Below are 53,774 nucleotides of genomic sequence, written 5' to 3'. Positions count from 1 at the left end.
GCCGATATCGCGGTGACCAGCGCGCTGGCGAGTTCGCTGCACGCGACCGCGCCGATCGAGGCGGCGGGCCATCCGGAACTGGCGCGCTATCTGGACAGGATGCTGGCGCGGCCGGCCTTTGCCCGGCGGCTGGCGGCGGAGCGCGGCTTTATCGCCAAGGTACGGGCAACGGCAGCGGTATGAAGTTCATGTTTGTGCATTGCCATGGTTCTGGCAACGACTTCCCCCTGATCGATGCGCGGGGGATCGATCTGTCCGATCAGGAATGGGCGCGGGTGGCGCGGGCGTTGGCGGACCGGCGCGGGGACGTTGGCGGCGATGGGTTGTTGTTGTTAACTGGCGAAGATCGATCGCATATTTTCGGGATGCGGATGTTCAATCCCGATGGGTCGGAGGCGGAGACGTGCCTGAACGGCCTGCGCTGTACCGCGCGGCTGGGGTTCGAGGTGACGGACACCGAAGCCGGGCGGGTGCGGCTGAAGGTCAGTGACGCGGAGGCGCGGCGGGTCGCGCCGATCGCGACAGGCGTCACCACGATCGAGACGAAGGTCGGACCGGTATCGCTGCTGCCGGCGGACGTCGGGCTGACCGTCGGCGACGCGGCGTTCGTCGAGGCGGCGATCCCCGGATTGCCGAGCGAGCGACGCTTCACCGCCGTCGCCATGCCCAACCCGCATCTGGTGGCGTTCGTCGACGCGGTCGACGATGGCGAGCTGGTGATGCTGGGCGACTGGTGCGAGGCGGGGCCGGCGCTGATCCCGGCGCGGGCCAATGTCAGTTTCGTCGAACTGCGCGAACAGGGGCATGAACGCGCGCTGTTCGTGCGGACCTATGAACGCGGTGTCGGGCTGACCAACAGCTGCGGCAGCGCGATGGCGGCGTCGACGCTGGCGGCGGCGCGGACCGGGCGGATCGGCTGGAGCGTGGAGACGCGGGTCTTCAACCGGGGCGGCATGGTGCGCGCGACGGCCGAGGTCGGTGATGTCGTGACGATCGCGGGGAATGCGACATTCGCATGGGACGGCGAGATCGAGGTCGATCCGGCGACCGGTTCGGTCGGGCCGCTGCGGATCGTGGCGCGGCGCGAGGAGGAGGTTGCGGCTTGGGAGGGAATGTTGGCGGGGTTGTGAGTTGGCCACTTCCCGTTCGGTTCGGGCTTGTCGAGAGGGGGTGACCCAGGCGGGCGGGGTTCTCGACGGACGCTTCTCGACAGGCTCGAAGCTGCTCGAACTGAACGGGGGGGGGGAAGGTCTCGCCTCTCTTGGCCAAATCCCGTGCGAAGTGCCGGTTGCCTTCTGCCGTGCCACCACGCAGGCGGGGGCCAGGGCCGCCGGCAATAGCCGTCGTTTTGTGCGGCTCTGGACCCCCGCCTACGCGGGGGTACGCCTTCCGGGGTATGTCGCGGTTGAACCGGGTCGTCTGGACCCCCGCCTGCGCGTGGGTATGGTCACGCCGAGAAGGAGCGCGGGACGTTCGCAGAGACCCTCGTCAATCCGACTCTCGCGGAGCGCCTGCCCCGCGAGATGGATCGATGCGTGATTATGCCGTCCGCGCCAGCATCGCCGCTTCGACGCTTTGCAGGCCCTCCGCACTCGCGATGGCGAGGTCGAGCGGGCGGCCGCCAAGGGCGTCGTCATGGTCGTTCAGGAACGCCATCGCCTTGTCACGCTCGCCGAAGCGGCGAAAGGCGCTGGTCGCGACCTGACCCTGACGGCTGGCCTGATCGGGGGTGAGGCGTACCGTCGTGTATTTGCGCTTGAAGCGCATCGCGCCGGGTTTGCGCGGGGTTTCGGCGGGGGCTTCGGCCACGGCTTCGACGGGCAGGTCGGCCACGGCGTCGGCGGGCAGGTCGGCCAGCGTGTCGGGGGCGGCGGTCATGCTGCCACCATCCGGCCGGAGGCACCGAGGATGCTGCGCACCGTTTCGATCTTCGTTTCGTAGCAGCGCGCGGTGCCGTCGTGCGACTCGCGCGCCTCGTTCGTGACGGCGGAGGCCGCGCGCATCAGCGCCACCTGATGGCGGTGCAGCAAATCGTTGAGGTCCATATTCGACGCTCCCAACAGCGTAAGCGGAAGCACGCAGGTCTCCCGGTCGCTGGCGCCTACGGACCATCTGCCAACGATACACCCCATATGGGGAGGCGGTGCCGCCGTCGCCATGGTCGACACAAAACGAACCAGATAGGAACATTGCGCTTGACATCGTCACGCTCATCTGGCACAAAACAGGAACATCGGAAATGGTGGGGATCGGGGCCGGGCGGAAACGTCGTCGGCCCCGAATGGCGTCTGGGGGGGGTGGGGATATGGCAACAGGTAGCGTGATCCGGAGTGCGACGAACCGTCCGCTGCAACGGCGACGTGTGGTGCATGGCTGGACCGACGCGCGTCGTGCGGCGTTTCTCGATCAGATTGCCGCCACCTGCAACATGGCAGCGGCGTTGGCGGCGGTGGGCATGACCAAGCCCGGTCTGTACGCGCTGCGCCGCCGCGATCCGGTGTTCGCCGAGCAGATGCGCAACGCGATGCTGGTCGGGTATGAACGGCTGGAAGCCGAATTGCTGCGCAAGGCCGTGGCCGCGTTCGAGGATGGCGACACCGGCGGTACGGACGTGGGGGACGTGATCGTCGCACCGATGACCGTCGATCAGGCGATGCGGCTGCTCGAACGCTATCAGGTGTCGCAAAAGGGTAGCGGCGGTCCCGGAGTTCGCGAGGCCCGGCATCGCGCGACGCAGGCCGAAACCGATGCGATGCTGCTGGAACAATTGCGCATCCTGCGCGGCCAGCGTGAGAAACAGGCATGATCGCGCGCGATCCGATGATCGACGAGCTGATCGGCCTGAACGATGCCGATCAGGCGCGGATCGTGTCGCGGCTGACCCCCAGCCGGCGGCTCGAACTGGCGACGCGGTGGAGCGTCTATGCCCATTCCGGACAGACGGTTGCCGACAATGACTGGACGGTATGGCTGATCCAGGCGGGGCGGGGCTTTGGCAAGACCCGCGCCGGGGCGCAATGGGTATGCGCGCAGGCGGCGGACCGGCCCGGTCTGCGGATCGCGTTGGTCGGGGCGAACCGTCGCGATGTCGAAACGGTGATGGTGCGGGGACCGGCCGGGCTGCTGGCGGTCGGACGACATTATGGCACCGTCCACTATCGGCCATCGCACGGCATGGTCGAGTTCGGGTCGGGCGCGCAGGCGTTCGTCTATGCCGCCGAAAGCCCGGACGGGCTGCGCGGGCCGGAGCATCATATCGCGTGGTGCGACGAGCTGGCGAAATGGCGCAATGCCGATGCGACCTGGGACAATCTGATGATGGGGATGCGGGTGGGGGAACGGCCGCAGACACTGGTCACGACCACGCCCCGCCTGATCCCGCTGCTGCGGCGCATCCGGGCGATGCCGGGGGTGCGGATCACCGGCGGACGGTCGCGCGACAACCGGCATCTGGCCGAAAGTTACTTCGCACAGATCGAGAGCAGCTATGCGGGCACAAGGCTGGGGCGGCAGGAGCTGGACGGCGAGCTGATCGAGGAGGTGGCGGGCGCGCTGTGGCAGCGGTCGCTGATCGAGACGCAGCGGGTGGCGATGCCGCCGACGCTGGTGCGGGTGGTGGTCGGGGTCGATCCGCCGGCGGGGGTCGATGGCGATGCGTGCGGGATCGTCGCGGTCGGGCTGGGCGAGGATGGCCATGGCTATGTGCTGGCCGATGCGAGCGTTCACGGCCTGTCGCCCGAGGGCTGGGCGGGAGCCGTCGCGGCGTGCGCGGCGCGGCATGGCGCGGACCGGGTGGTGGCGGAATCGAACCAGGGCGGGGCGATGGTCGAGAGCGTGCTGCGCGCGGCGGAGGCCGGGCTGCCGGTGACGCTGGTCCATGCGTCGCGGAGCAAGGCGGCGCGGGCCGAGCCGATCGTGGCGCTGTACGAACATGGCCGGGCGTTCCATGTCGGGGCGTTCCCGGCGCTGGAGGACGAATTGTGCGGGCTGATCGCCGGGGGCGGCTATCAGGGGCCGGGGCGGTCGCCCGACCGGGCCGATGCGCTGGTGTGGGCGATGCAGGAGTTGATGTTCGGGCGGCGTGGGGTCGCGACGGTGCGGGTGTTGTGAGGGAACATTGATCGCAACCGTCGCGTAATTACTTCATGGCATGACGTGGTCGTTGCGATGACGGGCGATTTGAGCGATGAAGAAGGCGATGCGAATTACCCCTGCCCGGACCGGTAGATCCCTGTTGGATGGCGCGATGCGAATCATCGTTCCGCCGCGCATGGAAAAGACCTGGTCGTCGCTGGAACAGGGATCGGTCCTGTCCGATTGGCAGGCGGTGGGCGATGATCTGCGCCGGTCGATGAAGCATAAGGGCGATCGCGCCATTGGGTGACGGTCCACGGCCGGACGACCCCGACAGACGGAACGATCGGGCGATCGTTCCCGACCGCAACAGCATGGAGGAAGAAGCCGCCGAACGGGTAGAGGCGATCCTCGAACCGTTCGAACCGGACGTCCGGCGCGAGATCGTCGAGCGGACGATGCTCGTCCATCAAGGACCGCTGCCACCGGCCAGCCTGCTCCGTGATTACGATGCGGTCGTGCCGGGGCTGGCACGCGAGATCGCCGATGGTGCGGCGGAAGAGCGGCGTTTTCGCCACGCGATGATCCGGCGGACGGGAACGCAGGAGTTCGTTTTGAACATCGCCGGTCTGGCGGCAATGCTGATCGCGCTGGTCATGATGCTGGGCATCGTCGCCTATATGGTGGCGAGCGGCGCGGCCGAGGCGGGTGCGGCGCTGGGCGGGGCGATCATCGTCGGGGTGACGGTGGCCTTGTCGAATTATCGCAAGACGCAGGGAGCGGCAGCCAGCGGAAACGCGCGGGATGCGGCAGGGGATGACGGGTAGGACGTAGCGCGTCCTGACGAAGATCGGCTGGCCTCGCGGCGACGCGGGGCCTTTTTCATTTCAGGAGAATCGACATGAAATGGTTCGGACGCAGGTCCGGGCGCGATGGGTCGCGTCCGGTGTTGGCGCGGGGCGGCGCTGGGGCGGTGTTGTGGCGTGAAGGGAGCGGGCCGGCGGCGGGGGGATGGGCGCAGGGCTATGAGGCGCAGGTGCGCGCTGCCTATCTGGGCAATCCCATCGCGCAGCGCGCGGTGCGGCTGGTTGCCGAAGGGGTCGCTTCGATGCCGGTCGTGGGGGACGCGCGGGCGGTGGCGCTGGTCGCGGCGCGATCGGCGGGGCAGGAATTGCTGGAGAGCGTGGGGGCGCAGCTGCTGCTGCACGGCAATGCCTATATCCAGTTGATCGAGGACGGGGCGGGCGGGATCGGCGAGTTGTACGCGCTGCGGCCCGAGCGGGTGACCGTCGAGGCGGATGCGGCGGGGTGGCCGGTCGCGTATCGGTATCGGGTGGGCGACCGGGTGACGCGGATCGCGGCCGAGGACGGCGCTGGGCGGCCGATGGTGGTGCATATCCGCGGCTTCCACCCGCTCGACGATCATTATGGGCTGGGGTGTCTGGGTGCGGCGGCAGGCGCGGTGGCGATCCATAACGAGGCGGCGCGGTGGAACAAGGCGCTGCTCGACAATGCCGCGCGGCCTTCCGGGGCGCTGGTCCATGATCCGGGCGATGGCGGGGTGTTGTCGGGCGAACAATATGACCGGCTGCGCGCGCAGATGGACGACGCCTTTGCCGGCGCGGCCAATGCCGGGCGGCCGATGCTGCTCGACGGCGGCCTCAAATGGCAGGCGATGAGCCTTACGCCGGCGGACATGGATTTCGTGGGGTTGAAGGCACAGGCGGCGCGCGAGATCGCGCTGGCGTTCGGGGTGCCGCCGATGCTGCTCGGGCTGCCCGGCGACAATACGTTCGCGAATTATCGCGAGGCGAACCGGGCGCTGTGGCGGCAGACGATCGTGCCGCTGGGCGAGCGGGTGCTGTGCGCCTTGGGGCAGGCGATCGATGGATGGATCGGGAGCGGGGCGCTGCGCGTCGATCTCGACCGGGTGGTCGCGCTTAGCGACGAGCGCGACCAGTTGTGGGCGCGGGTGGCGGGGGCGGATTTCCTGACGCCGGAGGAGAAGCGGACGCTCGTGGGGTTGTGACCGGCCCTAGCGGGGCAGGTCACACGTCATGGTCAGGCGGTCGAAACTGCCGCCGGCCTGGGTGCAACGTTTCCCCTTCAGCACGGGCAGCGCGAAGGTGAAGGCGAGGAGGGCCGCGCCGAAGGCGGCGAGGATGATGCGCAGGCGGGGTCTCACGGGCACGCCGCTAGCACAAAGGCAGGAGACGGGCGATGGGCGACGGGGTGCTGCTGGCGCAGCTGATGGGACAGGCGGCGGGCGATGGGGCCGACCTGCAGACGCTGCGGGCGATCGCGGAGGAGGCGGGCGAGCTGGGCGCGAGCCGGGCGATGGCGCGGATCGGGCTGTCGGATGCGGCGGCGGCGGGCGATGTGCAGGAACTGCGCGAACTGTTGAAGGCGTGGCGCGATGCCAAGCGATCGGCGGTGCGCGCGGCGCTGGCATGGGTGATGCGGATGGTGTTCGCGCTGCTGCTGGTCGGGATCGCGGTGAAGAGCGGGTGGCCCGAATGGGCGCGGTGAGGTTCGCAGGGTACGCCGCGATCTTCGGGCGGGCGGACCGGGGCGGCGATGTGGTGCTGCCCGGCGCGCTGACGGCGGTCGGGCGGGTGCCGCTGCTGTGGCAGCATCGGGGCGATCCGATCGGGACGGTCGAGCTGGCCGGCGAGGATGCGCGGGGCTTGCGGGTGATCGGTCGGATCGACGGGGGCGAGGCGGCACGGCTGGTCGGCTGCGGGGCGGTGACCGGGCTGTCGTTCGGGTACCGCGCGACGCAGGTGCAGCAGGGCGCGTGGCGGACGATCGCGGCGGCGGAGCTGGTCGAGGTCAGTATCGTCGCGCAGCCGATGCAGCCGCTGGCGCGGATTCATGCCGTCGAGGACGGGTGATCCTGCGGTTTCACAATCATTTTTCAACCGAAGGGGTGTCGCAGGTGCGGCGCCCCTTTTTGCATGGGGAAGAGGGTATGACGATCGATACGCTGGTGGGAAGCTTTTCGGGTGTGGGTGTCGGCGGCAGCCGGCCTATGCTGAGCGGGGCCGCGCCGGGGGGTGGCTTCGGTGCGTTCGTGCGCAGCGGGTCCGAGGTCGAGACCAAGGCGGTGGCGGGGACCAGCGATGCGGCGGGCGGGGTGGGGGTCCCGCGCGAGATCGATGCGATGATCGGCGCGACGCTGAAGACCGCCAGCCCGATCCGCCGCATCGCGCAGGTGGTGAGCGTCGGCACGGCGGGCTATCGCAAGCTGGTGACCAGCGGCGGCACGCCATCGGGCTGGGCGAGCGAAGGCGGCGCGCGGCCGGAAACGGCGACGCCGACCTTCAACGAGATCGCACCGCCGATGGGGGAACTCTATGCCAATCCGGCGGCGAGCCAGGCGATGCTGGATGACGCTGCGTTCGATGTCGAGCAATGGCTGGCGGGCGAGATCGCGAGCGAGTTTGCCCGCGCGGAAGGGCAGGCGTTCGTCAGCGGCAATGGCATCGGGCGGCCGCGCGGGTTCCTGACCGGGCCGACCGCCGTGACCGGCGATGCGACGCGGGCGTTCGGGACGATGCAATATCTGGCGAGCGGGGCGGCGGCGGACTTTGGCGCCGAGCCGGAGAACCGGCTGATCGATCTGGTCCAGGCGCTGCGCGGAGCATATCGGCAGGGCGCGACCTTCGTGATGAATGCGCAGACGGCGGCGCGCATCCGCAAGTTCAAGAGTGCCGAGGGCGCGTTCCTGTGGATGCCGGGGCTGGCGGCGGGGCAGCCCGATACGCTGCTGGGCTATCCGGTGGTCGAGGCGGAGGACATGCCGGACATCGCGGCGGGCAGTTTCCCGATCGCGTTCGGCAATTTCAAGGCGGGGTATCTGATCACCGAGCGCGCCGAGACGCAGATCCTGCGCGATCCCTATTCGAACAAGCCGTTCGTCCACTTCTACGCGACCAAGCGCGTCGGCGGGGCGGTGGTCAATTCGGAGGCGATCAAGCTGCTCAAGATCGCGGCGGCGTGATCGAGCGGGGCGGAGCGATCCTCCGCCCCTGCTTCCTCGAACTGGGAGAATATCATGAGCGCAGCGCCTTTTCCGGCGGCGGCGATCGCGGGGGTGCGCGCGGCGGCGCGGGACTATCTGCGGATCACGGGCAGTGCCGAGGATGCGGTGATCGATCGGCTGGCGGCGACCGCGCTGGCGCTGGCCGAGGCCTATACCGGGACCGCGATCCTCGCGCGGCCGCACGAGGCGATGATGGCGGCGAGCGGCGAGTGGCGGGCGTTGCCGGTGGGACCGGTCAGCGCGATCGTCGCGGTCGCGCCGGTCACGGCGATCGATATCGATGCCGACGGGACGGGTTGGGTGCGGATGGCGGCGGCCAGCCCGGTGCACTTCACCGCCGGGATTGCGGCGAATTGGGAGGCGGTACCGGCGGCGGTCGCGCAAGGGGTGGTGGTGCTGGTCGCGCACCTGTTCGATCAGCGGACGGCGAGTGGCGCGCCCCCGGCAGCGGTCGGGGCGCTGTGGCGGCCGTGGCGGCGGATGCAACTGACCGGGGCGCGGCGATGAGGGCGGCGCTGGTGCGGGGCACGGCGGTGGCCGAGCAGCGAGCGGCCGAGATGCGGGCGCGGGTGGTGGCAACAGCGGCGGCGGTGCCGGGCGTGCGGGCCGAAGCGGTCGACGACGCGGTGGTGCTGTCGGGCAAGCGGCTGGCGCGCCGGACGATCGTCGATCCGCGGTTGCAGGATATCGCGGGGTGGGGGCGATGATCGCGGGGACGCTGTTGCAGGCGATGCTGGTCGCTCGGCTGCGGGGCGTGCTGACCGGAGCGAGCGTGTTCGATGCGCCGCCGGTGCGTGCCGCGCGGCCCTTTGTCGTGGTCGACATGCCGGTGCTGTCGGATTGGGGAACCAAGGACGCCGCCGGGCGCGAGGGGCGGGTGGTCGTGCAGCTGTTCGACGATGGCGAGGTGCCGGTGCGGCTGCGGACGCTGGCGGCGGCGGCGGAAGGGGTGGTGCTGGCCGCGCCTGCGGCTCTGGCGGGGTGGCGGATCGTCAGTCTGGTGTTCGTGCGCAGCCGGGTGGTGCGTGACGGGGCCGGGTGGATCGGATCGGTCGAGTTTCGGGTGCGGATGCTGGCGGGGTGAGGGCTTTCCTCCCCTCCCTGACAAGGGAGGGGCTGGGGGTGGGTTGGCCGGTTGTGGCGCGCTTCCGTTCCCTCGCGGGCCGACCCACCCCCGACCCCTCCCTTGTCAGGGAGGGGAGTGAATCAGAATACATCAGGAGAATGACATGGCGGCGGAGAAGGGGAGTGCGTTCCTGCTGAAGATCGGGAACGGGGCGGTGCCGGTTGCCTATGCAACGGTCGCCGGGCTGCGCACGACGCAATTGAGCGTCAATGGCGAGGCGGTGGCGATCACCAGCAAGGATTCGGGCGGGTGGCGCGAATTGCTGTCGGGTGCGGGCGTGCGGTCGGTCAGCGTGTCGGGGGCGGGGGTGTTTACCGGATCGGCGGCGGAGGTGCGGCTGCGGGGCAATGCGCTGGCCGGCACGATCGACGAGTATCGGCTGACGTTCGAAGGGGGCGAGACGATGACCGGACGGTTCCTCGTCACGCGGCTCGACTATGCCGGCGATTATAATGGCGAGCGCAATTACACGCTGGCGCTCGAATCCTCCGGCCCGGTGGTGTCGGCATGAGCGGCGCGGCGAATGCGGTGCGCGGCGAGGCCAGTTTGCGGGTGCGCGGCGAGACGCTGGTGCTGCGGCCGAGCTTTGCCGCGCTGGTCGCGGCGGAGGGCGAGGTCGGGTCGCTGTTCGCGCTGGTCGAGCGGGCGGCGGCGGGGCGGCTGACGCTGGGCGAACTGGTGGCGCTGCTGTGGCATTGCCTGCGCGATCCGGTGGTGATGTCGCGTGAGGAGTTTGCCGACGCGGTGACGGCGGCCGGGATCGCCGCAGCGACGCCGGCGCTGAAAATGCTGATCGCGCAGATACTGGGCGGGCGGTGAGTTTTGCCGAGGGCGCGGCGCGGGCGGCCGGGCTGGCGGGGGTGGCGTTCGGGTGGTGCCCGGACGCGTTTTGGGCGGCGACGCCCGCCGAACTGGGGGCGCTGGTGCAGGTGGTGCGGGGCGATGTGCCGCACCCGTGCGACCGCGCGACGATCGACACGCTGAAGGAGCGTTTTCCCGATGGATGAGGAAATCGAACGGCTGATCGTGCGCGTGCGCGCCGATACCGCCGGGTTTGCGAGCGACGTGGCGGCGATGCAGGCCAGTCTGGACGGGCCGTTTGCCGGTGGGGTCGAGCGGGCGGGGCGGGCGATCGAGACCGCGCTGGGCCGCGCGATCCGTACCGGCAAGCTCGATCTGGATGACCTGCGCGACACGGCGCTGAAAATGCTGGCGGAGATCGCGGCGGCGGCGGTGCTGGGGTCGGGTGGCGGCGGTGGCGGCGTGGCGGGCGGGATCGCCGGCGTGCTGGGTGCGCTGGTCGGCGGCGCGCCGGGGCGGGCGACCGGCGGACCGGTCAGTCCGGCGCGACCCTATCTGGTGGGCGAGCGCGGGCCGGAACTGTTCGTGCCGACCAGCAGCGGACAGGTGGTGGCGATGCAGAACGGGCCTGCGCGCGAGGTGCGGGTGGCGATCACGGTCAATGCGCCCGGCCACGATGCGCCGCGCGCGCTGCAACAGTCGAGCCGGCAGGTCGCGCGCGCGGTGCGTGCCGCGCTGATGGAGGCGTGAGATGGGGCATTGGCTGGCCGAACAGCGGACGGTACAGGACGAAGGCGTGCTGACGCGGTTCGATCCGGTGTACTGGACCGTCGATTTTCCGCGACCGATGATGGCGTCGGTGGTGACGACCGCGCCGGATGCGCTGCGGGTGACATGCGTATTCTATCGGCGCGACGATCTGGCGGGGCTGATCTGGGCGTCGGAGGATCGGCACGACCATGCGTTGCTGCGCTATGCGACGTCGCGCGACTATCGCGACTGCCGGTTGCGGTTTCGCTGGCGCTCGGCGGGGCTGCGGCCGCTCGATGCGACGCATGGGCCGGTGCTGACGATCGAGGGGCGCGATGCCGAGGGGGTGGCGCGGGCGTGGTATGTGCGGCTGTGGAACTATGCCACGGGGACGCCCGACGATGCGGAGATCGCGATCGATTTCGCGAATGTCGTCGGCGGGTACCGGCTGCCCGACGATGCGGTGCCGGTCTGGGCGGGCGATGTCGACCGGATGTTCGTGTCGCTGGTGCCGCCGGACTATGATGCGGGCGACGGGTTCTTGGCCGCGCCGGCGGAGGGCTGGGTCGAGCTGTCGGCGATCCGGTGCGACGGGCCGGGGTCGGTGCTGCCGATCGGCGAGGTCGTGGTACCCGAACATGGGCTGCGCATCGCAAGCGGCTATGACGACAGCTATCACCTGACGCCCGCGCGGTTGCTGCACAATGCGCTGCGGCTGGGGTATCGCGGTGCCCTCGTCCATTATGTGGGCATGAGCCATTATTTCCGGCTCGAACGCTCGGGGAACGGATTGTTCGTGTCGTTGGCCGGGGGCGTGCTGAACGGCCCTTGCGTGGCGTGGCATCGCGACTTCGCGGTGCGGGCGGCGGCGCTGGGTTATGATGTGATCTGGTCGCTTAGTTACGAGGTGTTCGACGCGCATTGCTGGGGCGACTGGAAACAGCGGGCGAGCGACGGGTCGCCAGCGCTGACCGGATGGGTGCCGCCATCGACATTGCTGTCGCCAGCGCATGGCGGGGCGATGGCGTATTTGCAGGCGGTGGCGCGGGCGTTCGTCGGGATCGCGCGCGCGGCGGGGGGCAAGGGGCGGTTTCAGGTCGGCGAACCATGGTGGTGGGTGACGACCGATCATCGCATCTGCCTGTACGATGCGGCGGCGAAGGCGGCGCTGGGCGGCAATCCGGTGGTGATCGAAGATGTGCGCGGCGAGTTGACCGTGGCGAAGCGGGCGGTGCTCGACCGGGCGGGGCAATTGCTGGCGGCATCGACGGCGGCGCTGGTCGCGGCGGCGCGGGGGGCGGGGGCGGAACAGGCGTTGTTGCTCGCCTATCTGCCGACGATCCTCGACGCCGCCAGTCCGCAGGTGAAGCAGGCGAATTTGCCGGTCGGCTGGGCCAAACCGGCGTTCGATGTGCTGCAACTGGAGGATTATGACTGGGCGGCGACCGGCAATGTCGGGTCGACCGCGCGTGGCGTGAGCGCGGCGGGGGCACGGCTCGGCTATCCGGTCGACGAACAGCATTATTTTTCGGGGTTCGTGTTGCGGCCCGAGGATCGCGGGCAGTGGCCGGCGATCACGGCGGCGGCGGAGGTCGCGCGCGGGCGCGGGGTGGCAGAGACGTTCGTCTGGGCGCTGCCGCAGGTGTTGCGCGACGGGTTCACCTATTTCGAGGAGGAGGGGGCGATGGAGGCGTTCGATGACGTGCGCTTTCCGCTGGCGCTGGGCGCGCAGGCGGAGGTGATGCCGGAAACCTCGACCGCGATCGCGGTGGGGGCCGGGGGTGCGGAGGCGCGCAATGTCGACTGGGCCGAGCCGCGCACGCGCTATGATGTCGGGCCGGGCGTCCGGTCGGAGCGCGATGTGGCGGTGCTGCTCGATTTCTTTCGGGCTCGGCTGGGACCGGCGCGCGGGTTCCGGTTGCAGGACCCGTTCGATCACGCGACGGGGGTGCCGCCCGCATTCGGCGACGTGGCGATCGGGACCGGCGACGGGGTGACGACGCGGTTCGCGCTGGTCAAACGCTACGGTGCGATGGTGCGGCGGATTACCCGGCCGGTGGCGGGCAGCGTGCGGGTCGGCGTCGGCGGGGTCGAGACGCAGGGCTTTGCGGTGGTCGCCGGCGGCTGGGTGCAGCTCGATGTCGCACCGGCGAGGGGTGTGGCGATAACGGCGGGGTTCGCGTTCGACGTGGCCGTACGCTTTGCCGAGGACCGGTTGCAGGTGGCGCGCGCGACCTTTGGCGCGGCGAGTGCCGCCAGCGTGCCGCTGATCGAGGTGCGCGAGCCATGAGCGCGGTGACGACGCTGACGTGGTGCTGGCGGATCGACCGGCGCGACGGGGTGACGATCGGCCTTACCGCGCATGACCGCGATGTGGTGATCGATGGCCTGCGGTACCGCGCCGCGCCGGGGATGGTGCCGTCGGCGATCGTGCGCGACGATACGCTCGACGCGCCGGTGATGGCGGTCGAGGGGGCGCTGAGCCATGCCGCGATCGGTGAGCGCGACCTGATGGCGGGGCGCTATGACGGGGCGCGGGTGGCGGTGTTCGCGGTCGATTGGGAAACGCCGGGGACGCCGGTGCCGGTCGCGACCGGGCGGATCGGCGGGGTCGAGACGCGGCGCGGGCGTTTCTCGGCAGAGATGCTGGGGGGCGAGGTGCGGCTGGATGCGCCGGTGGTGGAGGCGACGTCGCCGGGGTGCCGCGCGACGCTGGGCGACAGGCGGTGCCGGGTGGCGATGGCCGGGCGGCGGCGGATGGTGCGGGTGACGGCGCAGGATGGCGCGCGGCTGTCGCTGGCGGGTGGGGCAGGATACGCGCGAGGCCGGCTGCGGTGGATCGGCGGTGCCAATAGCGGGCTGTCGGCGGTGATCCTTGCCGGGGACGCGGCCGGCGTGACGCTGGAACTGCCGCCGCGGTTCGATGGCAAGGGGGCGCTGGTCGAGATCGCCGAGGGGTGTGACGGGACGCTCGACACCTGTCGCGACCGGTTCGGCAATGTCGCGAATTTTCGGGGCGAGCCGTATCTGCCGGGGATCGATCTGCTGACCCGGTATCCGGGGGCATGAGCGCGCTCGAACGGGCGCGCAGCGTCGTGGGCACGCGGTTTCGGCGACAGGGGCGCGGGGCGGACGGGTTCGATTGTGTCGGGCTGGTCGGCTGGGCGCATAAGGTCGACGTGCCGGCGGACTATCCGGCGCGCAGCGGCGATGCGACGCGGGTCGTGACGGTGCTGGCGGCGGCGGGGTTTCGGCGGGTCGATCGGGCGATGGCCGGCGACGTGCTGCTGCTGGTGAGCGGGCCGGGGCAGTTGCATCTGGGGCTGTCGACCGGGGGCGGCATCCTGCACGCCGATGCGGTGGCGCGGTGCGTGGTCGAACGGCGCGACGTGCCGTGGCCGATCCTGAGCATCTGGCGGAAATAGGAGAGCGATATGGCAACGGTGGTGCTGACCGTGGTGGGTGGCGCGATTGCGGGGCCGATCGGCGCGACGCTGGGCGCGATGGCCGGGCGGGCGATCGACGACCAGCTGTTCACCGGGCCGCCGCGCGAAGGGCCGCGACTGCGCGAATTGCAGGTGCAGCTGTCCAGCTATGGCGCGGCGATCCCGAAGCTGTTCGGGACGATGCGGGTGGCGGGGACGGTGATCTGGGCGACCGACCTGCGCGAGGCGGGGACGACCAGTGGCAAGGGATCGTCGCGGGTGCGGCAATACAGCTATTCCGCGTCGTTCGCAGTGGCGCTGTCGGCACGGCCGATCCGGGGAATCGGGCGGATCTGGGCCGAGGGCAAGCTGTTGCGCGGGGCGGCGGGCGACTGGAAGACGCGGACCGGGTTCCGCTGGTATCCGGGGGATGAGGCGCAAGCGCCCGATCCGCTGATCGAGAGCATCGTCGGGATCGGCAACGCCCCGGCGCATCGTGGGCTGGCCTATGCCGTGTTCGAGGATCTGGCGCTGGCCGATTTCGGCAATCGGATTCCGTCGCTGACCTTCGAGGTCATGGCGGACGATGCGCCGGTACCGGTCGGGCGCATCGCCGAGGCGCTGGGCGATGGCGCGATCCGGGCGGAGACCGCCGGGCCGGTGCTGATCGGCTATGCCGCGAGCGGGGCGCGGGTGCGCGACGCGGTGGCGGCGCTGGTCGATCCGCTGGGCGGGTGGTATGCGCCCGACGGCGAGGGCACGCTGCTGCGGATCGGCGGCGGGCCGGTGCGAACGATCCGCGACGATGGCCCGGCAGGCGAAGCGCCCGAATGGCGGCGGCCGCCGACGACCCCGAGCGACGTCGCCATCGCCTATCACGATGTCGCGCGCGATTATCAGGCGGGCGTGCAGCAGGTGCTGCGGCCCGGCGGTGCGCGGAGCATGCTGCGGGTCGAGTTGCCGGCGGTGCTGGATGCGGCGGGTGCGGCGAAAATCGCGGGCGATATCGCCGCGCGCGCGGTGCTGGCGGGGGAGGTGCGGACGGTCGTGCTCGACTGGCGTGCGATCGATGTCGCACCGGGCGACCGGGTGACGATCGCGGGCGAGGCGGGATCGTGGCGGGTGCGACGGACCCGGATCGAGGCGATGCGGATGACCATCGAACTGGTGCGGATCGCGGCGGCGACCCTGCCGGCCCCGGCGGCGGTCGGGCAGCCGCGACTGGCGGCGGACGTGGTCGCGGGCCGGACGCGGCTGATGCTGGTCGAGCTGCCGGCCGACGCGGGCGACAGCGTGCCGGCGATTGCGGCGGCGGCGGCGGGAACGCAGGCGGGCTGGCGGCGGGCAATGTTGCTGACGGGCGACGATGCCGGTGGCTGGAGCGAGATCGGCGACAGCGCGGCACCGGCGGTGATCGGCACCGTCACCGTGCCGCCCGGACCGGCGAGTGCGCTGATCGAGGACCGGACGAATGGCGTCGAGGTCGCGTTGCTGCACGACGCGATGACGCTGACCGGGATCGATGCGGCGGCGATCGACCGTGGCGGCAATGCGGCGCTGATCGGCGACGAAATCGTGCAGTTCGCGCGGGCCGAGCGGATCGGGGCGGCACGCTGGCGGCTGTCGGGACTGTGGCGCGGTCGGCGTGGAACCGCGGCGGCGATGGCCGGGCACGTGGCGGGCGAGGCCTTCTTCCTGTTGGACGCAGCGACGCTGCGGCGGATCGACGAGCCTGTACCGGCGGTGGGACGAACGGTGACGGCGATGGCGGTGGGGATCGCCGCCGACGACGTCACCACCGCGACCATCGTTCCGGCAGGACGCGGGCTGGTGCCGCCCGCGCCGGTCCACCTGACGGCCGAGATGCGGGAGAATATGCTCGAATTGCGCTGGATACGGTGCGCGCGGGGTGTGGTGGCGTGGCGCGACGGCGTCGAGGTGCCGATCGGCGAGGAGCGCGAGGCGTATCGCGTCACGCTGGGCGGTACGCGGACCATCGAGATCGCCGAGCCGCTGCTGCGCGTCGCGCTGCCGACGATGCCGCTGACCATCGAGGTTCGCCAGATCGGCATTCATGGCCCGTCGGGCGCGGCGACGACAATCTATCGACCGGAGACGAGATGATGACCGAACAGACCAGCCGCCTGTCGCTGCCGCTGCTGCACGCCTCGCAGGCGCAGAAGGAAATGACGCACAACGAGGCGCTGACCCTGATCGACATGCTGTTGCATGGATGCGTCGCCGGGGTCGCGGAGGACACGCCGCCGACGAATGCGACGGTCGGAACCTGCTGGATCGTCGGGGCGATGCCGACCGGTGCATGGGCGGGGAAAGCGCGGCATCTCGCGGGGATGACGGCGGGCGGATGGCGGTTCGCAGGTCCGCGCGACGGCATGCGGCTCTGGTGGTCCGCCAGCGAAACGACCGTGGAGTTCCGCGGGGGTGCGTGGCGCATCGGCGACCTGCGCGGTACGCGATTGACGATCGACGGGGTGCCGGTGATTGGATCGCAACGCGCTGCCATCGCAGGCGCAGAGGGCGGTTCGGTCCGTGACGAAGAGGCGCGCAAGACGTTGTCGGCGGTGCTGGCGGCGCTGCGCGGGCATGGGCTGATCGCCACCTGATTCCGTTGTAATCGTGCAACACCGCAGATTTTGTGCGCTTGCGTGGAAACTAACGCTTCGATACTTGGTTTGCGCTGTCTGTAGGACAACTGTGAAAGGGGACTAGAATGCGGAAGCTTGCCGTCACATTGGCGCTCGCGACCACTGCGCTCGCAACTCCCGCCCTCGCCCGCGACAACGCGTGGTATGTGGGTGTGGAAGGCGGCGCAATGATCGTCGAAGATATCGACTATGATCTGACCACGCCGGCCGGTGGCGTTACCACCGTCGACAGCAACTATGGCTACGACGTCGGTGGCACCGTCGGTTACGATTTCGGTGCGCTGCGCATCGAAACCGAAGTTGCGTACAAGAGCGCAAGCGTCGACGAACTGCGTACCACCGGTTCGATCGCAACCGGCGCATCGACGTCGGTCGGCGCAGGCACGTATAGCGGCGGTGGCCGTACCTCGGCGCTGTCGTTCATGGCGAATGCCCTGCTCGACTTCGGCGATGACGATGCCATCAGCGGCTTCGTCGGCGGCGGTGCCGGTGTCGCGCGCGTCAAGGCGCACGATTATCGGGTGAACAACAACTTCGCGGCGCTCGATGATTCGGACACCGTGTTCGCATGGCAGGCTTTGGCGGGTATCCGTGCGCCGCTGAGCGAAAATGTCGATGTTTCGCTGAAGTATCGCTTCTTCAACGCCGATGACGTTCGCCTCGTGAACGTTCGTGGCGTCGGCTATGACGGTCGTTTCCGGTCGCACAGCCTGCTGGGTGGCCTGACCTTCAACTTCGGTGCGCCGACCCCGCCGCCGCCGGCTCCGCTGCCGCCGGAACCGGTTGCTCCGCCGCCGCCTGCTCCGGTGCCGGAACCGGTTGCGCCGGTCGTTACCTGCACCCCGGGACCGTACATCGTGTTCTTCGAATGGGATAAGTCGGACGTCACGCCGGAAGCGGCTGGCATTCTCGACAACGCCATCTCGAACTACCAGTCGTGCGGCAACGCCCAGGTGATGCTGGCAGGCTTCACCGACCGTTCGGGTTCGGCCCAGTACAACGTCGGTCTGTCGCAGCGTCGCGCTGATGCCGTCCGTGCGTACATGGAAGGCCGTGGCATCTCGGGTGGTACGATCTCGACCGAAGCGTTCGGTGAAGCGCGTCCGCGCGTCGAAACCGCCGATGGCGTCCGCGAACTGCAGAACCGTCGCGTGGAAATCACCTACGGTCCGGGTTCGGGCATGTAATTCAGCTTCTTCATCGAAGCAGAATTCTCGGAAGGGAGGTCGGGCAACCGGCCTCCCTTTTCGTTTGTGCGCCCTGGTTCGCGAGACCTTTGCGAACGTCCTTTATCGGTACCGGGAGAAGGCGTTGGCCCGCCAAGGTCGAACTCCATCACCTTTGGTTGCGCTTACCCTTCGCCGCCTTCAGCGTTTTTCCCTCGCCCGGCGGGAGAGGGAGGGAGTGGCGCAGCCGTGGAAAGGTGAGGGCGATCATATTCGATCGAAAGCGATTCCAAGGGGACGCCGGTACCCCACGAAAACGTCTTTCCGACTGGATCGAGGTCTCTGCCGGGGCGCAGCGGGGATCGGACTCGGTTCGGGACTTGCGCAAAGGTCTCGCCTGGCGAGGTACGGTCTGAATCAGGAGAGGGGCTATGGACGAGCGTGAAACCGCCTGCGCACCGGTCGAGGTGCCATCGGCGTTCGCCGCCGATGTCGCCGGCTATCGCTGGTCGCGGGACGGCGTCGGCGAGTCGGGGGCGACGATCTACCGGCTACACGGCAAAGCAGGCGTGCCCGAACGCTTCCTGAAACACGGCCATGGCACGGTTGCCGACGATATCGTCGATGAACTGGTCCGGTTACGCTGGCTGGCCGGCCGGATCGCGGTGCCGGCCCTCGTGCGTTGCGAGGCGACGGCCGATACGGCGTGGCTGTTGACGACGGCGCTGCCGGGACGCACGGCGTGGCAGATTCTCGACACCGAACCGGAGCGTGCCGACGAATTGGTCGATGCGCTGGTGGATTTCCTGCGGTCGTTCCATGCCATTCCGGTCAGCGACTGTCCGTTCGATAGCGGGCATGGCGTTCGACTTGCGGCGGCGCGTGCGCGGATCGATGCCGGGCTGGTCGACGAAGCCGATTTCGACGACGCGCGGCAGGGCTGGAGCGCCGGGCAGGTTTGGGACGCGATGGGGCGGTTGCTGCCGTTGTCGCCCGATGCGGTCGTGACCCATGGCGATTTCTCGCTCGACAATGTGCTGATCGACGGGGGGCGGGTGGTCGGCTGCATCGATTTAGGTCGGGTTGGGGTCGCGGATCGCTATCAGGATCTGGCGATCCTCGGCCATGGTCTGGACGAATTCGATGCGGCACTGACCCGGCGGATGTTCGACCGCTACGGCATCGCCAAGCCCGAGCAGCGCAAGATCGATTTTCATCTGCTGCTCGATGAACTGTTCTGACACGCGGTCAGGCCGGTTCGGCAAGGGCGGTGGCCAGCCAGTCGGGGCGGAGCGCCTCGCCGAGATCGTCGATCCGGCGATGTTCGACCGCCAGCCCGAGGGCTTCGTGGATGAAGCGGGTGCGCGGACCGGGGGTCACGGTCGGGACGACGACCAGCCGGCGGTTGACGGTCGAGCGATAGTTCATCCGCGCCGTATTTTCCTGTCCGACGTAGCAGCCCTTGGTAAAGCTGACCCCGTTCAGTTCGCGGGCGTTGCATTCGAGCCAGAGCGTCTGCCCGTCGCCCAGTTCGGCGCGGCCCTCGGTCACGCCATGGCGTAACCGATGCCCGGTCCAGCCGTGCGCCGGATCGCCCGGCGCGTCGATCCAGCGATAGCCGAGGCCGGCGAGCCGGGGATCGGGGATGCCGCGTCCGCCGCCGTACGACCAGTGCACGCCGGCATCGCTGCGCTCGATCGTTACCGTCCGTCGCAATCGGTACAGTGTCAGCCGTTTGGCGAGCGCATCGGCAGCGTCGGCTTCGCAATCGACGAGAATGGCGTCGTCGTCGGCCCACAGGAGGAAGTCGAACAGCACCTTGCCCTGCGCGCTCAGCAGCGCCGCCCATTGCGGGGTGTCGGGCGTGACCGCTGCCATGTCCTGCGTCACCAGCCCTTGTAGAAAGGGGCGTGCTTCGTCGCCCGCGATGCGCAGCACGGCGCGGCCGGCAAGCCAGGTTCCGGGGGTGGTAACGGTCATGGTCAACAGGTAGGACGGCCCACCCCCTGGCTACAAGAGGCGGCAATGGTGACCTTCGATACCAAGCTTACCGGTGGCACGGTCCACCTTCCCGGCGGCCCGGCGCGCGTCGATATCGGCATTACCGACGGCCGCATCGCCGGTATCGGTGTGGCGGGCGATGCCGGCGAGACGATCGACTGCACCGGGCTCGACATCCTGCCCGGCGTCATCGACACGCAGGTTCATTTCCGCGAGCCGGGACTGGAGCACAAGGAAGACCTTGCCAGCGGATCGATCGCGGCGGTGATGGGCGGGGTGACCGCGGTGTTCGAAATGCCGAACACCAAGCCGGCGACCGATACCGAGGAAGCGATCGCCGACAAGCTCGCCCGTGCAAAGGGGCGGATGTATTGCGATCACGCCTTCTATGTCGGGGCGACCGCGCGCAACGCGCATCATCTCGACGAACTGGAGCGGTTGCCGGGCACGGCCGGCGTCAAGATCTTCATGGGATCGTCGACCGGCGATTTGCTGGTGTCGGAGGATGACGATCTGCTGCGCGTGTTGCGATCGGGTCAGCGTCGCGTCGCGATCCATGCCGAGGACGAGATGCGGATGATCGCCCGCGAGGGCGAGCGGGTGAGCGGCGATCCGGCCTCGCACCCGGTGTGGCGCGACGACGAAAGCGCGCTGATCGCGACGACGCGCATCCTGCGGCTGGCGCGGGAAGCGGGGCGGCGGGTGCATGTGCTGCATGTGACGACGCCCGCCGAGCTGGAATTGCTGGGCGCGAACAAGGACATCGCGTCGTGCGAGGTAACGCCGCAGCATCTGACGCTTGCCGGAGAGGACGCCTATCCGCGGCTGGGCACCTATGCGCAGATGAACCCGCCGATCCGGTCGGGCGCGCATCGCGACGGGCTGTGGTTCTGGCTCAACCAGGGGGTGCCCGACGTGATCGGTTCGGACCATGCGCCGCATACGATCGAGGAAAAGGCGAAGCGTTATCCCGCGACGCCGAGCGGGATGCCGGGGGTGCAGACGCTGCTGCCGCTGTTGCTCAACCATGTCGCCGAAGGGCGGCTGATGCTGCCGCGGCTGATCGATCTCACCAGCGCCGGCGCGCAGCGGATTTTCGGGTTGGCGGGCAAGGGGCGGATCGCGTTCGGCTATGACGCCGATTTCACCGTCGTCGATCTGAAGCGGCGCTGGACGGTCGAGGAAAGCTGGCTGGCGTCGCGTGCCGGCTGGTCGCCGTTCACCGGCGATACGCTGACCGGGCGGCCGGTCGGGACCATCGTGCGCGGGCGGACCGCGATGTGGGAAGCGGAACTGGTCGGGGACGCGCTGGGCGCGCCGGTCCGGTTCGAATCGACCGCGTTTCGGGGCTGTTGAAGCGGGGAGGGCGATCGGGTCGGCGTCGCCCCGGACGTGATCCGGGGCGCTCCTGGTGGTTCCTCTACCCCGCGTCGTCGGTCGGGCTTTGCCCGCCGGCCGGGTTCGGGCGAGTCCGGCAGTTGCGGGCCGCCCTTTCCCTTAAAACGGCAGCCAACGCTGCTTTTCGCTGAACCGCATATAGCCGACATTCGCGCCGAGCCGCCAGCCGACGCCGAGGCGCACCGGAATCATGACCACATCGCCGCGCCGCAGGTAGCTCGCGGAAAAACCGCCGACGAAATAGGCGCGACCTTCGGCTGCCGGGAAGCGTTTGTACAGTTCCTGCGAATCATAGAGGTTGTAGACCAGCACGAAGACCTTGGTCGCATCGCCACCGACGTCGAACCCGACCGACGGTCCGGTCCAATAGACCGGGCGCTGCCCTTCGACGCGGTGGTTCATGATCCCCGAGCCATAGCGCAGGCCGACGACGAACGCGCCCGCCGCTTCGCGTCCGGCGATATAGGCGTTGGGCTTGCCCTGATCCTTCAAGATGTTTTCGAGGATGCCGGCCAGCCCCTCGGCACCGCGGCCGAACACGCCCTCCGCCGCACCGATCAGGTCGTCGCGTTCGAACGTGTCGTTGGCGGTGCTGGTCGCGGTGCTGCTGGGCGGGGTCTGGCTGACCGGCGGCTGGTCCTGCGCGGGCTGGACCGGTTCCTGCCGATAGGCCGGCAGCACGTCGCTGCGCGGCGTCGGCTGCGGTTGCGGCGCGGGTGCCAGATCGCCGTCGATCGCGTCATTGGGGTCGACGGTGCGCACCTGTGCGTGGGCAGGGATCGCTATCAACAACAGCGGTGCCATCCACCCGATCAACCGTTTCATCACGCTACTCCCCGCATGCAAGCCCGTCGGCGTACGATAGCGGCCAAGCGCCTGTCCCTGCAATGAACGCGCGTTCGATCGGCCGTCAATTACGTTCAACGTAGGAGTTGATCGCGGCGGAAACCCTCGTTATAGGCCCCCTCTCCAAGGCGCAACGCGCTTGGGAGACGTGGGTGAGTGGCTGAAACCAGCGGTTTGCTAAACCGCCGTAGGGGGATTACTCCTACCGAGGGTTCGAATCCCTCCGTCTCCGCCAATTTTGGCTTGGTTGATCGGCTCGACGCGGTCGTCTACTCCATCTTACCAATTAGCTCGGCATAGCGACAGTCGCGTTGCGGCATATGCGGACGGCTTCGCATGCCATATGCATCAGTTCCGGCGCGGAAAGGGCTGATTACCGGGTCCGAAGCACGGTTCGTCCGTCCGCTTCGTGATCCTCCACAATCGGAAGAAAATGGTGCTGCCGGTGAGGATTGAACTCACGACCTCAGCCTTACCAAGGATGCGCTCTACCACTGAGCTACGGCAGCACTCCGAGCCGGGGGAAACCCTCGGCGGCGGGAGGGGCCTATGTGCAGCCATTGGCCGGGATGTCAAGCGACGGTTGTCGAATTGGCCGCGAAAAGCGTAGAAAGCGCGGATGAACGACGACGAACGCAAGGCGCGGCTGGCACACGCACTCCGCCAGAACCTCCGACGCCGGAAAGGGCAGGCGCGGGAGCTGAACGATTCGCCGCCTTCCGTTGAACCGAATACGTCACCGCAGCAGTAGTTCCTGCCGGGCAGGCGCGTTGACCGCGTCGACGTGGATCGGCACGCTTGCCGCAATGAGGAATGGGAGAGGTGTCATGCGTCGCTGGTGGGTGCTGCTGGTCGCATTGCTGGTCGGACAGGGTGCGTGGGCGTCGTCCCTGCCGCCGTCCGGATCGCCGGTCGCGGTGCATGGGCGATTGGCCGTCAAAGGCAATCGGGTCGTCGATGCGCAGGGCAAGCCTTATGCGGTGCAGGGCATGTCGCTGTTCTGGAGCCAGTGGCAGCCGCGATACTATGACGCCGCGACGATCCACTGGCTGGTCCGCGACTGGCACGTAACGGCGGTACGGGCGGCGATCGGGGCGCAGTCGGGCGGCTATGACAAGCAACCCGATGTCGAAACCAGGCGGGCCGAGACGGTGATCGACGCGGCGATCGCGAAGGGGATCTATGTCGTGGTCGACTGGCACGCGCATCAACCGCGCGCCGACGATGCGGTGACCTTCTTCACCCATATCGCCCGCAAATATCGCGGCGTCCCCAACCTGATCTACGAACCCTATAACGAGCCGCTGCCCGAACATGGCTGGACCAGGGTGCTCAAACCCTATCACATCCGCGTGATCGGAGCGATCCGGGCGATCGACCCGGGCGCGTTCGTCGTGGCGGGCACGCGGAGCTGGTCGCAGGATGTGGACGAAGCGGCGGCCGATCCGCTGCCCTTCGCCAATGTCGCCTACACGCTGCATTTCTACGCCGCGACCCATAAGGCCGAGTTGCGGGCCAAGGCCGATCTGGCGATGCGGCGGGGCATCGCCCTGTTCGTCACCGAATATGGCACGACCGCCGCCAATGGCGATGCGCCGATCGACGCGGCGGAAACGCGCACCTGGTGGGAATGGTGCGCGAGGAACGGCATCAGCTATCTGAACTGGTCGGTCGCGAACAAGGACGAGGCTTCGGCGATCCTGAAGCCCGGGACACAGGCGGTGGCGGGATGGCCTGCCGGCGATCTGACCGAATCGGGGCGGCTGGTGCGGGGGCATTTGCGCACGCTTCGCTGACGGCGGCTTTCGTCGCGGTGCGGCGCATGGCATGGACGCGGGCATGACCGATCCCCGCCCGCTCGCCTATCGTCACACGCCCGGTGCCGGCCCGACGATCCTGTTCCTGCCCGGCTATGCGTCCGACATGACTGGAACCAAGGCGCTGGCGATCGAAGCATGGGCCAAGGCGCGGGGGCAGGCGTTCCTGCGCTTCGACTATGCCGGATGCGGCGAGAGCCCCGGCGTGTTCGAGGAACAGACCCTGGCGGGCTGGGTCGACGATGCGCTGGCGATGATCGACTTGTGCGTCGACGGGCCGGTGGTGCTGGTCGGATCGTCGATGGGCGGCTGGATCGCGCTGCTGGCGGCGCGCGCCCGGCCGGAGCGGATCGTCGGGCTGGTCGGCATCGCGCCCGCGCCCGACTTCACCGACTGGGGCTTTTCGCAGGCCGAGAAGATGGCGATGCTGACGCAGGGGCGGATCGAGCGGCCATCGCCCTATGCCGATACGCCGACCGTGTTCACCCGCGCCTTCTGGTCGTCGGGGGAGGCGAACCGGCTGATGCACGGTGAGGTGCCGATCGACGTGCCGGTGCGGCTGGTCCAGGGACAGCGCGATGCCGATGTGCCGTGGGAACGTGCGGTCCACCTCGCATCGCGGCTTCGTTCAGCCGATGTGCAGACGGTGCTGGTCAAGGATGGCGACCATCGCCTGTCGCGCGACGGTGATATCGCGCTGATCCTGCGCGCCATCGAGGATGTGTTGAACTGATGCTGTCGCCGTTGCTGTTCCTCGCCCTGCAAGCCGCCGCCGGACCGCAGCTTCCAGCCGGGGCGACGCCCGAGGCCCGGTACGACCAGTGCGTCGATGCCGCGACGACGACGCCGGACGTGGCGGAGCGGATCGCGGGACAATGGCGGCTGGCCGGGGGCGGCTTCCTTGCCCGCCAATGCCTCGGCATGAGCTATGCCACACGGCAGAAGTGGAGCGCGGCGGCCGAGGCGTTCGAACAGGCCGCGCGCGAGGCGGAGGTGGCGAAGGACGTCCGTGCCGCCAATTACTGGGCACAGGCCGGCAATGCGCGACTGGCCGATGGCGATACGATCGCGGCAGGCGCGGCGCTGGACGCGGCGCTGGCCAGCGGGGCGCTGACCGGACTGGCGCGGGGCGAGGCGCAGCTCGACCGGGCGCGGATACGGGTCGCGGCGGGCGATCTGGCGGGTGCGCGCGGCGACATCGACCGCGCACTGAAGGATGCGCCGGCCGATCCGCTGGCGTGGCTGTTGTCGGCGACGCTGGCGCGGCGGACCAGCGATCTGGCCCGGGCGCGAACCGATATCGCCGAAGCGGTGCGGCGGTCGGCCGACGACCCGTCGGTACAGCTGGAGCTGGGCAATATCGCCGGGCTGTCGGGGGATGCCAAGGCGGCGCGCGCGGCATTCGAGGCGGTTCAGCGGCTCGCCCCCGACAGCGCCCAGGCAAAGGCGGCATCGGCCGCGCTCGACACCCTGCCGCCGGCCTGAGGCGGTTGCGGCGATGCGACGGCGACCCGATATCCGGGTTCGAACCAACGGAGCCGTCGATGACCCGCTATCTCCATACCATGATCCGGGTGACCGACCCGGACGCCACGATCGCCTTTTTCGACATGCTGGGCCTGAACGAGGTCCGGCGCATGGACAGCGAAAAGGGGCGGTTCACGCTGATCTTCCTCGCCGCGCCAGGGCAGGAGGGCGTGGCCGAGGTCGAGCTGACCCATAATTGGGACCCGGAGCCATATGGCGGCGGGCGCAATTTCGGCCATCTGGCGTTCCGCGTCGACGATATTTATGCGACGTGCCAGCGGCTGATGGACGCCGGGGTGACGATCAACCGCCCGCCGCGCGATGGGCATATGGCGTTCGTGAAGACGCCCGACGGCATCTCGATCGAACTGTTGCAGGACGGGTCGCTGCCCGCCGCCGAACCCTGGGCATCGATGCCCAATGTGGGGACGTGGTGATGGAGGTCGTCCGCGTCCCCGTCCTGTCGGACAATTATGCGTGGCTGCTGCACGACGACGCGAGCGGCGAGACGGTAGCGATCGATCCGGGCGAGGGCCAGAAGCTGCTCGACGCGGCGGCCGCGCGCGGCTGGACGATAGGCGCGATCTGGAACACGCATTGGCATCCCGATCATGTCGGCGGCAATGCGGCGATCAAGGCGGCGACCGGCGCGGGGGTGACCGGGCCGGAGGCAGAGCGGGCGACGATCGCCGACCTCGACCGTGGTGTCGGCGAAGGCGCGATGCTGTCGGTCGGTAACGCGCAGGCGACGGTGTGGTCGGTGCCGGGGCATACTGCGGGGCATATCGCATTCCATTTCGCCGACGACGCGCTGCTGTTCACCGGCGACACGCTGTTCGCGATGGGCTGTGGTCGCCTGTTCGAAGGGACGGCGGCCGACATGTTCGGCAATATGCGGCGCTATGCCGGCCTGCCCCCCGAAACGCGGGTCTATTGCGGGCACGAATATACGCTGTCGAACGGGCGGTATGCGCTGGTCGCCGAGCCGGACAATGCAGCGATCGTCGAGCGGATGCAGGCGGTCGAGGCGATGCGTGACAAGGGCGAGGCGACGGTGCCGACCACGATCGGTGCGGAACTCGCCACCAATCCGTTTATGCGTAGCGGCTCGGTCGAGGAACTGGCACGGCACCGCGCGGCGAAGGATGCGTTCTGACCGGATAAGGAGAGGCGGCATGAAGCGATTGGCATGGACGGCGGCGCTGCTGTTGGGCGCGTGTGCGACCCCGCAGCAACAGGCGGAGATGCAGGCGAAGGGCGACCGGCTGCTTGCCAAGACGCTGGAAGGGCGGGTCGCGGGCAAGCCCGAAAACTGCCTGCCGACCGGATTCATCGACGGTCCGCAGATCGTCGGCGATTCGTTGATCTATCGGCAGAGCGGCAAGCGGTTGTGGCGTAGCCAGGTCCGCGATCGCTGCCCGTTCCTGCGCGACGATCAGATCGTGGTGTCGATCCTGTACGGGACCAATGTGTGCCGCAACGACCGGTTCCGGCTGATCGATCGCGGGGTATCGATCCCGTCGGGCGACTGCACGTTCGGCGACTTCGTGCCGTACGACAAGGTCGGGTGAGACGTGCGAGGCCGGGTGCCATGAGCAACCCGTTCTCGACGGACGCTTCTCGACAGGCTCGAAGCTGCTCGAACCGAACGGAGAGACGGGCGGGTTCCCGGCCACCCCGTTCAGTTCGAGCTTGTCGAGAACCTCTTACAGCACGTAGCGGCTCAAATCCGTGTTTCGCGCGATGCTGGCCAGCTGTTTGTCGACATAGGCGGCGTCGATCGTCACCGCCTGTCCCGCGCGGTCCTCGGCGTCGAAGCTGACTTCCTCCAGCAGCTTTTCCATCACCGTCTGCAGGCGGCGGGCACCGATATTCTCCACCTCGGCATTCACCTCGGCGGCGATGCGGGCGACGGCGGCGATGCCGTCGTCGGTGAAGTCGATGCCGACCTGTTCGGTCGCCAGCAGCGCGCGATACTGGGCGGGCAACGACGCCTTGGTATCCGATAGGATCGCAACGAAATCGGCCTCGGTCAGCCCCTTCAGCTCGACCCGGATCGGCAGGCGACCCTGTAGTTCGGGCAGCAGGTCGCTGGGCTTGGCGACGTGGAACGCACCACTGGCGATGAAGAGGACGTGGTCGGTCTTCATCGGGCCGTATTTGGTGGCGACCGTCGTCCCCTCGATCAGCGGCAGCAGATCGCGCTGCACGCCTTCGCGGCTGATCGATCCGCCGCCGCGCCCGTCGCTGACCGCGATCTTGTCGATCTCGTCGAGGAAGACGATGCCGTTCGCCTCGGCATCGGCCAGCGCGACGCGGCTGACCTCGTCCTGGTCGAGCCGCTTGTCGGCCTCTTCCTCGACCAGCTTGTCCCATGCGGCGCGGACGGTCAGCTTGCGGCGCTTTTGCTGGCCGCCGCCGAACGCCTTGCCCATCATTTCGGACAGGTTGATCATCTGCGGCGCGGCACCGGGGATCTCGAACGGCATCTGCGGCGCGGCGTCGAGTTCGAGTTCGACCTCCTTGTCATCAAGATGGCCGTCCGCGAAGCGTTGGCGAAAGGCTTCGCGGGTCGCCTCGCTGGCACCCTTGCCGGTCAGCGCGTCGAGCAGGCGCGCCATCGCCGCTTCCTCGGCCTTGTCCTTCACCGCGACGCGGCGGCGTTCGCGCTCCAGCCGGATCGCTTCCTCGACCAGGTCGCGGGCGATCTGTTCGACGTCGCGGCCGACATAGCCGACCTCGGTGAACTTGGTCGCCTCGACCTTCACGAACGGCGCGTCGGCCAGCTTCGCCAGACGGCGGCTGATCTCGGTCTTGCCGCAGCCGGTGGGTCCGATCATCAGGATGTTCTTCGGACTGACCTCGTCGCGCAGGTCGGGGCTGAGCTGCTGGCGACGCCAGCGGTTGCGCAGCGCCACGGCGACGGCACGCTTGGCGTCCTGCTGGCCGATGATATGCGCGTCGAGCGCGGCGACGATCGCCTTGGGCGTCAGATTGTCTTGCATGGGATGTCCGTCAGTTCGCGCTGTCGAGCGCTTCGAGTGTGACACGATCGTTGGTGTAGACGCAGAGTTCGGCGGCGATGGCGAGCGCCTTGCGCGCGACCTTTTCCGCGTCGCCTTCATAATCGGACAGCGCGCGGGCGGCGGCGAGGGCGAAATTGCCGCCCGAACCGATCGCGGCGATGCCGGCTTCGGGTTCGAGCACGTCGCCATTGCCGGTGACGACCAGCGTCACGTCCTTGTCGGCGACGATCAGCATCGCTTCGAGATTGCGGAGGAACTTGTCGGTGCGCCAGTCCTTGGCCAGTTCGACCGCGGCGCGCAGCAGCTGGCCCTGATGGCGTTCCAGCTTCGCTTCCAGCCGTTCGAACAGGGTGAAGGCGTCGGCGGTGGCGCCGGCGAAGCCCGCGATCACCTTGCCATCGCCCAGCGGGCGGACCTTGCGCGCGTTGGGTTTCATGACCGTCTGTCCGGCCGAAACCTGCCCATCCCCCGCGATCACCACCCGACCGCCGCGACGCACGGATACAATGGTGGTGCCGTGCCACACCGTCTCTTTGCTCATGGGCGCGGATATGGGGAAGCTGAAAGCCGGCGCAAGCTCCTCCCCATTCATGGGGAGGGGGACCAGCCGCAGGCTGGTGGAGGGGGTGGGCCGCGCAACGCAACGGTTCCGGATGCGGACACCCCCCTCCACCAGCTTCGCTGGTCCCCCTCCCCGCGGAGCGGGGAGGATTTTAGCGTTCTACACCCTTCGCCTTCCCCCATGCCCTTGCGGCGGTGTACCCCAGGTATCCGGTGCCGAAGAGCGCATATAATTCCTCCGGGATGCCGCGCAGATAGGCGGTCATGCCGCGGGCGATGCCGGCGGCCATGTCGGGCTGGACCGCCGAGATCAGGCCCATCGGAATCGACCAGAGCAACAGCGCATACATGACGTAGAGGAAGCCGGGACGGGCGCGCGAGGTCCAAGGGTCGGTCGACTGCGCCTCCGCGACGATCGCCGCGAGTTGCGCCTTTACCCGGTCGAGATCGGCGGTCGATTCCAGTTTAAGCAGTTCCAGCTTGGCGGCGTCGCGCGCGCGGGGGTCGGGGATCAGCTTGTCGAGCAGCGCCGCGATCGGCGCGATCAGGGTGTTGAGCATGGATGTTCCTGTCGTCGGAAGTTGCCAAAGGTGACACGGATCAGGTGGTGCGATGCGCCAGCCAGCCGTATAGAAAGGCTTCGTTGGCGGGGCGCGTTTCGGCGAGGCGGAGATAGCGTTCGCCTTGCAAGGCGTTAATTGCCTTTACCAATACCGTCTCCGCCGTCGGGCCGCGCGTGGCGAGGAGGGCATCCAGCGCCTGCAACGTTTTCGTGCCGATGTTGCCATCGACCGCGATATCGGCCCAGTCGCGCTGCGCGCGGTTCAGGGCGTTGAGCACGCGTTGCAGGAAGGTCGCGGCGACCGCCGGTCCCATGTTGACGCCGGTATCGAACAATTCGGCGGCGAGGACGGGGGCGCGCAGCGCGACGCGGTCGAAGGCCGGGGCCTGCCAGTAGCGGTGACGGTAGAAGATGGCGGCGGCGGCGCGCGGCAGTTCGCGGATCGGCCCGGTATAACCTTCGGCGCGAGCGACGGCCTGGGTGATGCCGAACCGGGTCGGACCGCCGCGATCGGCGGGGTGGTCGACATAGCCGCCTTCGCGGTCGATGACGTCTTCGATCAATTGGGTCGCGTCCATATGGTCCTCCTGTTGGAGGTGGAACGTAACCAGAACGGTTCGTTGTAGGAAAGCCGGGGTGTCGGCCTATGGCCGATCGACCTTCAGTAAGGGTTCGACCGCTCCCCTCCCTGACAAGGGAGGGGCTGGGGGTGGGTAGGTTTGGGGCTGGCGTAACGCTCCCTCGCGGGCCGACCCACCCCCGACCCCTCCCTTGTCAGGGAGGGGAGAAGTTTGCTGGCCTGACAGTTGAAGGTCGATCGGTCCTAGCTGAACAACGCGTCGCGGCGGTGGCTGGCGGCGATTTCGGCCGGGGTCGGATGCCGCAGCACCGCGATCATATCGGCGTCGGGCGACCAGCGGATCAGCCCGGCTTCGGCGAATTGCCCCAGCCAATAGTCCATGCACCACCGTCCCCAGCGCGCGCGGAAGCGGGTGGCGTTGCGCAGGATCGCGTCGAATTGATGCAGCGGCGGAACATGGACCGCGTGATGCTGGTGCCACGCGACCGCGCCGCCGACCCATGCCATCGGCACGCCCGCCGCCGCCAGCGCCCATGCGAAGTCGGTCTCCTCGCCGCCATAGCCGACATAGCCGGTGTCCATGCCGCCCGCCGCCTCCCATGCGCTGCGCGGCAGGGCGAAGGACAGGCCCCATAGCTCGCCATGGCTGGGCACCGGGCGGACTTCGTCATCGGCGAGCGCCGGTTTGGCGGGGTGGCGGACCGCCTGCGCCGGATCGACCGTGCCGGGCGGCAGGTAGCGGACCTCGCCCAGGTAACAGGCGGGACGATCGTCGAGCACCGTGGCATAGCGGGCTACCAGCGACGGCGACGGGATGCAGTCGACGTCGAGGAAGATCAGGCTATCGCCGCGCGCTGCCAACGCCGCCGCATTGCGCGCCTCGGCCAGCGGCATCGGGTCGCCGGGCACGAACACTTCGCGCACCGGCACACCCGGATCGGGCAGGTCGGCGGGGGCGGCATCCTGCATATAGGCGATGACCAGTTCGTCGGGGGCGCGGGTCTGTGCGGCGATGCCCGTCAACAGGTTGGCGAGGTGCGCGGTCCGCCCGCGCACCAGCGTGCAGACCGAGATCACGCCGACAGGCGCTGCTGGACCGGCTGCGGCTGCGCCCGGAAATGGGCGACCCCCTCCATGATCCCGAAGGCATAGCCGCGCCGTGCGACATAGCTGTGGGCGAGGTCGGGGCGCTGGGCGAGGCCGTCCGAATAATTGCCGACGATGATCGCATGGGCGCAGGCGCGCAGCATTTCGACGTCGTTGCCGCTGTCGCCGGCGACGATCACCTGATCGCGGCGCATCCCCGCGCGCCGGCGGACATACTCGACCGCCGTCCCCTTCGACGCGGCGAGCGGCAGGATGTCGAGATAGCGGCCATGGCTGTGGATCACCGACGCCGCGAAGCCGGCATCGGCGAGCAGGTCGCGGACCCGCTGCGCGATGTCGGTTTCGCCGGCGGTGAAGTAGCTCAATTTATGGCTGCGCTGTTCGAGCGGGCTTTGCGGGCACAGGTCGGACCGGGCGGCGAGCAGCGCGCCGATCGCCGCCCGGTCCCAGCCGGCGTCGATCGTCGCCGTCCAGCTATCGTCGCGGACATAGATGCCGCCATGGGCACGGTGATAGATTTCGGAGCCGACCGAGGTGATCATGACGGCGGGCGGCGCGACCTGATTCTGGGCGAGGATCGCCAGCGCGCTGTGCAGGCTGCGCCCGGTGGCGATGCCGAACAGCATGTCGTGCTGGTCGCCGTGCCACAGGTTGAACGCCTGCGCCGCTTCGGATTCGCCCAGCAGCGTATTGTCGATGTCGGAGACCAGCAGCAGCCGCGGGGCCTCCGCGACCGGGGCGGGCGGGGCGATCACCGCCTGCGCCAGTTCGGCATAGCGCGCGACATGACCATCCCAGTCGTACAGCTCGGCGGCGGTCGCGCCGGCGCGCGAATAGCGGTCCCACAGCGCATCGTCGGACAGGATGGTCAGCATCGCGTGCCCGATCGCTTGGGCATCGCGGGGGTCGACGAGGATGCCGTTGCCGCACCCTTCGATGATGTCGTTCGGCCCGCCGCTGTCGGTCGCGACCAGCGGCAGGCCCGATGCCGCCGCCTCCAGCAGCGTCAGTCCGAAGGGTTCGTTCAGCGCCGGATTGACGAAAATGCCGCGCCGCGCGCGGGCATGGGCATAGATGGCGGGGACTTCGTGCGGGGCGTGCGTCTTGGGGATCGCGACCGATCCGTACAGGTCGTAGCGGTCGATCAGCGCGAACAGTTCGGCCATGTTGCCGGCCAGTTCGGGTTCGAGGCTGCGCGGATCGTCGCGGGTGCCGGCGACGATCACCAGATTGGCGGCGGTCTGAAGCGCGGGGCAACGGCCATAGGCATGGACCAGTGCGGCAAGGTTCTTCTTGCTGACCGGCCGGGCGAGCGCGAGGATCACCGGCTTCGACGGATCGGCGAGGAAGCGGTCGATCCGCGCATCGACCATCGGATCGGTACAGGTGCCCGCGAACATCGCCAGATCGCTGCCCGGCGGGATGATGCGGATGCGGCCGGGATCATAGCTGGCATAGCCGGCATATTGCACCTCCGCCTCGTCGCGGGACGAGGCGATGATCGCGTCGGCATCGGCGATCGCGCGGTCCTCGATGGCGATGCGGCGCTCCAGCCCCTGCGTCTCGGCACAGTCGGTGCCGAAGGCGATGCGCTTGACCCGCCCCAGCGAATGGGCGGTGAAGAGATAGGGGATGCCCAGCCGCGCCTTGACCGCCGCCGCCACCGCGCCGGCATCGGCATAATGGGCGTGGATCAGGTCGGGGCGAGCGTCCAGCCCCTCGATATGCGCGACCAGCGCGTCGACCATGCTGTCCTGTTCGCCCCACAGGGCTTCCTTGGGCAGATAGGCGTCGCTGGCCGAGCGCAGGCGGACGATCCGCGTCGTGTCGTCGATCGGCTCCACCGCGCGCCAATAGCCATCGCCGAGCGCGCCGCCGCGAAAGGCGCGGGTGACGATCTCGGTCCGGGTGATCGCGTCGTTCCGACCCGTCGCGGCAACAAGATCAAGGAGGTAGCGGATGTGGCCGCCGGTGTCGGCGGTGACGCCATATTCCACCTCGTGCGCACGAAGACAGCCCTGAAGCGCGAGGTGGAGGATGAACATTACGGAACTTTCCCGTTAAAAAATACGGACTTGTGCCCGTCCTCACAGGAACCGTTCGGCTTTCGCTTGGTTCCGGTGGGCGATGGTATCCCCGCTTCGGATCGCGCAGATCGCCCCCGTCATCTACCCCACGCCACCGGGCAGGACGGGCGGGACCGAACGTGTCGTGTCCGATCTGACCGAGGCGTTGATGGCGATGGGTCATCACGTGACGCTGATCGCTCCCAGCGACAGCATCACCACCGCCCGCCACCTGTCGGCGCATCCCAGCCTGCAGGCGTTGCAGGCGTATCACGGGCCGGTCGCGCCGGGCGTGCCCGCCGCGCTGGAAGCGGCGCAACTGGGACTGCTGGCGCAGCATCTGCACGAGTTCGACATCGTCCATTGCCATGGCGAGTTCGCCCATGCCGCGGTGCTCGGCAAGCGGATCGGGCAGAGCGTGACGACGGTCCACTGGCGGCTGGACGAGCTCGACCGCAAGCTGTTCTTCCACAGCTTTCCCGAATTGCCGGTCGTCGCGATCTCGGCGGCGCAGGCGCGCGACCTGCCGCGCGCCAACCGCGCGGGGGTGGTGCATCACGGCATTCCGGCCGAGCGGTTCTCGGCCGGTCCGGGCGGGCCGGGGGTCGCGTTTATCGGGCGGATGACCGACCAGAAGCGGCCCGATGTCGCAATCCGCGTCGCGCGCGTGGCCGGGCGACCGATCCGGCTGGCCGGCGGCATCGATGTCGGCAATCCGCGCTATTTTGACGAACGGGTCGCACCGTTGCTGGGCGACGATGCCGACCATGTCGGCGAGGTCGACGACCGCGGCAAACAGGCCTTGCTGGGCGAAGCGGCGGCGCTGTTGTTCCCGATCGACTGGCCCGAACCCTTCGGACTGGTGATGATCGAGGCGATGGCCTGCGGCACGCCGGTGATCGCATGGGATCGCGGCAGCGTGCGCGAGGTCGTCGACCACGGCGTCACCGGCTTCGTCGTGAAGAACGAGGAGGAGGCGGTCGCGGCGCTGGCGCGGATCGACACGCTCGACCGGGCGAAGGTGCGCGAACGGTTCGAGGCGCGCTTCACCGCGACCCGCATGGCGGAGGAATATGTGGCGCTGTACCGGCAACGGATCGCGCTGGCGCATGGGGCGGTGGCGTGAGGGTCGGACTCATCAGTTGGGCCTATCCCCCCGAAAAGAGCGGCCTGTCGCGCGCGGCGCAGGAGATCGCGCAGGCGCTGGCCGAGGCGGGACATGACGTCCGCGTCGTGACGATGGACCGCCGCGACCGCAGCATGGACGGCGCGGTCGAGGTGATCGGCGCGCAGGTCGATGGCTGGCTGGCCCGGTTGCGGCGCTGGCCCGGCATCGGCCATGCGTGCGGCCCGGCGATGATCGCGCGGACGGTGCGGCGGCTGCATGCCGAGCGCCCGTTCGACGTGGTCGAGGCGACCAACTGGTATGCGCCGGGGCTGTGGGTCGCGCTGACCGGGCCGGTGCCGCTGGTCACCCGCAATTCGACGCCGGTCGCGACCAGCGCCGCCAAGCCCCGCACCCTGCGCGACCGGATCGACCGCTGGGCGGCGGTGGCACTGGAGGCGCTGTCGGCGCGGCAGTCCGCCGGGCTGATTTCCAATACCGAAGCGCATGGTGCGAAGGTCGCGGCGCTGTACGGCACGGTGCCGCCGGGGCCGGGCCATGCCGTGATCGGGCTGAGCCTGCCGCCCGCGATCGTGGCGGCGGGACAGGCCGCGCCCTATCCGCCGGGCAATGCCGTGCTGCGCATGTTGTTCGTCGGGCGCAACGAACCGCGCAAAGGAACCGATGCGCTGATCGGCGCGCTGCCCGCGCTGGCGGCGGAGGCCGATGCCGGCACGCTGCCCGATTTCCGGCTGACGATGATCGGGCTGCATCGCCACGAACTCGACCGGTTGCCACCGGCGGCGCTTCGGCGGATCGATGTCCATCACCGGGTCGAGGACGATGCGCTCCACGCCGCGCTGGCGGCGGCGGATATCGTCGTCGCGCCGTCGCGCTACGAGAGTTTCGGGCTGGTCTATCAGGAGGCGATGACGTTCGGCCGGCCGATCGCGGCGTGCGGCGAGGATCCGAGCGCGAGGCTGTTCGTCGGCGGCAGTGGCGCGGGATTGCTGGCGCAGGATTGCACGGCCATCGCGCTGGGCGCGGTCTTGTGGCGGATGCTGCGCGATGATGCGCTGCGGCTGGCGCTGTCGGCGGCGGCGCGGGTGGCGGCGGGGCGGTTCACCCGCGCCGGCCTCGCGGCGGAGACGGCGGCGGCCTATGTCGTGGCGGCGAACGGGCGGAGCAGGGCGGCCTCGTCGCTCGGGCGGCCGGCACCGGTCGACATGGCTTCGTAAACGCGCGACCGTTCGAGGACGCGTGACCGGCTAAGAAAATGGTCGATCGCCCCGGCCAGCGCGAGCGAGGTGCGTTCGAACGCCACCACCGGGCGTTCATGGACGATGCCGGCGAAGCGGACCTCGGCCCGGTTCAGCCGGTACTGGATGTCGGGCCACAGCGCCGATTGCATACCATCGACGCGGTTGCGGCGCGGCAAGCCTAGCGACTGCAGCCCGTCGCGATCAGCCGCTGCGGTGAGCCAGCCAAGGGACGCCGGCAGCGCGGCATCGGGCCGTTCGTCGGTATCGAGTTGCAGCACCCAGCCGGTCGCCAATGCTTGTACCCGGTTGCGTTGCGCGGCGAAGTCGCCGCCTAGCGGATGGGCGACGATCCGCGCCCATGGCACCCGTCCGGCCAGCGCCGCCGCGTCGTCGACCGTGCCGTCGAGCAGGACGATCGCGCGGGGAAAATCGGAGCGCAACCCCGTCAGCATCGCCGCGACCCCGTCGGCTTCGCTGGCGCGCGCGATCATGCCGAGCGTCACGGCATGCGGCTGCGGTGTCGCAGGTTTACCGTCGACCAGTCCCACCGCCCATGCGGCATTGCGACGGGCATGGGGGGACAGCGCGAATTCGCGTTCGGGCGTGCAGCCGCGCAGATGGTCGGCGATCGCGTCGCGTAACCGCACGGCGTCGAAATCAAGATCGGCGACCGCCAGACCGCAATGGGTGCATTCGGGCAGCGCGCGGTCGTGCCAGTTGGCGTTGCCGCAGATCGGGCAGCGTGGCCAATCCTGATTCATCCCATCCGCCCCCTTGCGTTGCTGCGTCGGGGAACGCACGACGTCGCGTGGCGGTTCGGAGGATTGATGCGGGAAACGACCAACGACACGATCATCGTCGCAGGCGCGACCGGCGACCTTGGCGGCCGGATCGCGAAGGCGGCCGTTGCGCGCGGCGCGAAGGTGCGCGCGCTGGTTCGCCCCGGGACGGCGCCCGATCGGCTAGCGGCACTGGAAGCGATCGGGGCCGAACCCTGTCCGGTCGATTTCGACGATGCGCAGGCGCTGGCCCATGCCTGTCGCGGGGTGTTGTGCGTGGTATCGGCGCTGAACGGGCTGGGCGAGACGATTCTGGATACCCAGACACGGTTGCTCGATGCGGCGCTGGGCGGCGGGGCGGCGCGGTTCATCCCGTCCGATTTCTCGATCGATTATCGCGCGCTGCCGACCGGCACCAACCGCAATTTCGATCTGCGCCGCGCGTTCCGCACCCGGATCGACACCGCGCCGATCATGGCGACGTCGATCTTCAACGGCGCATTCGCCGATATGCTCAACGGACAGATGCCGTTGATCCAGCGGCGGGTGCGGCGGGTGCTGTACTGGGGCGATGCCGACACGAAGTTCGCGCTGACGACCAAAGACGATGTCGCCGCCTATACCGCCGCCGCCGCGCTCGACCCCGCCGCGCCGCGCGACCTGCATATCGCGGGGGCTGAGGTCAGCGCGCGCGATCTGGCGGCGTTGATGGGCGAGGTGACGGGGCGGCCCTATGGTCTGCTGCGCGCCGGATCGCTGGCGGCGCTGTCGCGGATGATCGGGGTGACGCGCCGGTTGTTCCCCGCGCGCGATCAGGTGTTTCCGGCGTGGCAGGGGATGCAGTATCTCCACAATATGTTCGACGGTCGCGCACCGTCGGCGCCGGTGGATAACGGGCGGTATGACGTGGCGTGGACGCCGTTGCGCGAGGTGGTGGCGCAGGGATGATCCTATCCCCCTGCGCGGGGGTCACCGCGTTGCGTGTGGATCGAACCGCTCCAGCGGCAACACCATCCCCGCGACCACGAACCAGCTGCGGTCGACCGTCGCCGCCACCGCCTGATTGAGCCGCCCCGCCGCGTCGCGGAACCGGCGGCCGAGGGGGTGGTCGGGGACGATGCCCATGCCGACCTCGTTGCTGACCAGCAGCACCGGATGTGCCGCGCGGCCGATCGCGGCGAGTAGGTCGGTGGTGTAGCGGTCGATAGCATGGTCTCCCAGCATCAGGTTCGACAGCCACAGCGTCAGGCAATCGACCAGCACCGGCCCCGTCGCCGCATCGATCGCGCTGGCCAGATCGATCGGGCATTCGACCGTTTGCCATCCCGGCCCGCGATCGGCACGGTGGCGGGCGATGCGGTCGGTCATCTCCTCGTCCCACGGCTCCGCCGTGGCGAGGTAGGTCCATGGCCCCGGCAACGCCTCGCACGCCTGCTGCGCCAGCCGGCTCTTTCCCGATCGGGCACCGCCCACGAACAGGGTTGTCGTCGCCATCTTGTCCTGCGCTTCGATGCGCTTTAAGGGCGCGGATGCGACAGGTTCCCAGAAACGGGATGAAAAGGGAACCCGGAAGCGCGTTTTAGACGCGTCATCCGGGGCTGCCCCCGCAACTGTGACCGGCGAGCCTTGCTCCTCCGCGTGCCACTGGACTTCGGTCCGGGAAGGCCGGGCAAGGCGACGACCCGGAAGCCAGGAGACCTGCCCGTCGCGGTTGTCCTTCGCGCGGACGGGGTGTGCCGGGCGATCGAGGGTTTCCTCGCGTGACGACGTCGTTTGGGGGTCGTGCGCGAATGGGAACAGCCTGTTCCGGCGTCATCGGTGCGCGTCCCCTTGGTTATGTCTGGGGGGAGTGCCTCATGAAGATTTCGAAGACCCGTTTGCTGTTGCTGCCGTGCCTGTTCGCGGCTGCCCCGGCCTTCGCGCAGAGCGCGCAATCGTCGCTCGGCCTCGAACGCGTGGCGGGGGAAGGCGACGAGATCGTCGTCACCGCCAACCGCGAAGCCCGCCCGGTCGATACCGTGGGGCAGGCGATCACCGTGCTCGACCTGACCACCATCGAACAGCGGCAGGCGGTGGTCGTGTCCGACCTGTTGCGCCAGACGCCGGGCGTCACCGTCACCCGCAACGGCGGCATCGGCACCACGACCAGCGTCAACATCCGCGGCGCCGACAGCGACCAGACCGTGGCGCTGATCGACGGCGTGAAGCTGAACGACCCGTCGTCGCCGGGTGGCGGGTTCAACTTCGGCAATCTGCTGATCGGCAATATCGCCCGGATCGAAGTGCTGCGCGGGGCGCAGTCGGTGCTGTGGGGCAGCCAGGCGATCGGCGGCGTCGTCAACCTCATCACCCGCCAGCCGACCGACGATCTGTCGATCAACGTGCGCGGCGAGGGCGGCTCGTTCGGTACCGGACAGGGGTTCGCGAACATCTCGGGCAAGGCGGGGCCGGTATCGGCCAGCATCGGCGGCGGCTTCCTGACCACCGACGGCATCTCGGCCTATGCGCCGGGTCGCGAAAAGGATGGCTATCGCAGCTATGGCGCGAACGGTAGCGTGTCGGTGGCGCTGGCCGACAGCGTATCGGTCGATGTCCGCGGCTTCTATTCGAACGGACGGACCGAGATCGACGGCTTTCCCGCGCCGAGCTTCAGCTTCGGCGATACCCGCGAGTACGGCGATGCCGAGCAATGGACCGGCTATACCGGCCTGAACGCCGCGTTGTTTGACGGGCGGTTCCGCAACCGCGTCGGCTATGCCCATACGTCGAGCAACCGGACCAATACCGACCCCGATGGCACGCCGACCGAGACGTTCCGGGGGAAGGGGCGCAACGACCGTATCGACTATCAGGGGTCGTTCGACGTGACGGACGCAGTGTTCGCGACCTTCGGCGTCGAGCGCGAGGTGTCGCGCTTCACCACGTCGAGCTTCGGCGGTCCGACCGCCACTGGTCGCGCGCGGCTGCTGGGCGTCTATGGCCAGTTGGCGGTGACGCCGATCGAAAACCTGACGCTGACCGGCGGCGTGCGGCATGACGACCATAATGTCTTCGGCGGGGCGACGGTGTTTTCGGGCAGCGGCGTGTGGTCGCCGAACGCCGGCAACACCGTGTTGCGCGCGAGCTATTCGGAAGGGTTCAAGGCACCGACCCTGTTCCAGTTGCAGAGCGAATATGGGAATGCGGCGCTGACCCCGGAGCGTTCGCAGGGCTGGGACGCGGGTATCACCCAGCGCGGGCTGAACGGCGCGGTCGAGGCGAGCGCGACATGGTTCGATCGTACGTCGAAGGATCTGATCGCGTTCGTGTCGTGCTTCGGCGTGACGACCGGCGTGTGCGCGGGCAAGCCGGACGGCACCTATGACAATATCGCCCGGGCCGAGGCGAAGGGGCTGGAGTTCGCGCTGAAACTGCGGCCGGTCGAGGCGTTCACCGTCGCCGCCGCCTATACGTGGCTGGATGCCGAGAACCGGTCGGCCGGGACCGCCAATTTCGGGCGCAAACTGGCGCGGCGGCCGGCCGATAGCCTGAGCGTCAACGCCGATTATCGCTGGGCGTTCGGGCTGGCAATGGGGGCGACCGTCACCATGGTCGGCGACAGTTTCGACAATGCGTCGAACGCGCGGCGGCTGGACGGCTATGTCCTGACCGATCTGCGCGCGTCGTTCCCGGTGACCGAACGGATCGACGTCTATGGCCGCGTCGAAAACCTGTTCGACGAACGTTATGAGACGATCTTTCAGTACGGGACGCCGGGGCGCGCTGCCTATGGCGGCGTGCGGCTCCGCTACTGATGAGCGACCTCGCCGAATTTTGTGCGTATGGCGGGCGGGTGACCGCCGCCATGCGTGCGTTCGGCGGGGACGACTGGATCGACCTGTCGACCGGCATCGCGCCATGGGCGTATCCGGTTACGGGCATCGACCCATCGCTACTCCCCTCCCTGACAAGGGAGGGGAGTGCGTTGGGCCTTACCCGGTTGCCCGAACCGGGCGAGATCGGCGCACTGGAACAAGCGGCGGCGCGGGCGTTCGGCGTCGCCGATCCGGCCTGCGTCGTCGCGGTGCCGGGGACCGACCTCGCGCTGCGGCTGCTGTCCGTGATCCTGCCCGCCGAGCGGCCGGCAGTGGTGCGGCCGGGCTATGCCGGCCATGCCGCGGCTTGGGGAGAGGCGCGTGCCGTCGCTGCGCTCACCGATCCGGGCGATGCCGACTTGCTGGTATTGGCCAGCCCGGCCAATCCCGACGGTTTCGTCACGCCGGCGGACCATCTGCGCGCGCTGGCGCGGCGGATGACCGTCGTGGTCGACGAAGCCTATGCCGATCCCGAGGCCGGTCTGGCGGGAGAAGCGTCCGACCGGCTGATCGTGCTGCGATCGTTCGGTAAATTCTATGGTCTGCCCGGATTGCGGCTGGGCTTCGTCCTTGCCGGGAGCGGGGTGGCGGGCGCGCTGCGTCACCTGCTCGGCGACTGGCCGGTGTCGAGTGCGGCGGTGCGGATCGGGGCGGCGGCCTATGCCGATCGCGCCTTTGCCGACGCACAGGCAGAGCGGATCGCGACGGTCGGCGCGCTGCTCGACCGTGTGCTGACCGGGGTCGATATCGTCGGCCGCGCGCCGCTGTTCCGGCTGATCGAGGCCCGCGACGCGCACGCGCTGTTCCGCCATTTGTGCAACCATGCCATCCTGACCCGGCCGTTCGCCGACCGGCGCGACCGGTTGCGGATCGGCCTGCCACCCGACGGGGCGGCATTGTCGCGCCTGACCACCGCCCTGGAGGAGTTTCCCCGATGACCGAGACGCCCGACGATCACGCCCGCCACAATGCACGGATGCAGCGTATGGCGGTCGCGCGCGAAAAGATGCAGGCGCGCCGCACGCTCGAACGCGGGCTGCTGATCGTCCATACCGGCAATGGCAAGGGCAAGTCGTCGAGCGCGTTCGGCATGGCGATCCGCAGCATCGGCTGGGGGATGCGCGTCGCGATCCTGCAGTATGTGAAGGGCAAATGGGAGACGGGCGAGCGCAACTTCTTCGACGCCCATCCCGATCTCGCCAGCTTCGAGGTGATGGGCGAGGGGTTCACCTGGGAAACGCAGGACCGCGCGCAGGACATCGCCGCCGCCCGTGCGGCATGGGAACGGTCGAAGGAGATGATCCTCGACCCCGCGATCGATTTCGTCATCCTCGACGAACTGAACATCGTGCTGCGCGACGATACGCTGCCGATCGCCGAGATCGTCGCGTTCTTGAAGGACCGGCCGCTCACCAAGCATATCTGCATCACCGGCCGCAACGCGAAGCCCGAACTGCTCGACCTCGCCGATCTGGTCACCGAATTCGGCGAGGTGAAGCATCCCTATCATGCCGGGTTCAAGGCGCAGAAGGGCGTCGAATATTGATCCGTCCGCTCGCCCTGTTGCTGGCGACACCCGCGCTGGTGTCGGCCGCGCCGCGTGCGCCCCGGATCGTGTCGATCAATCCGTGCGTCGATGCGGTGCTGCGCTTCGTCGCCGACCCGGCGCAGATCGTCGGCATCAGCCATTATTCGCAGGATACGCGGGCAACCTCGGTGCCGCTGGCATGGGCGCAGCGGTTCAAGGCGACGTCCGGGACGGCCGAGGAAGTGGTCGCGCTGCGTCCCGATATCGTGCTGGCCGGTCCGCATGTCGAACCGGCGACCATTGCCGCATTGAAGCGGCTCAAGATCGCGCTGGTGCAATATCCTGTCGCGGAATCGGTGCCGGAAAGCATGGCGCAGGTGCGTGAGATTGCAGCGGCCACTGGCCATGCCGACCGCGGCGAGGTGCTGGCGGCGCGGATCGGGGCGGCGGCAGTGCCGTCGATCGCGCGCCCGGTCGGTGCGCTGGTTTGGCAGGGGAACGGGTTGGTGCCAGGGTCAGGCACGCTGACCGACGATTTGCTCAACCGCGCCGGGTTTCGCAACATGAGCGCCCGCTACGGCCTGAAGCAATGGGACATCCTCCCGCTCGAATATCTGGTCGCCGATCCGCCGCGCGTGCTGCTGTCGACCGCGCCGGAGGGCGTGCAGGATGACCGCATGACCGGGCATCCGGCAGTGCGGCGGCTGGGGAAGCATATTACCGTCGCCGCATACCCCACGCGGTTGATGAATTGTGGCGGGCCGACGATCATCGCGGCGATGGCGCGGTTGCGACAGGTGCGCGCGCAGGTGACGTCGTGAAGCGGCTGACCCTCGGCCTGCTCGTCCTGATGCTGATCGCGGCCGCGTTGTCGGTGGCGGCGGGGAAGGTGTGGGTGCCGTTCGACGCGTGGACCGCCGACGATCCGCGTTCCATCATCATCGTCGAACTGCGCCTGCCGCGCACCGTGCTGGCGCTGCTGGTGGGGAGCGCGCTCGGGCTGTCGGGCGCGGTGATGCAAGGCTATCTGCGCAATCCGCTGGCCGATCCGGGGCTGTTCGGCGTGTCGTCGGGCGCGGCATTCGGGGCGGTGATGGCGCTGTATTTCGGCTATGCCGCGCAGATGTGGCTGCTGCCCGGCTTCGCGCTGGTGGGAGCAGGGGTGACGATGGCGCTGCTGGCGCTGATCGCGGGTCGTTCGGGCAGCCTGATCCTGTTCACGCTGGGCGGCATGATCCTGACCAGCATTACCGGATCGCTGACCGCGCTGGCCATCAGCGTCGCGCCGACGCCGTTCGTATCGTCGCAGATCGTGACGTGGCTGATGGGCGCACTGACCGATCGCAGCTGGGACGATGTGCTGGTCGCCGCGCCGCTCATCGTTGCGGGTATGGGCGTATTGGCGCTGACCGCGCGGTCGCTCGACGCGCTGACGCTGGGCGAGGCGGCGGCGCGGTCGATGGGCGTCGATCCGGCGCGGCTGCAACGGCTGGTCATCGCCGGCGTCGCGCTGACGGTCGGCGCATCGGTGGCGTCGGCGGGAATGATCGGGTTCGTCGGGCTGATCGTGCCGCATATGGTGCGGCCGTTCGCCGGCAATCGTCCATCAGCAATCCTGCTGCCCTCGGCGCTGGCAGGGGCGGTGCTGCTGACCTTTGCCGACAGTCTGGTGCGGCTGGCCCCGACGGTCAGCGAATTGCGCCTCGGTATCGCCATGTCGATGCTGGGCGGGCCGTTCTTCCTCTATCTGCTGTTCGCGATGCGGCGGAGGCTGGCATGACCGATCTGGTGGCCGATGCGATTTCGCTGATGCTCGGTGGCAAGCGCGTGCTCGACGATGTGTCGTTCGCGTTCCGGCCGGGGCGGGTGACCGCGCTGCTGGGGGCCAATGGCGCGGGCAAGTCGAGCCTGCTCGCCTGCCTCGCCGCGTTGCGCCGGCCGGATAGCGGTGCAGCGCGGCTGGGTGGGACGGACGTGCAGGCGATCGACCGGCGCGCGCGGGCGCGGGCGATCGGCCTGCTGCCGCAATCGGCCGACGTGCATTGGGACATCGACGTCGCGACGCTGGTCGGCCTCGGCCGGTTCGCGCATCGCGGGCGCTGGGGTGAGACGCAGGTTGACCGCGATGCGGTGGCGGCGGCGCTGGCGGCGACCGACATGACCGGGCTGGCCGGGCGGGGCGTCGAGCGGCTGTCGGGCGGCGAGCGCGGTCGCGCGCTGCTGGCGCGGGTGCTGGCTGGGGAGCCCGACTGGCTGCTCGCCGACGAACCGCTCGCCAGCCTCGACCCCGCGCATCAGCTCGACGTGCTGGCGCGGTTGCGCGGCGTGGCGGCAGGCGGGCGGGGCGTGGTGCTGGTGCTGCACGATCTGCATCTGGCGGCGCGGGTGGCGGATGACGCGGTGCTGCTGAAGGACGGGCGGGTCGTCGCGTCGGGGGCGGCGGACGACGTGCTGACCGCGCCGGCGATTGCGGAGGCCTATGGCATCGATGTCGAGATCGGCCGCACGCCGCAGGGCCATCGCTACATCCTGCCGGTCGCGCGGTGATCGCGCTGGCGGCGCTGATCGTCGAGGCGGCGCTCGGCTATCCGCGCCGCTGGTGGCATCCGGTGATGGGCGTCGGCGCGTTGATCGGCTGGTTCGAACAACGTTGGAACCGACGGCGTCGGCTGGAAGGGGTAACGCTGGTCGTGCTGCTGGTCGCATCGTCGGTGGCATTGGGGCTGGTGATCGAGCGATTAGGGACGGTCGTAACGACATTGATCGCCACCACGGGGCTGGCGCAGCGCAGCCTGCATGATCACGTCGCGGCGGTGGCGCAGCCGTTGATGGCGGGCGATCTTGCGGCGGCACGGCAGGCGGTGGCGATGATCGTCGGGCGCGATACGGCTGCACTGGACGAAGCCGGGGTCGCGACGGCGGCGATCGAAAGTCTGGCGGAGAGTTTCTGCGACGGGGTGGTCGCGCCGGCGCTCGGGCTGTTGCTGTTCGGACTGCCGGGGCTGTTCGCGGTGAAGGCGATCAACACCGCCGATTCGATGGTCGGGCATCGCACGCCGGCGCTCGGCGCGTTCGGCTGGGCGGCAGCGAAGGCCGACGATGTCGTCAATCTCGTGCCGGCGCGGGTGGCGGGGGCATTGATCGCGCTGGCCGGACGCGGCGGCTGGCACGCGATGCTGCGCGACGCGCGCCACCATGCTTCGCCCAATGGTGGCTGGCCGGAGGCGGCGATGGCGGGGGCGCTGGGGCGGCGGCTGGGCGGGGCGGTGAGCTATGATGGCGAGCCGACGCAGCGTGCGGTGCTGGGCGACGGGCCGCGGCCCGATGCCGGCGATCTGACCTGTGCGCTCGGCATCTATCGTACCGCCTGCCTGTTGCTGTGGCTGCTGGTCGGGGGCGTCGCATGGCTGCGGTGATGATTCAGGGGACCGGATCGGATGTCGGCAAATCGGTGCTGGTCGCCGGGCTGTGCCGGCTGCTGACCGATCGCGGCCTCAGAGTGCGCCCGTTCAAGGCGCAGAATATGTCGAACAACGCTGCCGTTTGCGCCGATGGCGGCGAGATCGGCCGGGCGCAGGCGTTGCAGGCAATCGCCTGCCGCGTGCCGCCGACGACGGACATGAACCCGGTGCTGCTCAAACCGCAGAGTGACCGGACGTCGCAACTGGTCGTTGGCGGGCGGGTCGCGGGCACGATGGCGGCGGGCGATTACCGGCGGCGGCGGCCCGAATTGCTGGCCGAGGTGCTGGCGGCCTATCTTCGATTGTCGGCCCAAGCCGATATCGTGGTGGTCGAAGGGGCAGGATCGCCCGCCGAGATCAACCTGCGCGCCGGCGATATCGCGAACATGGGCTTTGCGCGCGCTGCCGGGGTACCGGTGGTGCTGGCCGGCGATATCGATCGCGGCGGGGTGATCGCGGCGCTGGTCGGGACGCAGGCGGTGATCGACCCCGCCGATGCCGCGATGATCCGCGGTTTCCTGGTCAACAAGTTTCGCGGCGATCCGGCGCTGTTCGATGATGGCCGCGCCGAGATCGTCGCGCGGACCGGCTGGCGCGATATCGGGCTGGTGCCGTGGCTGGCGGACGCTGCGCGCCTGCCCGCCGAGGATGCGGTGGCGCTGGGTCGCGGTGCCGAGCGCGGCGACGGCCCGCTGATCGCGGTGCCGATGCTGTCGCGCATCGCCAATTTCGATGATTTCGACGCGCTGGCGCACGATCCGGCGGTGCGGTTGCGGATGATCCCGCCCGGCCAGCCGCTGCCGGGCGATGCCGCGCTGGTGATCCTGCCGGGGACCAAGGCGACGATTGCCGACCTCGCGTTCCTGCGCGAACAGGGGTGGGATATCGACCTTGCCGCGCATGTCCGGCGCGGGGGGCAGGTAATCGGCATTTGCGGGGGTTATCAGATGCTGGGGGCGTCGATTGCCGACCCCGACGGGATCGAGGGACCGGCGGGGTGGGTCGCCGGGCTGGGTCTGCTGCCGATCGATACGGTGATCGCGGGGGTGAAGACGACGCGGCCGATCACAGGGACGTTGGTCGATGGTGCCGCATTTGCCGGGTATGAAATCCATGCCGGCGTCACGACCGTCGCGCCGGGCACGCCGCCGCTGCTGCGCTTCGCCGATGGGGTGCCCGATGGCGCGGTCGCGCGCGACGGGCAGATCGCCGGTTGCTATGTCCACGGCCTGTTCGATGCCGCCAGCGCCCGCGCGAGCCTGTTGCTGCGGATCGGCGCACAGGCCGACCCGCTCGACCGGCGCGAGGGCATCAACGCCGCGCTCGACGGGGTGGCGCGGGCGCTCGAAGCGGCGCTGGATATCGATGCACTTCTGGACATTGCCGGGGAGGCCCCATGATCGACGACATTCGCGCGCATCTCGACGCGCTGGCCAAGCCGCGCGGGGCGATGGGGCGGCTGGAGACGCTGGCGACCGAGCTGGCGCTGACGCAGCGGCGGATCGACGCGCGGACCTCGCCCCGACACGCGGTCCTGTTCGCGGGCGACCATGGCTGTGTGGCGGAGGGCGTATCGGCATGGCCGTCCGAGGTGACGGCGATGATGGTCGCCACCATCCTGTCGGGGCGCGCGACCAGCAACGCGCTGGCCGCTGCCGCCGATTGCCCGTTGCGGCTGGTCGATGTCGGGATGACGGGTGCGCGGGTCGTTGGACCGTCGTTCTTCCGCGATGCCCGCGTCGCCGACGGCACCGCGCCGCTGGGGGCCGGGCCGGCGATGACCGTGGCGCAGTTCGATGCGGCGTGGGGCATCGGTGCCGATGAGGCGGCGCGCGCCGTCGACGACGGTGCGGTGCTGCTGATCGCTGGGGAGATGGGGATCGGCAACACGACCCCGACCGCCTGCCTGACCGCGCTGCTGACCGGACTCGACCCCGCTGCGGCGGTCGGGCGCGGGGCAGGGGCGGACGACACGGTGCTTGCCGCCAAGCGCCGCGTCGTTGCCGTAGCGACCGATCGTGCGCAGGGAGTAACCGAAGCGCGTGAGGCAATCGCTTCGGTCGCGGGCTATGAAATCGCGGCGATGGCCGGCTTCTACGCGGCGGGCGCGGCGCGGGGGGTGACGCTGCTGCTCGACGGTTATGTCGCCACCGCCGCCGCCCTGATCGCGCAGACGCTCGCGCCGGGCAGTGCGAAGGCGATGATCGCAGGCCATCGTTCGGCCGAGCCGGGGCATCAGGCGGCGCTCGCGGCGCTCGGGCTGACGCCGGTGCTCGACTGGGAAATGCGGCTGGGCGAGGGCAGTGGGGCGCTGACGGCGTTGCCGTTGCTCGATGCCGCGTCGGCGCTGCTCAACGACGTGGTGCGGCTCGACCAGATCGGGGCGGATCGTGCCGACTGAGGTGCCGCGCTGGGCCGCGCCGTTGCTGGCGCTCCAGTTCCTGACGCGCCTGCCGGTGCCGATCCTTGCCCGGCTGACGGCCGAGCAGGCGGCGGCGGGACTGGCGCGGGCGATGGCGTGGCTGCCGCCGGTCGGCACGCTGATCGGCGCGGTCACGGCGGGGGTGTTCGTCGTAGCCGGCCGGGTTTGGCCGCCACTGGTCGCGGCGACGCTGGCGCTGATCGTCGAGGCGTTGCTGACCGGTGCGTTTCACGAGGATGCGGTCGCCGATTTTTGCGATGCGTTCGGTGGCACCGCGTCGGGGGAGCGCGCGCTGACGATCATGAAGGACAGCCGCATCGGCAGCTATGGAGCACTCGGGCTGGCATTGAGCGTGCTGCTGCGGATTGCGGCGATGGTCGCATTGCCGGCTCCGGTCGCGGCGGCGGCGATTATCGGCGCGGCGACGGCGGGGCGGTTGTGCGCGGTGACGCTGGCGGCGATCGTCGCCCCGGTCGGCAGCGGCGCGGGGATGGCGGTACGTGCCGGACGGATGCCGCCGGGGCGGCTGGCACTGGCGGGGGTGCTGGCGCTGCCCGGCCTCGCGCCGATCCTGTGGCTGCGGCCCGGCGCGACGGGAGCGGCGTTTGCCGCAATGCTCCTGTTGTTGCTCTGGCTGCGCCGTTTCCTGATCGCGCGGATCGGGGGGAGTACCGGCGACTGTCTCGGCTTCGCGGCGGCGATGGGGCAGTTGGCGCTGCTGCTGGCGGTCGCCGCGCGGTGAAGGTGTTGCTGCTGCGCCATCCGCCGGTCGCAAAGGCGTGGCAGGGGCGCTGCTATGGCCGGTCCGACATGGGGTGGAGTCGCGAGGGCCGGACGCTGGCGGCGCGGATCGTCGCCGACCTCGCCGCCACCACGATCGACGCCATCGTCCATTCGGGCGCGCGCCGCACCCGGCGGCTGGCCGAGCGGATCGCGCGCGGCCGAGAGACCGCCGTGACGACCGATCCCCGCTGGCGCGAACGCGACTTCGGCGCATGGGAGGGCCGGTCGTGGAACGCGATCTGGCGCGAGACGGGGCCGGAGATGGACCGGATGATGACCGATCCCGAAACCTATCGCCCCGGTGGCGGAGAGAGCGGACGCGACCTTGCCGACCGGGTGCTGGCCGCATGGGCGGCGCTGCCGCGCGAACCGACCGTGCTGGTCGTCGCGCATGGCGGACCGATCGCGACGCTGCGCACGGTGCTCGACGGCCAGTCGCTTACCCGCGCGGTCGATTTCATCCCCGCCTGTGGTGAGATCGTCGTGCTTCAGCGCCGCCAGTAGCGGACATGATCGACCTGCATCGATTGCGGGAACTTGCTGTCGTCGATGCCCATCTTGCCGCCCCAGTCGCCGCCGACCGCGACGTTCAGGATCAGGTCGAACGGCCGGTCGAACGGCCATGCCGCGCGCCCGCCCGGCTGGTCGTTGGCGACGCGCATATAGCCGCGCCCGTCGATGCCGATGGTGATCGCCTGTGGGGTCCAGTCGAGCTGATAGTGATGCCATTGGCCGCAAACGTCGGTCATCTTGCGCGATCCGCCGCGTTGCGTGCCCCGGGCATGGTTGAATTTGGCCGTGTGCAGCGTCGCATGGACCAGATCGGGTTCGTAGCCGACCAGTTCGAGGATATCGATCTCGCCCTCGTCGGGCCATTTGCCATCGGGCGGCAGCATCCACAGCGCCGGCCAGATGCCACGCCCGCACGGCAGCTTCGCGCGAATGTCGTAAAAGCCATAGCCCATCGGCTTCACCGACACGATCCGGGCGGAGGTATAGTCCTGTCCGCCGGAATCGCCGCCCTTCGGTTTCTCCCGCCGCGCCTCGATCACCAGCGCGCCATCGGCGATCCGGGCATTGGCGGGGGTGTCGGCGGGCGCATAATATTGCCGCTCGTTATTGTACCAGCCGTCGCGATTGCGGCTGGTATCGAAGCGCCAGTGCGCCGGATCGATGGCCTTGCCGGTAAATTCGTCGGCAAAGGTCGGCGCGCCGGCGGGTGGCGCGATGGCGATATCGACCGCATGGTTGCTGGCACCCAGCGTCGGGGCGTCCTGCGCCACCCCGGCGGTGGCGATCCCCGCCGCCATCGTCGCCCACACCATCCGCATCGCGCAACCTCCTGCAATCGCGCCCGTATTCCGGCGCTTTGCCGGCATCGTACGAAGCGGACCCGGCCACGCGCAACCCCCCAGCCGGTCCGACCGTTCAGCGCGCGACTTTCCCATCATGGAGCAGGACGAATGACGGTGCAGCAGTTCGACTATCGCGACGGCGACACGGTGTTGCAGGCGGGCGTGGTGTTCCCCGCCGGGGACGGCCCGGCCCCCGCCGTGCTGATCGCGCACCAATGGGCCGGACGCGGCGAGGACGAGCATCGGACTGCCGAGCGGCTCGCCGAACTTGGCTATGTCGGCATCGCGATCGATATGTTCGGCAAGGACGTGCAAGGCGATCCGGCGGGCGACAACAGCCATCTGATCGGCCCGTTCCTGTCCGATCGCGCCGCGTTGTTGCAGCGGATGCGCGCAGGCGTTGCGTTCGCCGCGTCGCTCGACCGAGTGGACGCAACGAAGATCGCGGCGATCGGCTATTGCTTCGGTGGGCTGTGCGCCCTCGACCTCGCGCGCGGCGGGGCCGACGGCGTGGTGGGCGTGGTCAGCCTGCACGGCATGCTCGATGGCAACGATCTGGGCGGTCACGGCCCGATCGCGGCGAAGGTGCTGGTCGAACATGGCTGGCAGGACCCGATGGCCGCGCCGGACAAGGTACTGGCCTTTGCCGAGGAAATGGGCGCGCGGCATGCCGACTGGCAGTTGCACGCGCACGGCCGGGCGATGCACGCCTTCACCAACCCCCATGCCGCTGCGCCGGAGAAGGGCATGGCCTATGACGCCGATGCCGATCGCCGGTCCTGGGCGTCGGTCGTCGCGTTCCTTGGCGAGCTGTTCTGACCGGCTTTGCGAACCCGCTGTCGCGCCCCCATCTATCCGGCACCCCAGTACGGAAGCCCATGATGACCGAATATCGCAAGACCGAGGCGGCAATCGCCCGCCTGACTCCCGAACAATTCCATGTGACGCAGGAGAGCGGCACCGAACGGCCCGGCACCGGCGAATATCTGCACGAGAAGCGCGCCGGCCTCTATGTCGACATCGTGTCGGGCGAACCTTTGTTCGCATCGGCCGACAAGTTCGATTCGCATTGCGGCTGGCCGAGCTTCACCAAGCCGATCGAGCCCGCCAATGTCGCCGAACTGAACGACACGACGCACGGCATGGTCCGCACCGAAGTCCGCTCGGCGGGCGGCGACAGTCATTTGGGGCACGTCTTCCCCGATGGTCCGCGTGATCGCGGTGGCCTGCGCTACTGCATCAACTCCGCTGCGCTGCGCTTCGTCCCTCGCGAAGCGATGGAGAGCGAAGGCTATGGCGCGTATGTCGATCAGGTAGAGGGATAGACGAACTACGCTCCCTTCTGGTCACGAAAGGCGGGCGCTGTTGCCGATCGGCAACAGCGCCCGTTGTAATGATTACGTAACGCGGCCGTAACCGTCGTTTCACCCCCCGACGTCAGGGGCAGCCCCAAGGCGGGAGCGTTAACGCTCCCCTAACAAGGGGCTTTCTGACATGGTTGGTATCTTCGCCCGGTCCTCGCGGGCCGTCGTCGTGCGCGCATTGCTGACGGGCGCGGCATTCCTGCCCGTCGCCGCGCTGGCCGATCCGGTCGAGGATATGCCGGTCGTCGCCGATCCGGTGGCCCCCGAAGAGGAACAGGAAATCGTGGTGAGCGGCAGCCGCCCGATCGCCGAATCCGAAGCCGCCGCGCTCGAAATCCAGCGCAACAGCACCGCGCTTGTCTCGGTCATCGCCTCCGACGCGGTCGGTCGCCTGCCCGACCAGAATATCGCTCAGGCGATCAGCCGCCTGCCCGGCGTCGGCGTCGAGCGCGACCAGGGTCAGGCCCGCTACGTCAACCTGCGCGGCGCGCCGAAGCGCTGGACCACGCTGTCGTTCGACGGCGTGAACGTCGTCAGCCCCGAAGGCCGCGCCGCGCGCTTCGATTCGATCCCCTCGGCCATCGCCAAGCAGATCATCGTCCGCAAGGCGGTGACCCCCGACATGGTCGGCGAAACGATTTCGGGTAACGTCGACATCATCACCCGTTCGGGTTTCGACCAGAACGGTTTCCACGTCGCGGGCAAGGCAGGCTATGGCATCGTCGAACTGGGCAACCGCCGCGAGTTCGAAGGATCGCTGGTCGTGTCCGACCGGTTCGACACCGGCATCGGCGAATTCGCCATCGCATCGTCGGCCAGCCTCTATCGGCGCGGCATGGTCACCGACAATTTCGAAACCGACTGGGAAACCGTGGCGCAGGACGCGCGGCCGGGCTTTGCCGATCGCATCTGGGCGCGCGAGACCGAGAACAAGCTCTATCGCCTCGTCCGCAAGAATTATGCGCTGTCGACCCGGCTCGACTGGAAGCCGGCACCGGGCCATCGCATCTTCGCCGAAACCATCTATTCGGCGTTCCAGGACGACGAACAGCGCAACAACTATATCTTCGATCTCGACGATCAGCAGTCGCGTACGCCCACCGGCACCGCTGCCTGCGCCGTGAACGCCACGCCGGCCACCGGCACGACCGGCTATGCCGATGTGTGCACCGTCAACACCCCGCTCGCCGGCACGGTGTACGGCATCGACCTCAATTCCAACTTCACCGTGCGCGCGTACAAGCAGTCGGTGTTCACCAACACGCTGGGCGGCGACCATGATCTCGATACGTGGCGCGTGTCGTGGCGGGCCAATTACAGCCGCTCGATCGACGACCGGACCCAGCCGGCGCAGCTGAACTATGACAGCCCGTCGTTCGGCACCAACGGCGCGAACGCCGCCAACCGCCTGACCGTCGGCTATGACTTCACCGATCCGCAACTGGCGCGGGTCCAGCTGTTCCGCACCATCCGCAACGCCAACGGCACCTTTGCCCGCGGTGCGCAGGTGACCGCGATCGAGGACTTCCCGCGCTCGTTGTCGCGTCTGCGCTCGCTGCTCGCCGCCGATACCACCGACGCCTATACCGCACGCGTCGATGTGCAGCATGATGTCGACGGCCTGTTCGGCGACAAGACGACCTTTGCGGTCGGCCTGCGCTTCGACGATCGTACCAAGTCGGTCGACGAACGCCTGCTTGACCTGAACAGCGCGGCGCAGTTCACCGCCGCCAACTTGCCCACCAGCTATGGCCAGATCGCGATCCCCGGCGGCTTCCAGGGCGAAATCCCGCTCGGCTACACCTTCCAGTATTTCGGCAAGGACCAGCTCCTCGACCTCGTCGACCGCGCCAAGACAGTCGGTCGCTATGTCGATCAGACCGCCAATCTGTACGACGTGAACGAGCGCATCTATTCGGCTTATGCGATGGCGACGGTCGTCACCGAATGGGGCAATGTCGTCGGCGGCGCGCGGATCGAGCATATCCGCAATGACTCCGGCGCGTTCGGCACCGGACCGCAGCGTCTCGAAGTGAAAACCAGTCAGACGCTGGTTTATCCGAGCCTGCACATCAACTACGACGTGGATGAAAATACGAAGGCGCGGCTGTCGTTCAGCACCGGCGCAGCACGCCCTGATTACGATCAGCTTCGTCCGAACCTGTCGATCAATGACGGAAACTTCACCATCGAGGGCGGCAATCCGGCAGCGAAGCCGGAAAAGGCGATGGGCGTCGACGCCTATGTCGAATATTATGCTGTCCCCAGCGGTTTCCTGTCGTTCGGCGCCTATTACAAGAGATTGCGTGGCGTACTG

General features: G+C 68.9%; 62 protein-coding genes, 2 tRNA genes and 1 riboswitch (2 of these 65 running past the window's edge). Of the genes, 49 read left to right on the top strand and 15 right to left on the bottom strand.

Translation table 11 applies throughout. The features are described from left to right. Positions 1 to 183, top strand: the 3' portion of a protein-coding gene (locus ASE50_RS15060; RefSeq protein WP_056402290.1) for a glutathione S-transferase family protein. Its footprint begins 477 nt before the window's first position; 183 of the gene's 660 nt are visible here — the last part of the coding sequence; its start codon lies beyond the left edge, outside the window; it ends in the stop codon at positions 181 to 183. Further along, positions 180 to 1,130 (top strand): diaminopimelate epimerase, encoded by a 951-nt coding sequence (dapF, locus tag ASE50_RS15055; protein WP_056402288.1) that lies wholly within the window; start codon positions 180 to 182, stop codon positions 1,128 to 1,130. Before ASE50_RS15060 ends, dapF begins: the two co-directional genes overlap by 4 nt. A gap of 409 nt (positions 1,131 to 1,539) precedes the next feature. On the opposite strand, the gene ASE50_RS15050 is transcribed toward dapF, so the two are convergent. Beyond that, positions 1,540 to 1,878 carry an antitoxin Xre/MbcA/ParS toxin-binding domain-containing protein gene (locus ASE50_RS15050; protein WP_235512380.1) on the bottom strand — a complete coding sequence of 113 codons (339 nt, stop codon included), beginning with the start codon at positions 1,876 to 1,878 and terminating at the stop codon, positions 1,540 to 1,542. Further along, complete coding sequence (locus tag ASE50_RS19285) at positions 1,875 to 2,045, bottom strand: hypothetical protein (protein WP_200909559.1); 171 nt, start codon at positions 2,043 to 2,045, stop codon at positions 1,875 to 1,877. Before ASE50_RS19285 ends, ASE50_RS15050 begins: the two co-directional genes overlap by 4 nt. 260 nt (positions 2,046 to 2,305) lie before the next feature. Here ASE50_RS19285 and ASE50_RS15045 point away from each other — a divergent pair, with 260 nt between their 5' ends. From ASE50_RS15045 to ASE50_RS15030, 5 genes are all read left to right on the top strand, one after another. Then, positions 2,306 to 2,806, top strand: a complete 501-nt coding sequence (locus ASE50_RS15045; protein WP_156347493.1) for a hypothetical protein — start codon at positions 2,306 to 2,308, stop codon at positions 2,804 to 2,806. Then, on the top strand, positions 2,803 to 4,110 hold the full coding sequence (locus tag ASE50_RS15040) for a DNA-packaging protein (RefSeq protein ID WP_056402280.1): 1,308 nt from the start codon (positions 2,803 to 2,805) through the stop codon (positions 4,108 to 4,110). The genes ASE50_RS15045 and ASE50_RS15040 overlap by 4 nt, the downstream gene beginning before the upstream one ends. A gap of 136 nt (positions 4,111 to 4,246) precedes the next feature. Next, complete coding sequence (locus ASE50_RS18870) at positions 4,247 to 4,384, top strand: hypothetical protein (protein ID WP_156347492.1); 138 nt, start codon at positions 4,247 to 4,249, stop codon at positions 4,382 to 4,384. A gap of 64 nt (positions 4,385 to 4,448) precedes the next feature. Further along, a complete protein-coding gene (locus ASE50_RS15035; RefSeq protein WP_056402277.1) occupies positions 4,449 to 4,901 on the top strand; it encodes a DUF2335 domain-containing protein in 453 nt (150 codons plus the stop codon). Between the two features lie 74 nt (positions 4,902 to 4,975). Continuing rightward, on the top strand, positions 4,976 to 6,103 hold the full coding sequence (locus tag ASE50_RS15030) for a phage portal protein (RefSeq protein ID WP_056402274.1): 1,128 nt from the start codon (positions 4,976 to 4,978) through the stop codon (positions 6,101 to 6,103). A 6-nt stretch (positions 6,104 to 6,109) separates the two neighbouring features. On the opposite strand, the gene ASE50_RS18865 is transcribed toward ASE50_RS15030, so the two are convergent. Continuing rightward, positions 6,110 to 6,259, bottom strand: a complete 150-nt coding sequence (locus ASE50_RS18865) for a hypothetical protein (RefSeq protein WP_156347491.1) — start codon at positions 6,257 to 6,259, stop codon at positions 6,110 to 6,112. A gap of 35 nt (positions 6,260 to 6,294) precedes the next feature. Between ASE50_RS18865 and ASE50_RS15025 the strand changes: the two genes are divergently transcribed. The 17 genes from ASE50_RS15025 (at position 6,295) to ASE50_RS14945 (ending at position 19,294) form a co-directional block, all read left to right on the top strand. Beyond that, positions 6,295 to 6,603, top strand: coding sequence for a DUF6127 family protein (locus ASE50_RS15025; RefSeq protein ID WP_056000993.1), 309 nt, complete (start codon positions 6,295 to 6,297; stop codon positions 6,601 to 6,603). Beyond that, positions 6,591 to 6,968: an HK97 family phage prohead protease gene (locus ASE50_RS15020; protein ID WP_200909558.1), complete on the top strand. Its 378-nt coding sequence runs from the start codon at positions 6,591 to 6,593 to the stop codon at positions 6,966 to 6,968. Before ASE50_RS15025 ends, ASE50_RS15020 begins: the two co-directional genes overlap by 13 nt. 77 nt (positions 6,969 to 7,045) lie before the next feature. Beyond that, positions 7,046 to 8,077, top strand: coding sequence for a phage major capsid protein (locus ASE50_RS15015; RefSeq protein ID WP_056402541.1), 1,032 nt, complete (start codon positions 7,046 to 7,048; stop codon positions 8,075 to 8,077). 54 nt (positions 8,078 to 8,131) lie between these two features. Beyond that, a complete protein-coding gene (locus ASE50_RS15010; protein WP_056402271.1) occupies positions 8,132 to 8,626 on the top strand; it encodes a hypothetical protein in 495 nt (164 codons plus the stop codon). Next, entirely contained in the window at positions 8,623 to 8,826 is a 204-nt protein-coding gene (locus ASE50_RS15005; protein WP_056402268.1) for a hypothetical protein, read from the top strand. Before ASE50_RS15010 ends, ASE50_RS15005 begins: the two co-directional genes overlap by 4 nt. Beyond that, positions 8,823 to 9,203 (top strand): DUF3168 domain-containing protein, encoded by a 381-nt coding sequence (locus tag ASE50_RS15000; protein ID WP_056402539.1) that lies wholly within the window; start codon positions 8,823 to 8,825, stop codon positions 9,201 to 9,203. Before ASE50_RS15005 ends, ASE50_RS15000 begins: the two co-directional genes overlap by 4 nt. Positions 9,204 to 9,348: 145 nt before the next feature. After that, positions 9,349 to 9,756: a phage major tail protein, TP901-1 family gene (locus ASE50_RS14995; RefSeq protein WP_056402265.1), complete on the top strand. Its 408-nt coding sequence runs from the start codon at positions 9,349 to 9,351 to the stop codon at positions 9,754 to 9,756. Further along, on the top strand, positions 9,753 to 10,064 hold the full coding sequence (locus ASE50_RS14990; RefSeq protein WP_056402262.1) for a GTA-gp10 family protein: 312 nt from the start codon (positions 9,753 to 9,755) through the stop codon (positions 10,062 to 10,064). Before ASE50_RS14995 ends, ASE50_RS14990 begins: the two co-directional genes overlap by 4 nt. Beyond that, a complete protein-coding gene (locus ASE50_RS14985; RefSeq protein WP_056402258.1) occupies positions 10,061 to 10,252 on the top strand; it encodes a phage tail assembly chaperone in 192 nt (63 codons plus the stop codon). Before ASE50_RS14990 ends, ASE50_RS14985 begins: the two co-directional genes overlap by 4 nt. Then, positions 10,245 to 10,796, top strand: a complete 552-nt coding sequence (locus ASE50_RS14980) for a tail tape measure protein (RefSeq protein ID WP_056402256.1) — start codon at positions 10,245 to 10,247, stop codon at positions 10,794 to 10,796. The genes ASE50_RS14985 and ASE50_RS14980 overlap by 8 nt, the downstream gene beginning before the upstream one ends. 1 nt (position 10,797) lies before the next feature. Continuing rightward, positions 10,798 to 13,086 carry a DUF2460 domain-containing protein gene (locus ASE50_RS14975; protein WP_056402253.1) on the top strand — a complete coding sequence of 763 codons (2,289 nt, stop codon included), beginning with the start codon at positions 10,798 to 10,800 and terminating at the stop codon, positions 13,084 to 13,086. Continuing rightward, positions 13,083 to 13,865, top strand: a complete 783-nt coding sequence (locus tag ASE50_RS14970) for a DUF2163 domain-containing protein (RefSeq protein WP_056402250.1) — start codon at positions 13,083 to 13,085, stop codon at positions 13,863 to 13,865. The genes ASE50_RS14975 and ASE50_RS14970 overlap by 4 nt, the downstream gene beginning before the upstream one ends. Further along, positions 13,862 to 14,221, top strand: a complete 360-nt coding sequence (locus ASE50_RS14965; protein WP_056402249.1) for an NlpC/P60 family protein — start codon at positions 13,862 to 13,864, stop codon at positions 14,219 to 14,221. Before ASE50_RS14970 ends, ASE50_RS14965 begins: the two co-directional genes overlap by 4 nt. Positions 14,222 to 14,230: 9 nt before the next feature. Further along, positions 14,231 to 16,345, top strand: coding sequence for a phage tail protein (locus tag ASE50_RS14960; RefSeq protein ID WP_056402246.1), 2,115 nt, complete (start codon positions 14,231 to 14,233; stop codon positions 16,343 to 16,345). After that, positions 16,345 to 16,845 carry a DUF2793 domain-containing protein gene (locus ASE50_RS14955; RefSeq protein ID WP_235512379.1) on the top strand — a complete coding sequence of 167 codons (501 nt, stop codon included), beginning with the start codon at positions 16,345 to 16,347 and terminating at the stop codon, positions 16,843 to 16,845. Before ASE50_RS14960 ends, ASE50_RS14955 begins: the two co-directional genes overlap by 1 nt. Before the next feature lie 107 nt (positions 16,846 to 16,952). Then, on the top strand, positions 16,953 to 18,074 hold the full coding sequence (locus tag ASE50_RS14950) for an OmpA family protein (RefSeq protein WP_056402241.1): 1,122 nt from the start codon (positions 16,953 to 16,955) through the stop codon (positions 18,072 to 18,074). A gap of 410 nt (positions 18,075 to 18,484) precedes the next feature. Next, complete coding sequence (locus ASE50_RS14945; RefSeq protein WP_056402240.1) at positions 18,485 to 19,294, top strand: APH(3')-I family aminoglycoside O-phosphotransferase; 810 nt, start codon at positions 18,485 to 18,487, stop codon at positions 19,292 to 19,294. 7 nt (positions 19,295 to 19,301) lie between these two features. On the opposite strand, the gene ASE50_RS14940 is transcribed toward ASE50_RS14945, so the two are convergent. After that, a complete protein-coding gene (locus tag ASE50_RS14940; protein ID WP_056402237.1) occupies positions 19,302 to 20,033 on the bottom strand; it encodes a YgfZ/GcvT domain-containing protein in 732 nt (243 codons plus the stop codon). 45 nt (positions 20,034 to 20,078) lie between these two features. Here ASE50_RS14940 and ASE50_RS14935 point away from each other — a divergent pair, with 45 nt between their 5' ends. Continuing rightward, entirely contained in the window at positions 20,079 to 21,410 is a 1,332-nt protein-coding gene (locus ASE50_RS14935) for a dihydroorotase (protein ID WP_056402232.1), read from the top strand. Positions 21,411 to 21,551: 141 nt separating this feature from the next. Here ASE50_RS14935 and ASE50_RS14930 read toward each other — a convergent pair whose 3' ends face one another. Further along, complete coding sequence (locus ASE50_RS14930; RefSeq protein WP_056402228.1) at positions 21,552 to 22,277, bottom strand: DUF1134 domain-containing protein; 726 nt, start codon at positions 22,275 to 22,277, stop codon at positions 21,552 to 21,554. Positions 22,278 to 22,440: 163 nt separating this feature from the next. On the opposite strand from ASE50_RS14930, the gene ASE50_RS14925 reads away from it, so the two are divergent. Beyond that, positions 22,441 to 22,533, top strand: a tRNA-Ser gene (locus ASE50_RS14925). Positions 22,534 to 22,732: 199 nt separating this feature from the next. Here the strand turns inward: ASE50_RS14925 and ASE50_RS14920 are convergent. Continuing rightward, positions 22,733 to 22,807 (bottom strand) — tRNA-Thr (locus ASE50_RS14920). Between the two features lie 318 nt (positions 22,808 to 23,125). Here ASE50_RS14920 and ASE50_RS14915 point away from each other — a divergent pair. Genes ASE50_RS14915 through ASE50_RS14890 form a run of 6 tightly spaced genes read left to right on the top strand, consistent with a single transcriptional unit; the run spans position 23,126 to position 27,213 of the window. Further along, positions 23,126 to 24,094: a glycoside hydrolase family 5 protein gene (locus tag ASE50_RS14915; RefSeq protein WP_056402224.1), complete on the top strand. Its 969-nt coding sequence runs from the start codon at positions 23,126 to 23,128 to the stop codon at positions 24,092 to 24,094. Between the two features lie 43 nt (positions 24,095 to 24,137). Then, a complete protein-coding gene (locus ASE50_RS14910) occupies positions 24,138 to 24,848 on the top strand; it encodes an alpha/beta hydrolase (protein ID WP_056402535.1) in 711 nt (236 codons plus the stop codon). Then, positions 24,848 to 25,600 carry a tetratricopeptide repeat protein gene (locus ASE50_RS14905; RefSeq protein ID WP_056402221.1) on the top strand — a complete coding sequence of 251 codons (753 nt, stop codon included), beginning with the start codon at positions 24,848 to 24,850 and terminating at the stop codon, positions 25,598 to 25,600. Before ASE50_RS14910 ends, ASE50_RS14905 begins: the two co-directional genes overlap by 1 nt. 59 nt (positions 25,601 to 25,659) lie before the next feature. After that, positions 25,660 to 26,079, top strand: coding sequence for a VOC family protein (locus ASE50_RS14900; protein ID WP_056402218.1), 420 nt, complete (start codon positions 25,660 to 25,662; stop codon positions 26,077 to 26,079). After that, a complete protein-coding gene (gloB, locus tag ASE50_RS14895) occupies positions 26,076 to 26,798 on the top strand; it encodes a hydroxyacylglutathione hydrolase (protein WP_056402532.1) in 723 nt (240 codons plus the stop codon). Before ASE50_RS14900 ends, gloB begins: the two co-directional genes overlap by 4 nt. Positions 26,799 to 26,817: 19 nt before the next feature. Beyond that, a complete protein-coding gene (locus tag ASE50_RS14890; protein ID WP_056402216.1) occupies positions 26,818 to 27,213 on the top strand; it encodes a hypothetical protein in 396 nt (131 codons plus the stop codon). A 135-nt stretch (positions 27,214 to 27,348) separates the two neighbouring features. Here the strand turns inward: ASE50_RS14890 and hslU are convergent, their stop codons facing one another. From hslU to ASE50_RS14860, 6 genes are all read right to left on the bottom strand, one after another. Continuing rightward, positions 27,349 to 28,647, bottom strand: coding sequence for an ATP-dependent protease ATPase subunit HslU (hslU, locus tag ASE50_RS14885; RefSeq protein ID WP_056402213.1), 1,299 nt, complete (start codon positions 28,645 to 28,647; stop codon positions 27,349 to 27,351). 10 nt (positions 28,648 to 28,657) lie between these two features. Beyond that, positions 28,658 to 29,209 (bottom strand): ATP-dependent protease subunit HslV, encoded by a 552-nt coding sequence (hslV, locus tag ASE50_RS14880; RefSeq protein ID WP_055757729.1) that lies wholly within the window; start codon positions 29,207 to 29,209, stop codon positions 28,658 to 28,660. Positions 29,210 to 29,381: 172 nt separating this feature from the next. After that, positions 29,382 to 29,789, bottom strand: a complete 408-nt coding sequence (locus ASE50_RS14875; RefSeq protein ID WP_056402211.1) for a holin family protein — start codon at positions 29,787 to 29,789, stop codon at positions 29,382 to 29,384. Between the two features lie 40 nt (positions 29,790 to 29,829). After that, entirely contained in the window at positions 29,830 to 30,369 is a 540-nt protein-coding gene (locus tag ASE50_RS14870; RefSeq protein WP_056402208.1) for a glycoside hydrolase family 108 protein, read from the bottom strand. Between the two features lie 245 nt (positions 30,370 to 30,614). Beyond that, positions 30,615 to 31,448, bottom strand: coding sequence for a glycosyltransferase family 2 protein (locus ASE50_RS14865; RefSeq protein ID WP_200909557.1), 834 nt, complete (start codon positions 31,446 to 31,448; stop codon positions 30,615 to 30,617). After that, complete coding sequence (locus ASE50_RS14860; protein ID WP_056402206.1) at positions 31,445 to 33,523, bottom strand: HAD-IIB family hydrolase; 2,079 nt, start codon at positions 33,521 to 33,523, stop codon at positions 31,445 to 31,447. The genes ASE50_RS14865 and ASE50_RS14860 overlap by 4 nt, the downstream gene beginning before the upstream one ends. 82 nt (positions 33,524 to 33,605) lie before the next feature. Between ASE50_RS14860 and ASE50_RS14855 the strand changes: the two genes are divergently transcribed. Together ASE50_RS14855 and ASE50_RS14850 are read left to right on the top strand one after the other, a co-directional pair. Next, entirely contained in the window at positions 33,606 to 34,670 is a 1,065-nt protein-coding gene (locus ASE50_RS14855) for a glycosyltransferase family 4 protein (protein ID WP_056402203.1), read from the top strand. Beyond that, positions 34,667 to 35,887, top strand: a complete 1,221-nt coding sequence (locus tag ASE50_RS14850) for a glycosyltransferase family 4 protein (RefSeq protein ID WP_056402199.1) — start codon at positions 34,667 to 34,669, stop codon at positions 35,885 to 35,887. The genes ASE50_RS14855 and ASE50_RS14850 overlap by 4 nt, the downstream gene beginning before the upstream one ends. Here the strand turns inward: ASE50_RS14850 and ASE50_RS14845 are convergent. Further along, complete coding sequence (locus ASE50_RS14845; protein WP_056402196.1) at positions 35,809 to 36,672, bottom strand: hypothetical protein; 864 nt, start codon at positions 36,670 to 36,672, stop codon at positions 35,809 to 35,811. The two genes, ASE50_RS14850 and ASE50_RS14845, sit on opposite strands and share 79 nt — an antisense overlap. Positions 36,673 to 36,738: 66 nt before the next feature. Here ASE50_RS14845 and ASE50_RS14840 point away from each other — a divergent pair, with 66 nt between their 5' ends. After that, positions 36,739 to 37,638: an NmrA family NAD(P)-binding protein gene (locus ASE50_RS14840; protein ID WP_056402194.1), complete on the top strand. Its 900-nt coding sequence runs from the start codon at positions 36,739 to 36,741 to the stop codon at positions 37,636 to 37,638. A gap of 21 nt (positions 37,639 to 37,659) precedes the next feature. Here the strand turns inward: ASE50_RS14840 and cobU are convergent, their stop codons facing one another. Beyond that, positions 37,660 to 38,184, bottom strand: a complete 525-nt coding sequence (cobU, locus tag ASE50_RS14835; protein WP_056402191.1) for a bifunctional adenosylcobinamide kinase/adenosylcobinamide-phosphate guanylyltransferase — start codon at positions 38,182 to 38,184, stop codon at positions 37,660 to 37,662. Between the two features lie 25 nt (positions 38,185 to 38,209). Further along, positions 38,210 to 38,411: riboswitch (cobalamin riboswitch) on the top strand. 135 nt (positions 38,412 to 38,546) lie between these two features. On the opposite strand from cobU, the gene ASE50_RS14830 reads away from it, so the two are divergent. The 11 genes from ASE50_RS14830 to ASE50_RS14780 are packed head-to-tail and all read left to right on the top strand — an operon-like array spanning position 38,547 to position 49,242. Further along, positions 38,547 to 40,484: a TonB-dependent receptor plug domain-containing protein gene (locus ASE50_RS14830; RefSeq protein ID WP_056402186.1), complete on the top strand. Its 1,938-nt coding sequence runs from the start codon at positions 38,547 to 38,549 to the stop codon at positions 40,482 to 40,484. Continuing rightward, positions 40,484 to 41,482: an aminotransferase class I/II-fold pyridoxal phosphate-dependent enzyme gene (locus ASE50_RS14825; RefSeq protein ID WP_056402182.1), complete on the top strand. Its 999-nt coding sequence runs from the start codon at positions 40,484 to 40,486 to the stop codon at positions 41,480 to 41,482. The genes ASE50_RS14830 and ASE50_RS14825 overlap by 1 nt, the downstream gene beginning before the upstream one ends. Next, on the top strand, positions 41,479 to 42,090 hold the full coding sequence (cobO, locus tag ASE50_RS14820; protein ID WP_056402179.1) for a cob(I)yrinic acid a,c-diamide adenosyltransferase: 612 nt from the start codon (positions 41,479 to 41,481) through the stop codon (positions 42,088 to 42,090). Before ASE50_RS14825 ends, cobO begins: the two co-directional genes overlap by 4 nt. After that, the gene (locus tag ASE50_RS14815) at positions 42,087 to 42,893 is read left to right on the top strand and encodes an ABC transporter substrate-binding protein (RefSeq protein ID WP_235512377.1); all 807 of its coding nucleotides are present in this window, start codon (positions 42,087 to 42,089) and stop codon (positions 42,891 to 42,893) included. The genes cobO and ASE50_RS14815 overlap by 4 nt, the downstream gene beginning before the upstream one ends. Next, on the top strand, positions 42,890 to 43,852 hold the full coding sequence (locus ASE50_RS14810; protein ID WP_082439057.1) for a FecCD family ABC transporter permease: 963 nt from the start codon (positions 42,890 to 42,892) through the stop codon (positions 43,850 to 43,852). Before ASE50_RS14815 ends, ASE50_RS14810 begins: the two co-directional genes overlap by 4 nt. Then, positions 43,849 to 44,619 (top strand): ABC transporter ATP-binding protein, encoded by a 771-nt coding sequence (locus ASE50_RS14805; RefSeq protein ID WP_056402176.1) that lies wholly within the window; start codon positions 43,849 to 43,851, stop codon positions 44,617 to 44,619. Before ASE50_RS14810 ends, ASE50_RS14805 begins: the two co-directional genes overlap by 4 nt. After that, positions 44,619 to 45,488, top strand: coding sequence for an adenosylcobinamide-phosphate synthase CbiB (cbiB, locus tag ASE50_RS14800; RefSeq protein WP_056402520.1), 870 nt, complete (start codon positions 44,619 to 44,621; stop codon positions 45,486 to 45,488). The genes ASE50_RS14805 and cbiB overlap by 1 nt, the downstream gene beginning before the upstream one ends. Next, entirely contained in the window at positions 45,476 to 46,933 is a 1,458-nt protein-coding gene (locus tag ASE50_RS14795; protein ID WP_056402173.1) for a cobyric acid synthase, read from the top strand. The genes cbiB and ASE50_RS14795 overlap by 13 nt, the downstream gene beginning before the upstream one ends. Continuing rightward, complete coding sequence (gene cobT / locus ASE50_RS14790; RefSeq protein WP_056402171.1) at positions 46,930 to 47,934, top strand: nicotinate-nucleotide--dimethylbenzimidazole phosphoribosyltransferase; 1,005 nt, start codon at positions 46,930 to 46,932, stop codon at positions 47,932 to 47,934. The genes ASE50_RS14795 and cobT overlap by 4 nt, the downstream gene beginning before the upstream one ends. Further along, a complete protein-coding gene (locus ASE50_RS14785) occupies positions 47,924 to 48,697 on the top strand; it encodes an adenosylcobinamide-GDP ribazoletransferase (RefSeq protein ID WP_235512376.1) in 774 nt (257 codons plus the stop codon). The genes cobT and ASE50_RS14785 overlap by 11 nt, the downstream gene beginning before the upstream one ends. Continuing rightward, positions 48,694 to 49,242, top strand: coding sequence for a histidine phosphatase family protein (locus ASE50_RS14780; protein WP_056402168.1), 549 nt, complete (start codon positions 48,694 to 48,696; stop codon positions 49,240 to 49,242). The genes ASE50_RS14785 and ASE50_RS14780 overlap by 4 nt, the downstream gene beginning before the upstream one ends. Here ASE50_RS14780 and ASE50_RS14775 read toward each other — a convergent pair. After that, a complete protein-coding gene (locus ASE50_RS14775) occupies positions 49,227 to 50,069 on the bottom strand; it encodes a family 16 glycosylhydrolase (protein WP_082439048.1) in 843 nt (280 codons plus the stop codon). The two genes, ASE50_RS14780 and ASE50_RS14775, sit on opposite strands and share 16 nt — an antisense overlap. A gap of 132 nt (positions 50,070 to 50,201) precedes the next feature. Here ASE50_RS14775 and ASE50_RS14770 point away from each other — a divergent pair, with 132 nt between their 5' ends. The 3 genes from ASE50_RS14770 to ASE50_RS14760 form a co-directional block, all read left to right on the top strand. Next, the gene (locus ASE50_RS14770) at positions 50,202 to 50,912 is read left to right on the top strand and encodes a dienelactone hydrolase family protein (RefSeq protein ID WP_056402165.1); all 711 of its coding nucleotides are present in this window, start codon (positions 50,202 to 50,204) and stop codon (positions 50,910 to 50,912) included. 62 nt (positions 50,913 to 50,974) lie between these two features. Continuing rightward, positions 50,975 to 51,418, top strand: coding sequence for a peptide-methionine (R)-S-oxide reductase MsrB (gene msrB, locus ASE50_RS14765; RefSeq protein WP_056402511.1), 444 nt, complete (start codon positions 50,975 to 50,977; stop codon positions 51,416 to 51,418). A 169-nt stretch (positions 51,419 to 51,587) separates the two neighbouring features. After that, positions 51,588 to 53,774, top strand: the 5' portion of a protein-coding gene (locus ASE50_RS14760; RefSeq protein ID WP_056402162.1) for a TonB-dependent receptor. It continues 603 nt past the right edge of the window; the window shows 2,187 of its 2,790 coding nt (coding positions 1-2,187); the start codon lies at positions 51,588 to 51,590; the stop codon falls past the right edge of the window.

The sequence above is a fragment of the Sphingomonas sp. Leaf5 genome, assembly GCF_001421155.1.
Classification (GTDB): Bacteria; Pseudomonadota; Alphaproteobacteria; order Sphingomonadales; family Sphingomonadaceae; genus Sphingomonas.
The sequence above is the reverse complement of the archived record's forward strand: the minus strand, read 5'-3'. Positions and strand labels throughout refer to the sequence as shown.

Excerpts from the sequence above, each read along its gene's own strand:
- ASE50_RS14840 (WP_056402194.1), top strand. The coding sequence starts at position 36,739 with ATGCGGGAAACGACCAACGACACGATCATCGTCGCAGGCGCGACCGGC.
- ASE50_RS15010 (WP_056402271.1), top strand. The coding sequence starts at position 8,132 with ATGAGCGCAGCGCCTTTTCCGGCGGCGGCGATCGCGGGGGTGCGCGCG.
- cobU (WP_056402191.1), bottom strand. The coding sequence starts at position 38,184 with ATGGCGACGACAACCCTGTTCGTGGGCGGTGCCCGATCGGGAAAGAGC.
- ASE50_RS14945 (WP_056402240.1), top strand. The coding sequence starts at position 18,485 with ATGGACGAGCGTGAAACCGCCTGCGCACCGGTCGAGGTGCCATCGGCG.
- ASE50_RS15025 (WP_056000993.1), top strand. The coding sequence starts at position 6,295 with ATGGGCGACGGGGTGCTGCTGGCGCAGCTGATGGGACAGGCGGCGGGC.
- cobO (WP_056402179.1), top strand. The coding sequence starts at position 41,479 with ATGACCGAGACGCCCGACGATCACGCCCGCCACAATGCACGGATGCAG.
- ASE50_RS14890 (WP_056402216.1), top strand. The coding sequence starts at position 26,818 with ATGAAGCGATTGGCATGGACGGCGGCGCTGCTGTTGGGCGCGTGTGCG.
- hslV (WP_055757729.1), bottom strand. The coding sequence starts at position 29,209 with ATGAGCAAAGAGACGGTGTGGCACGGCACCACCATTGTATCCGTGCGT.
- ASE50_RS14875 (WP_056402211.1), bottom strand. The coding sequence starts at position 29,789 with ATGCTCAACACCCTGATCGCGCCGATCGCGGCGCTGCTCGACAAGCTG.
- ASE50_RS15030 (WP_056402274.1), top strand. The coding sequence starts at position 4,976 with ATGAAATGGTTCGGACGCAGGTCCGGGCGCGATGGGTCGCGTCCGGTG.
- ASE50_RS14860 (WP_056402206.1), bottom strand. The coding sequence starts at position 33,523 with ATGTTCATCCTCCACCTCGCGCTTCAGGGCTGTCTTCGTGCGCACGAG.
- ASE50_RS14770 (WP_056402165.1), top strand. The coding sequence starts at position 50,202 with ATGACGGTGCAGCAGTTCGACTATCGCGACGGCGACACGGTGTTGCAG.
- ASE50_RS19285 (WP_200909559.1), bottom strand. The coding sequence starts at position 2,045 with ATGGACCTCAACGATTTGCTGCACCGCCATCAGGTGGCGCTGATGCGC.
- ASE50_RS15015 (WP_056402541.1), top strand. The coding sequence starts at position 7,046 with ATGACGATCGATACGCTGGTGGGAAGCTTTTCGGGTGTGGGTGTCGGC.
- ASE50_RS14795 (WP_056402173.1), top strand. The coding sequence starts at position 45,476 with ATGGCTGCGGTGATGATTCAGGGGACCGGATCGGATGTCGGCAAATCG.
- ASE50_RS14970 (WP_056402250.1), top strand. The coding sequence starts at position 13,083 with ATGAGCGCGGTGACGACGCTGACGTGGTGCTGGCGGATCGACCGGCGC.
- ASE50_RS14830 (WP_056402186.1), top strand. The coding sequence starts at position 38,547 with ATGAAGATTTCGAAGACCCGTTTGCTGTTGCTGCCGTGCCTGTTCGCG.
- ASE50_RS14995 (WP_056402265.1), top strand. The coding sequence starts at position 9,349 with ATGGCGGCGGAGAAGGGGAGTGCGTTCCTGCTGAAGATCGGGAACGGG.
- ASE50_RS14980 (WP_056402256.1), top strand. The coding sequence starts at position 10,245 with ATGGATGAGGAAATCGAACGGCTGATCGTGCGCGTGCGCGCCGATACC.
- ASE50_RS14940 (WP_056402237.1), bottom strand. The coding sequence starts at position 20,033 with ATGACCGTTACCACCCCCGGAACCTGGCTTGCCGGCCGCGCCGTGCTG.
- ASE50_RS14950 (WP_056402241.1), top strand. The coding sequence starts at position 16,953 with ATGCGGAAGCTTGCCGTCACATTGGCGCTCGCGACCACTGCGCTCGCA.
- hslU (WP_056402213.1), bottom strand. The coding sequence starts at position 28,647 with ATGCAAGACAATCTGACGCCCAAGGCGATCGTCGCCGCGCTCGACGCG.
- ASE50_RS15050 (WP_235512380.1), bottom strand. The coding sequence starts at position 1,878 with ATGACCGCCGCCCCCGACACGCTGGCCGACCTGCCCGCCGACGCCGTG.
- ASE50_RS15000 (WP_056402539.1), top strand. The coding sequence starts at position 8,823 with ATGATCGCGGGGACGCTGTTGCAGGCGATGCTGGTCGCTCGGCTGCGG.
- ASE50_RS18870 (WP_156347492.1), top strand. The coding sequence starts at position 4,247 with ATGCGAATCATCGTTCCGCCGCGCATGGAAAAGACCTGGTCGTCGCTG.
- ASE50_RS14910 (WP_056402535.1), top strand. The coding sequence starts at position 24,138 with ATGACCGATCCCCGCCCGCTCGCCTATCGTCACACGCCCGGTGCCGGC.
- ASE50_RS14955 (WP_235512379.1), top strand. The coding sequence starts at position 16,345 with ATGACCGAACAGACCAGCCGCCTGTCGCTGCCGCTGCTGCACGCCTCG.
- ASE50_RS15020 (WP_200909558.1), top strand. The coding sequence starts at position 6,591 with ATGGGCGCGGTGAGGTTCGCAGGGTACGCCGCGATCTTCGGGCGGGCG.
- ASE50_RS14975 (WP_056402253.1), top strand. The coding sequence starts at position 10,798 with ATGGGGCATTGGCTGGCCGAACAGCGGACGGTACAGGACGAAGGCGTG.
- ASE50_RS15005 (WP_056402268.1), top strand. The coding sequence starts at position 8,623 with ATGAGGGCGGCGCTGGTGCGGGGCACGGCGGTGGCCGAGCAGCGAGCG.
- ASE50_RS15040 (WP_056402280.1), top strand. The coding sequence starts at position 2,803 with ATGATCGCGCGCGATCCGATGATCGACGAGCTGATCGGCCTGAACGAT.
- ASE50_RS14935 (WP_056402232.1), top strand. The coding sequence starts at position 20,079 with ATGGTGACCTTCGATACCAAGCTTACCGGTGGCACGGTCCACCTTCCC.
- ASE50_RS14905 (WP_056402221.1), top strand. The coding sequence starts at position 24,848 with ATGCTGTCGCCGTTGCTGTTCCTCGCCCTGCAAGCCGCCGCCGGACCG.
- ASE50_RS14805 (WP_056402176.1), top strand. The coding sequence starts at position 43,849 with ATGACCGATCTGGTGGCCGATGCGATTTCGCTGATGCTCGGTGGCAAG.
- ASE50_RS15045 (WP_156347493.1), top strand. The coding sequence starts at position 2,306 with ATGGCAACAGGTAGCGTGATCCGGAGTGCGACGAACCGTCCGCTGCAA.
- ASE50_RS14825 (WP_056402182.1), top strand. The coding sequence starts at position 40,484 with ATGAGCGACCTCGCCGAATTTTGTGCGTATGGCGGGCGGGTGACCGCC.
- ASE50_RS14900 (WP_056402218.1), top strand. The coding sequence starts at position 25,660 with ATGACCCGCTATCTCCATACCATGATCCGGGTGACCGACCCGGACGCC.
- dapF (WP_056402288.1), top strand. The coding sequence starts at position 180 with ATGAAGTTCATGTTTGTGCATTGCCATGGTTCTGGCAACGACTTCCCC.
- msrB (WP_056402511.1), top strand. The coding sequence starts at position 50,975 with ATGACCGAATATCGCAAGACCGAGGCGGCAATCGCCCGCCTGACTCCC.
- ASE50_RS14965 (WP_056402249.1), top strand. The coding sequence starts at position 13,862 with ATGAGCGCGCTCGAACGGGCGCGCAGCGTCGTGGGCACGCGGTTTCGG.
- ASE50_RS14930 (WP_056402228.1), bottom strand. The coding sequence starts at position 22,277 with ATGAAACGGTTGATCGGGTGGATGGCACCGCTGTTGTTGATAGCGATC.
- ASE50_RS14775 (WP_082439048.1), bottom strand. The coding sequence starts at position 50,069 with ATGCGGATGGTGTGGGCGACGATGGCGGCGGGGATCGCCACCGCCGGG.
- ASE50_RS14845 (WP_056402196.1), bottom strand. The coding sequence starts at position 36,672 with ATGAATCAGGATTGGCCACGCTGCCCGATCTGCGGCAACGCCAACTGG.
- cobT (WP_056402171.1), top strand. The coding sequence starts at position 46,930 with ATGATCGACGACATTCGCGCGCATCTCGACGCGCTGGCCAAGCCGCGC.
- ASE50_RS15035 (WP_056402277.1), top strand. The coding sequence starts at position 4,449 with ATGGAGGAAGAAGCCGCCGAACGGGTAGAGGCGATCCTCGAACCGTTC.
- ASE50_RS14870 (WP_056402208.1), bottom strand. The coding sequence starts at position 30,369 with ATGGACGCGACCCAATTGATCGAAGACGTCATCGACCGCGAAGGCGGC.
- ASE50_RS14990 (WP_056402262.1), top strand. The coding sequence starts at position 9,753 with ATGAGCGGCGCGGCGAATGCGGTGCGCGGCGAGGCCAGTTTGCGGGTG.
- ASE50_RS14855 (WP_056402203.1), top strand. The coding sequence starts at position 33,606 with ATGGTATCCCCGCTTCGGATCGCGCAGATCGCCCCCGTCATCTACCCC.
- ASE50_RS14960 (WP_056402246.1), top strand. The coding sequence starts at position 14,231 with ATGGCAACGGTGGTGCTGACCGTGGTGGGTGGCGCGATTGCGGGGCCG.
- ASE50_RS14915 (WP_056402224.1), top strand. The coding sequence starts at position 23,126 with ATGCGTCGCTGGTGGGTGCTGCTGGTCGCATTGCTGGTCGGACAGGGT.